This is a genomic window from Draconibacterium orientale (assembly GCF_900111425.1).
In the GTDB taxonomy this organism is placed as follows: Bacteria; Bacteroidota; Bacteroidia; order Bacteroidales; family Prolixibacteraceae; genus Draconibacterium; species Draconibacterium orientale.
In genome coordinates, this window is the sequence record NZ_FOHT01000002.1 from 230686 (window position 1) to 288356 (window position 57671).

49 protein-coding genes (2 of these 49 only partly in view) are annotated in these 57671 nt (G+C 40.7%); 18 read left to right on the forward strand and 31 right to left on the reverse strand.

Going from position 1 to position 57671, the window contains the following annotated elements; translation table 11 throughout:
- From BMW53_RS02455 to BMW53_RS02495, 7 genes are all read right to left on the reverse strand, one after another.
- A protein-coding gene (locus tag BMW53_RS02455) for a hypothetical protein (RefSeq protein ID WP_038557471.1) crosses the window boundary here: on the reverse strand, positions 1-114 show its beginning. It extends 657 nt beyond the left edge of the window; the window shows 114 of its 771 coding nt (coding positions 1-114); its start codon is at positions 112-114; its stop codon lies off the left edge, out of view.
- Positions 115-138: 24 nt separating this feature from the next.
- Entirely contained in the window at positions 139-2718 is a 2580-nt protein-coding gene (locus tag BMW53_RS02460; protein WP_081804802.1) for a PA14 domain-containing protein, read from the reverse strand.
- 477 nt (positions 2719-3195) lie between these two features.
- Complete coding sequence (locus tag BMW53_RS02475) at positions 3196-3693, reverse strand: DUF4252 domain-containing protein (protein ID WP_074780160.1); 498 nt, start codon at positions 3691-3693, stop codon at positions 3196-3198.
- 31 nt (positions 3694-3724) lie between these two features.
- Positions 3725-4009 carry a DUF4252 domain-containing protein gene (locus BMW53_RS02480; protein WP_074780163.1) on the reverse strand — a complete coding sequence of 95 codons (285 nt, stop codon included), beginning with the start codon at positions 4007-4009 and terminating at the stop codon, positions 3725-3727.
- Between the two features lie 83 nt (positions 4010-4092).
- Positions 4093-5667, reverse strand: a complete 1575-nt coding sequence (locus BMW53_RS02485; protein WP_038557466.1) for a PspC domain-containing protein — start codon at positions 5665-5667, stop codon at positions 4093-4095.
- A gap of 31 nt (positions 5668-5698) precedes the next feature.
- Positions 5699-6031: a PadR family transcriptional regulator gene (locus tag BMW53_RS02490; protein ID WP_038557465.1), complete on the reverse strand. Its 333-nt coding sequence runs from the start codon at positions 6029-6031 to the stop codon at positions 5699-5701.
- Between the two features lie 63 nt (positions 6032-6094).
- On the reverse strand, positions 6095-6409 hold the full coding sequence (locus tag BMW53_RS02495; RefSeq protein WP_038557464.1) for a hypothetical protein: 315 nt from the start codon (positions 6407-6409) through the stop codon (positions 6095-6097).
- A gap of 838 nt (positions 6410-7247) precedes the next feature.
- Here BMW53_RS02495 and BMW53_RS02500 point away from each other — a divergent pair.
- The 3 genes from BMW53_RS02500 (at position 7248) to nadA (ending at position 13164) form a co-directional block, all read left to right on the forward strand.
- Positions 7248-10514: a TonB-dependent receptor gene (locus BMW53_RS02500; protein ID WP_038557463.1), complete on the forward strand. Its 3267-nt coding sequence runs from the start codon at positions 7248-7250 to the stop codon at positions 10512-10514.
- A gap of 19 nt (positions 10515-10533) precedes the next feature.
- Positions 10534-12030 carry a BACON domain-containing protein gene (locus BMW53_RS02505; RefSeq protein ID WP_038557462.1) on the forward strand — a complete coding sequence of 499 codons (1497 nt, stop codon included), beginning with the start codon at positions 10534-10536 and terminating at the stop codon, positions 12028-12030.
- A 165-nt stretch (positions 12031-12195) separates the two neighbouring features.
- On the forward strand, positions 12196-13164 hold the full coding sequence (nadA, locus tag BMW53_RS02510) for a quinolinate synthase NadA (protein WP_217642868.1): 969 nt from the start codon (positions 12196-12198) through the stop codon (positions 13162-13164).
- Between the two features lie 311 nt (positions 13165-13475).
- Here nadA and BMW53_RS02515 read toward each other — a convergent pair whose 3' ends face one another.
- The 6 genes from BMW53_RS02515 to BMW53_RS02540 all read right to left on the reverse strand — a co-directional run bounded on the left by BMW53_RS02515 (position 13476) and on the right by BMW53_RS02540 (position 19730).
- Positions 13476-13934 (reverse strand): helix-turn-helix domain-containing protein, encoded by a 459-nt coding sequence (locus tag BMW53_RS02515; RefSeq protein WP_051567723.1) that lies wholly within the window; start codon positions 13932-13934, stop codon positions 13476-13478.
- A 1350-nt stretch (positions 13935-15284) separates the two neighbouring features.
- The gene (locus BMW53_RS02520; RefSeq protein WP_038557460.1) at positions 15285-16937 is read right to left on the reverse strand and encodes a S41 family peptidase; all 1653 of its coding nucleotides are present in this window, start codon (positions 16935-16937) and stop codon (positions 15285-15287) included.
- Between the two features lie 129 nt (positions 16938-17066).
- The gene (locus tag BMW53_RS02525; protein WP_038557459.1) at positions 17067-17492 is read right to left on the reverse strand and encodes a deoxycytidylate deaminase; all 426 of its coding nucleotides are present in this window, start codon (positions 17490-17492) and stop codon (positions 17067-17069) included.
- A 404-nt stretch (positions 17493-17896) separates the two neighbouring features.
- Entirely contained in the window at positions 17897-18394 is a 498-nt protein-coding gene (locus BMW53_RS02530) for an SPOR domain-containing protein (protein WP_051567722.1), read from the reverse strand.
- A 138-nt stretch (positions 18395-18532) separates the two neighbouring features.
- Positions 18533-18811: a hypothetical protein gene (locus tag BMW53_RS02535; RefSeq protein ID WP_051567721.1), complete on the reverse strand. Its 279-nt coding sequence runs from the start codon at positions 18809-18811 to the stop codon at positions 18533-18535.
- 94 nt (positions 18812-18905) lie between these two features.
- Positions 18906-19730, reverse strand: coding sequence for a 3'(2'),5'-bisphosphate nucleotidase CysQ family protein (locus tag BMW53_RS02540; RefSeq protein WP_038557458.1), 825 nt, complete (start codon positions 19728-19730; stop codon positions 18906-18908).
- 160 nt (positions 19731-19890) lie between these two features.
- Here BMW53_RS02540 and amrB point away from each other — a divergent pair, with 160 nt between their 5' ends.
- The gene (amrB, locus tag BMW53_RS02545; protein ID WP_038557457.1) at positions 19891-21321 is read left to right on the forward strand and encodes an AmmeMemoRadiSam system protein B; all 1431 of its coding nucleotides are present in this window, start codon (positions 19891-19893) and stop codon (positions 21319-21321) included.
- On the opposite strand, the gene recO is transcribed toward amrB, so the two are convergent.
- From recO to BMW53_RS02565, 4 genes are all read right to left on the reverse strand, one after another.
- Positions 21303-22028, reverse strand: a complete 726-nt coding sequence (gene recO / locus BMW53_RS02550) for a DNA repair protein RecO (protein WP_038557456.1) — start codon at positions 22026-22028, stop codon at positions 21303-21305. The genes amrB and recO overlap by 19 nt on opposite strands.
- 28 nt (positions 22029-22056) lie before the next feature.
- Positions 22057-24375 carry a type IX secretion system anionic LPS delivery protein PorZ gene (porZ, locus tag BMW53_RS02555; RefSeq protein WP_038557455.1) on the reverse strand — a complete coding sequence of 773 codons (2319 nt, stop codon included), beginning with the start codon at positions 24373-24375 and terminating at the stop codon, positions 22057-22059.
- A 3-nt stretch (positions 24376-24378) separates the two neighbouring features.
- A complete protein-coding gene (locus tag BMW53_RS02560; RefSeq protein ID WP_038557454.1) occupies positions 24379-24957 on the reverse strand; it encodes a non-canonical purine NTP diphosphatase in 579 nt (192 codons plus the stop codon).
- Between the two features lie 128 nt (positions 24958-25085).
- Positions 25086-25388, reverse strand: coding sequence for an ArsR/SmtB family transcription factor (locus BMW53_RS02565; protein WP_038557453.1), 303 nt, complete (start codon positions 25386-25388; stop codon positions 25086-25088).
- Between the two features lie 176 nt (positions 25389-25564).
- Here BMW53_RS02565 and BMW53_RS02570 point away from each other — a divergent pair, with 176 nt between their 5' ends.
- Complete coding sequence (locus tag BMW53_RS02570; protein WP_038557452.1) at positions 25565-26539, forward strand: polyprenyl synthetase family protein; 975 nt, start codon at positions 25565-25567, stop codon at positions 26537-26539.
- On the opposite strand, the gene BMW53_RS02575 is transcribed toward BMW53_RS02570, so the two are convergent.
- The 10 genes from BMW53_RS02575 to lnu(I) all read right to left on the reverse strand — a co-directional run bounded on the left by BMW53_RS02575 (position 26515) and on the right by lnu(I) (position 38942).
- The gene (locus BMW53_RS02575) at positions 26515-27312 is read right to left on the reverse strand and encodes a DUF2797 domain-containing protein (protein WP_038557451.1); all 798 of its coding nucleotides are present in this window, start codon (positions 27310-27312) and stop codon (positions 26515-26517) included. The two genes, BMW53_RS02570 and BMW53_RS02575, sit on opposite strands and share 25 nt — an antisense overlap.
- Positions 27313-27375: 63 nt before the next feature.
- The gene (locus BMW53_RS02580; protein ID WP_038557450.1) at positions 27376-28152 is read right to left on the reverse strand and encodes a hypothetical protein; all 777 of its coding nucleotides are present in this window, start codon (positions 28150-28152) and stop codon (positions 27376-27378) included.
- 64 nt (positions 28153-28216) lie between these two features.
- A complete protein-coding gene (locus BMW53_RS02585; protein WP_051567720.1) occupies positions 28217-29677 on the reverse strand; it encodes a M28 family peptidase in 1461 nt (486 codons plus the stop codon).
- Between the two features lie 169 nt (positions 29678-29846).
- A complete protein-coding gene (locus BMW53_RS02590; RefSeq protein ID WP_081804801.1) occupies positions 29847-30119 on the reverse strand; it encodes a GFA family protein in 273 nt (90 codons plus the stop codon).
- A gap of 40 nt (positions 30120-30159) precedes the next feature.
- Entirely contained in the window at positions 30160-30603 is a 444-nt protein-coding gene (gene tnpA / locus BMW53_RS02595; protein WP_038557449.1) for an IS200/IS605 family transposase, read from the reverse strand.
- Between the two features lie 72 nt (positions 30604-30675).
- Entirely contained in the window at positions 30676-30810 is a 135-nt protein-coding gene (locus BMW53_RS21585) for a GFA family protein (protein WP_441294354.1), read from the reverse strand.
- Between the two features lie 51 nt (positions 30811-30861).
- Complete coding sequence (locus BMW53_RS02605; protein ID WP_051567719.1) at positions 30862-35589, reverse strand: PAS domain S-box protein; 4728 nt, start codon at positions 35587-35589, stop codon at positions 30862-30864.
- Positions 35590-35784: 195 nt separating this feature from the next.
- Positions 35785-36294, reverse strand: coding sequence for a hypothetical protein (locus BMW53_RS02610; RefSeq protein WP_038557448.1), 510 nt, complete (start codon positions 36292-36294; stop codon positions 35785-35787).
- Positions 36295-36456: 162 nt separating this feature from the next.
- A complete protein-coding gene (locus BMW53_RS02615) occupies positions 36457-37677 on the reverse strand; it encodes a TCR/Tet family MFS transporter (protein WP_038557447.1) in 1221 nt (406 codons plus the stop codon).
- A 494-nt stretch (positions 37678-38171) separates the two neighbouring features.
- Positions 38172-38942 carry a lincosamide nucleotidyltransferase Lnu(I) gene (lnu(I), locus tag BMW53_RS02620; RefSeq protein WP_038557446.1) on the reverse strand — a complete coding sequence of 257 codons (771 nt, stop codon included), beginning with the start codon at positions 38940-38942 and terminating at the stop codon, positions 38172-38174.
- A gap of 485 nt (positions 38943-39427) precedes the next feature.
- Between lnu(I) and BMW53_RS02625 the strand changes: the two genes are divergently transcribed.
- Together BMW53_RS02625 and mph are read left to right on the forward strand one after the other, a co-directional pair.
- On the forward strand, positions 39428-40651 hold the full coding sequence (locus BMW53_RS02625; protein WP_038557445.1) for an MFS transporter: 1224 nt from the start codon (positions 39428-39430) through the stop codon (positions 40649-40651).
- Between the two features lie 5 nt (positions 40652-40656).
- Complete coding sequence (gene mph / locus BMW53_RS02630; protein ID WP_038557444.1) at positions 40657-41544, forward strand: Mph(E)/Mph(G) family macrolide 2'-phosphotransferase; 888 nt, start codon at positions 40657-40659, stop codon at positions 41542-41544.
- A gap of 358 nt (positions 41545-41902) precedes the next feature.
- Here mph and BMW53_RS02635 read toward each other — a convergent pair whose 3' ends face one another.
- Positions 41903-42346, reverse strand: coding sequence for a hypothetical protein (locus BMW53_RS02635; protein ID WP_038557443.1), 444 nt, complete (start codon positions 42344-42346; stop codon positions 41903-41905).
- 347 nt (positions 42347-42693) lie between these two features.
- Positions 42694-42990: a TM2 domain-containing protein gene (locus tag BMW53_RS02640; protein ID WP_038557442.1), complete on the reverse strand. Its 297-nt coding sequence runs from the start codon at positions 42988-42990 to the stop codon at positions 42694-42696.
- A gap of 973 nt (positions 42991-43963) precedes the next feature.
- On the opposite strand from BMW53_RS02640, the gene BMW53_RS02645 reads away from it, so the two are divergent.
- Entirely contained in the window at positions 43964-44716 is a 753-nt protein-coding gene (locus BMW53_RS02645; RefSeq protein ID WP_038557441.1) for a DUF6261 family protein, read from the forward strand.
- A 691-nt stretch (positions 44717-45407) separates the two neighbouring features.
- On the opposite strand, the gene BMW53_RS02650 is transcribed toward BMW53_RS02645, so the two are convergent.
- Positions 45408-46313, reverse strand: coding sequence for a glycyl-radical enzyme activating protein (locus BMW53_RS02650; RefSeq protein ID WP_038557440.1), 906 nt, complete (start codon positions 46311-46313; stop codon positions 45408-45410).
- A gap of 68 nt (positions 46314-46381) precedes the next feature.
- On the reverse strand, positions 46382-48841 hold the full coding sequence (gene hypD, locus BMW53_RS02655) for a trans-4-hydroxy-L-proline dehydratase (RefSeq protein ID WP_038557439.1): 2460 nt from the start codon (positions 48839-48841) through the stop codon (positions 46382-46384).
- A gap of 609 nt (positions 48842-49450) precedes the next feature.
- Between hypD and BMW53_RS02660 the strand changes: the two genes are divergently transcribed.
- The 10 genes from BMW53_RS02660 to BMW53_RS02705 form a co-directional block, all read left to right on the forward strand.
- Positions 49451-51112 (forward strand): BCCT family transporter, encoded by a 1662-nt coding sequence (locus BMW53_RS02660; protein ID WP_051567718.1) that lies wholly within the window; start codon positions 49451-49453, stop codon positions 51110-51112.
- A gap of 19 nt (positions 51113-51131) precedes the next feature.
- Complete coding sequence (locus BMW53_RS02665; RefSeq protein WP_038557438.1) at positions 51132-52052, forward strand: universal stress protein; 921 nt, start codon at positions 51132-51134, stop codon at positions 52050-52052.
- Positions 52053-52064: 12 nt separating this feature from the next.
- On the forward strand, positions 52065-52940 hold the full coding sequence (locus BMW53_RS02670; RefSeq protein ID WP_051567717.1) for a glycine betaine ABC transporter substrate-binding protein: 876 nt from the start codon (positions 52065-52067) through the stop codon (positions 52938-52940).
- Positions 52941-53383: 443 nt separating this feature from the next.
- The gene (locus BMW53_RS20870; RefSeq protein ID WP_038557437.1) at positions 53384-53581 is read left to right on the forward strand and encodes a hypothetical protein; all 198 of its coding nucleotides are present in this window, start codon (positions 53384-53386) and stop codon (positions 53579-53581) included.
- A 9-nt stretch (positions 53582-53590) separates the two neighbouring features.
- Positions 53591-54499 carry an aldo/keto reductase gene (locus BMW53_RS02680; protein WP_139178003.1) on the forward strand — a complete coding sequence of 303 codons (909 nt, stop codon included), beginning with the start codon at positions 53591-53593 and terminating at the stop codon, positions 54497-54499.
- 255 nt (positions 54500-54754) lie between these two features.
- Positions 54755-56071, forward strand: a complete 1317-nt coding sequence (locus BMW53_RS02685) for a phage integrase SAM-like domain-containing protein (RefSeq protein WP_074780179.1) — start codon at positions 54755-54757, stop codon at positions 56069-56071.
- Between the two features lie 8 nt (positions 56072-56079).
- Entirely contained in the window at positions 56080-56925 is an 846-nt protein-coding gene (locus tag BMW53_RS02690; RefSeq protein WP_139178004.1) for a hypothetical protein, read from the forward strand.
- A gap of 90 nt (positions 56926-57015) precedes the next feature.
- A complete protein-coding gene (locus BMW53_RS02695; RefSeq protein ID WP_038557435.1) occupies positions 57016-57300 on the forward strand; it encodes a helix-turn-helix domain-containing protein in 285 nt (94 codons plus the stop codon).
- Positions 57301-57303: 3 nt separating this feature from the next.
- A complete protein-coding gene (locus tag BMW53_RS02700; RefSeq protein WP_038557434.1) occupies positions 57304-57564 on the forward strand; it encodes a hypothetical protein in 261 nt (86 codons plus the stop codon).
- Positions 57564-57671, forward strand: partial view of an AAA family ATPase gene (locus tag BMW53_RS02705; RefSeq protein WP_038557433.1) — the beginning only. Its footprint extends 795 nt past the window's final position; 108 of the gene's 903 nt are visible here — the first part of the coding sequence; it begins with the start codon at positions 57564-57566; its stop codon lies beyond the right edge, outside the window. The genes BMW53_RS02700 and BMW53_RS02705 overlap by 1 nt, the downstream gene beginning before the upstream one ends.

Here is a 57671-nt window from a genome sequence, read left to right on the forward strand (position 1 = left end):
TGAATAAACATGCGTAGATCCTACAAAAGGAGTCAAACCTTCTTGTGCCATAGCCGTTCCGCTTAAAACGATAAACGCTATGCTTGCAATTAAATAAGTTAATGTCTTTTTCATTTTTGTTTTTATCTTTTTGTTTGTCTAATCTGGTATTATATCTCCGGTGTTTGGAAGTGGATTTACCACCACCGTTGTTGTTTCTGATAAATTTCTTGAACAGGTTCCGTCATCAACTGAAACCAGTTTTAAAATCAGGTCTTCAGTAACATTCACCATATTTTTCTGTGCTGTTCCTCCAGTTAATTCCACTGTTTCGTTTGTGCCATCGTTAATAGTATAAGCTACCGTAGCTCCACTTGTACCCGAAAAGGTAAAAATTACTTCATCTCCTTCACACACCGACCCGTTATTGGATGAAATAGTTGCTATTGGAAGCGAATTAACTGTAATTGCCCCGGATACAGAACTTATAGCATCCGGTGCGCAGTTTCCACTAACAACCACATAATAATAAAGGGTTCCGGCACTTGTAGTTAATGGTGTATAAGAAGGGCTATCGCTACCCACGGTTGCTCCTCCGCTTGTTGACGGGCTGGTATTACTAAACCACTGATAATTAAGCCCATCACCGACTGCATTAACCGACAAAGAGTTAGCCGGTTCGTTTAAACAATACGATTCATCGTTTGCCGAAGGTTGTGTTGTAATTAACGGAGCTACAGGTTGTGCATTAATTGTGAAAGTAGATGAGAATGGAGAAGGACAACCTGATGAAATCGTTCCTGTTGGATATAATTGCGACTGTGGAATAATTTCTAAAGCTTGACTTGCACTGCTCCATGATAGTTCAGCGACTGCCTGCCCCCCATTTTCATAAAATTCCAGTACAATATCATATAATTGCCCTGCTGAAAGGTCTATGGTTCCTGTATTGATGGTTGCCGCATGGTCTGTCCAATTGTTAATTACTTGCGTGCCATTTACCCAAAGCCGTATCCCATCGTCGCTATTGGTTGTGAACGTATAATTTTCGCTGTACAATGGAAGGATTTTCCCTGACCACCGAACTGAAAAGTTATCATTCCCAATGGGTGCTCCCGGGCCACCATTGCCCCAATTAAAACCTACTGTTGCGTCAGTTTTGGTTAAGGCAGGAGTTCCTGAAAGGGTCATGTTATTGAAATACTCAGCAGAAAGGCCATTGCCCGAATTTATAAGAGCAACCGTAAAAGTATAATCATTTTCTGCTAGCCCCGTTATCGTTGTACTTGTCCCTGTTCCTAATGTTGTGGTACTTCCCGGATTCTGTGTTACAATCCAGGTTCCGGATGAAGGCAGTCCGTTTAAAACAACATTTCCTGTTGCCTCAGTACAGGATGGCTGTGTAACGGTACCTATTGTTGGTGCTGACGGTACAGGGTTTACAGTTACTGTTGCATTTCCATTCATCGAAACTTCACAGGCATCAGTGTTGTGCGTACCAACAACTGTGTACGTTCCTGCAGCAGATTGATTGCCAAAACTGATTGCAGCGCCTGTTCCTGAAACTATATTTCCGGTTGCAGAGCTATTAAGATACAATTCGTAGGTAACACCTGTTTCCGAATCATCCAGGCCAACAGCTACTCCTCCGTCTCCGGCACAATACTCTCCTCCTCCGGTAACATTGTAAGCAGTTACTGCGCAAGGGGGCAAAAGATTCACATTATAATCTTCAGTTTCGCCATAAATATAATTTGTACAAGCATCCATTCCTGTTGTAGTCCAAGACTCTCTCACGCGTAACCGGGTTATTCCTGAAATTGCTATTGCAGGCACAATAAAATTAATTACACCTGTTGAACTACCACTTAAACTATTCAGTTCCCCAAGTTTTTCACCGGAATCATTAAAATCTCCATCTTGGTTGAAATCTATCCAGGCAGCGATATTGTTTTGGGTTGGATAGGTTCCAACACCTAATGTAATATTATAGGCCCCTCCAATTTCTAAAGATGTTGAAATATTACTATAGAAATTATAATAGGGATTCGGTAATGCCCCTGTAGTATTGTTTATTGATTCGAGCCTAACAAGCGAAATAAAATCACCTTCACCAGTTCCAGTTGTATAATCTGGAACACAATAATCCGGTGCATCACTCCCGGTTACCACAATATTATCAGCATAATAAGATTCAGAATTCTGGCTATTCACCATCGTAATTCGCAACCTTAAGGAATTACCTGACAGGTTATTTTGAATGGCAGTTGCTGAACCAAAATTATCTTCAATGTATCCGTTTGTTTCAAATGTATTCCACCCGCTTCCGTCTATATTGTATTCCAATCGGATGTAATCATTGTTTTCCATATCACCAGCTGCACTAATATCAACTGATATCGAAACAAAGCTAAAGCCCGAGATTTCAATTGGATTACCTGGATCAATTTCCCAGGTATTGTAGTCGGGATTATTATAAGAAGTATACCTCCCTCTTAATTGATTATCGATGACAGTTACTCCATACGCAATAGTACTATTAGATTCCTGTCTATACCCGGCAGCTATCCAACTGGTAACACTTCCCGATGAGCCGACACCAGTATTTGTTCCGTTTTCATATCCATCAAAGTCCTCACTCCAAATAACAATTTGGCCAGAAGCAGACTTTGAAAATGAAAGTGAAATGATTAATGAAAAAAAGACAAGCAAAGATACGAACCTAACCTTAGTAAACATCTGGGTTACATGCACCTCCGCCAAATTGATAGCATGAGAAATAGTTAATATGTCCCTATAGCACTCTGGCCTCACAATTCTTTTACACTTACGTTTTTATCTTTTTGTATTCACTGCTATTCCCTGCACATGAGAATAACAGCCTTGTTGGCTTTTCAGGAAAAATGCAACTGTTCCATTTTGGGCCTATTTGCATAAAACCTTTTGCCTGTGTTTTTATCACTCTGAAAACAACAATTGCCAACCTGCAAGCACTCGTTTCAAATATAACAATACAATTTGTTACATCGTGACAGCCAAAAGTAAAAAATTAACACAAACGTGTGAACACAGAAGCCTTGCCGGGTGGGGTTTGTTTCATTTTGGGACATGATTTGATATTGAGAGTCGCTAATTACAACAATTTACTGCAAAACAAAAGGTCGTTATAAACATACCAGCTTACAACGACCTTCCGAAAAACACTACTTATCTTGCTTATTCCGACATATCCTGCCCTTGCGACTTTAGCTTGTCGATATCGTTTACATTGAAATCGCCAAAAAACGACACAACAAAACTGTTACCGTCCGCATTTTCACTGGTGATAAATACATGACACTCGGAGTATTTTTTCTTTCCTCCCAGTAAATAGATCTCGGCATCCGAATCATCATCATCGTCTTCGTATTTCTCATATTTCGCAGGAAGGAGCGCAATAGCTTTTTTAGTAAACTCGCTATTTTTTAAACTTCCTTTTTCGGGATTGTACGACATAAACCGAATCCGATGCAAATCGCCGGTTACATTCTTTTCATCATCATCGCCTAAATCCATATCAATAGCATCGATCATATCTTTTGAGAACGAAAAGCTGGTAATTCCGTCTTTATTAGCAAACGCATCATACATTTTATCCGACTTGCTTTGTCCTGATGCCAATAATCCCGCCAACAAAAGACCAAGCGCAAAAAGTAGTGTTGTAATTGTTTTCATAGCTAAATATTTTAAACACGAAGACGCTAAGTCACAAAGCTATATTCTCGCTTTTCACTTTGTGCCTCCGTGTCTTTGTGTTTTTATTCAATTGTTTTTTCGGAATCCGATGCAAATCGCCGGTTACATTCTTTTCATCATCATCGCCTAAATCCATATCAATAGCATCGATCATATCTTTTGAGAACGAAAAGCTGGTAATTCCGTCTTTATTGGCAAAGGTATCGTACATTTTATCCGACTTGCTTTGCCCCGAAGCCAGCAGTCCGGCCAACAATAGACCAAGGGCAAAAAGTAGTGTTGTAATTGTTTTCATAGCTAAATATTTTAAACACGAAGACGCTAAGTCACAAAGCTATATTCTCGCTTTTCACTTTGTGCCTCCGTGTCTTTGTGTTTTTATTCAATTGTTTTTTCGGTTAGTCCTTCAGGTTTCATTTCCCAGTATTTACCAACCATGTCGCCATCCCAGGTGTTCGAAACATTTTCAATATCATGAATAATTTCGTCCATGTCGCTTCCAAGGAAAACTGCTTTTCCTTCAGGTACGCGTACTTTTATATCCACTTCCTGACCTCTCCATTTTGCCTCGTCGCCGATAAAGAAATACGGATCGAAATATAGCGTTGAATCAGTTCTTTCGTAAGTGTACACCATTTCTTCGCACCACTGTTTAGCATTGTCACGCGTTTTACCTCGTGATGAATAACGAACGGTTACCACAAAATCGTCGCCCGACGAACGGATAACATCCAACTGCGGATAACCAACCACTACTTCTTCTCCATCAATAACAGCCACTTTAAAACCTTCAACATCCCAGTCAATTTCGGCGTAATCATCCAATTTATCATCGGCTACCCGCAGATAGAGAGTCTGGCACGAATCGCACGAAATGGTTTCGCTTTTAGTGATTGATGAGCTTTGTTTGTAGTTACCAACCTGCCCCACCGAAAGAATTAACAGGGCAAAAAGCGATACCAACCAAACACCCGCCATCGACAGGGCAACTATTGCATTGTTCGATTTATACCTGAAAACCAGCTTGGTTCCGATATAAACAAGAGCAAGCAACGGAAGGCCTGTAATCAGTCCAACCAAAATCAATCCCCAGGTTACTGCACCGGGCTCAATAAAATGGTTCAACATATTGGGCACATGAATTTCGGGGCCCCAAATCAGGGGCATTCCTTCTACAAACGAATGGCCAATAATCATCGATGAAGCCAATCCAAGTATTCCGAAAAAACCGGAAATGATAAGGAACACACCAAACACAATTACAAATACTTTCAGAATAACTTTGAAAATATTATAAACCACATCGCCGGCTCCTTCCATCGACTTTTTTCCTTTCGAGTAGGTGTCCGATTCTTTAAATTTCTTATAACTTTCTTTTACTTCCTTTACCTCTTCCTTAATCGACTTTTCGATGTTTTTTACGGTAGCTTCCTGACCGCGCATTTCAAGGCGTTGAGCTGTATTAACTGCTTTTGGCACAGCAATCCATAAAATAATATAAGCCAAACCTGCAGCACCAGATGTTACGAAAAACAGAACTACCAGGATAATGCGCAAGATTACCGGATCCATGTTAAAATAGGCGCCTAAACCTCCGCAAACTCCACCCAATACACGATGATCGGGATCGCGGTACAAACGACGTTTGCGCTTGGCTTCCGACGCAATAGAAACATCTTCTTCGCCTTCTTCTTCGGCAAAATCTTCAGGTGTTCCCATTATTTCAATCATGTCGTTTACCCACTCAACGGTAATCACCTTTTTCTCGTCGGTACTTTTCGAGCTGAAAATCTCGGCAATACGCGCTTCAATATCAGCAATAATCTCTTTTCCTTCCTCGTCAACTCCAAAATGATTTTTCAAATTGATAAGGTATTTTTGCAGCACCTCGTAAGCATCCTCTTCAATGTGAAATATTGTGCCGCTTATATTTATTGTGAATGTCTTCTTCATCTCGTTTTTTGTTTGAATTTATTAGGATGTATTAAGCTTTGTTGTCTCTAATTGTTTGCACTGCGCCAACCAGTTCGCTCCACGAGCCTTCTAGTTCCACTAAAAAAGTACGGCCGGTTTCGGTAAGCTCATAATATTTCCGGGGTGGCCCCTGTGTTGACTCTTCCCAGCGATAAGCCAGTAACCCGGCGTTTTTCAGCCGTGTTAACAAGGGATACAATGTTCCTTCTACCACAATCATTTTTGCTTCTTTCAACGATTGAATAATATCGCTGGCATAAAGTGGTTTTCCGTCGAGAACGAGCAGGATACAGTATTCCAGTACTCCCTTTCTCATTTGTGCTTTTGTGTTTTCTATCTTCATTTTATGTCCCTTTCTATCTGTTAGTCCTCTGTTTTTATCACAATTAATTGGCTTTACCTCCTCTTAAAAGCCCCAGGTATTTTCCGAAACCATCCAGGCTTCCAGCTCCAGTGCTGCTTCCTCTTCTACCACCGGCTGAAAAAATGTTTCATTCATCATCCAGTATTCCAGCTCAAGGTCTGTTTCTATTGCCTCGCTGTATTCAAACTGTGTGGCATTAAACCTTGAATCGTCGGTCATCCATGCTTCAACCTCCATGGCCGGCTCAACTTCGTTAACAAAGTAATAGTTAGCTTCGGCAGGAATTACTTCCCCATCTTCCATTTCAGCGGGCGCTGCCATTGCCATGGCAATATCGCTAAATCCCGTATTCTCCAATAAACGTTTCCAAAATGTTTGTGCACTTACCGTAAAACTAATAAGAACAAAACTTACTACTACTGCTGCTGATCGTAAAACTGCTTTCTGAACATTGTTTTTTGTTTTTTGGCTTTGCGATTTTTTCTGAAGTTCGCTCTTCCTTTTCTGCTTTCTGTTTATTTTCTGTTTCCGTTTTTAAGACGACTGTTTTTTGTTTCCGTTACAAGCTGCAAAGAACTTTTTTAAAGATTGTACTGTTTTTTACATCGTTGTTTGCATTACAAATATATGTAATTAATCTAGTACTTTGCTACACATAGTACCATATTTTTCATATTTAATTTAAGCAACAACACCTTACGCACTGTTATACTGCAACTTACATCATCTATTATTTTTTAGCAATTTTTCAAGAAAATGAAAATCCATCCTCATTTTTAACAATAAGATGCAGTTATGCCGCCCACACAACGCATTCGAAATGTTAAAATGTGAATAAAAATGTTAATAACTCAAACCATTTGTTTAACAACTTAATTCGTGTTGACTTGTTTTTACTGAGCATTAATAAGAATTTTAGCTTGTTAGAAGTAGGGCAAAAGTTAAGGCATAGTACACAATAAGATAACATCTATTTAACAAAAACAATTGAAAGAAAAGCTTCCTTTGCTGCACGTTTAGGAAATTATGGGTAATTTGATTTAACAGTCAAAAAATAAAACTGTACACAACTAGAAAATGAAAACCACATTAGCGTACACAAAACAATACGTTCAGTTAAACCATTCATTCTCTATTGTCAATAAGAAAGACAAACACATACAATCCATTCAATAATTATTTAAATTCCAAATCTATGATTAAAAAAATCTGTTTTCTTTTAGTAGCATTTATTCTCTTTTCTGCTACTATTATTCAGGCACAGGTAACCACATCCAGTATGAGCGGACGTGTTACCGATGCCGAGGGAGCTGTTATAGGTGCAACGGTGGTTGCCACACACACCCCTTCAGGAACAATTTACGGCACTGTAACCAACGTGGAGGGCCGGTTCAACCTAAACGGTATGCGTGTAGGCGGACCTTATACTGTTGTAGTTTCCTTCATTGGATATGGTTCATTCACCCAAAACAATATCACCCTGAGCTTAGGTGAAAACTACGTGGTGAATGTTGAACTAACAGAAGAAGCACTGTCATTGGATGAAGTTATTGTATCGGCAACCCGCACAAAATTCTCGAATGAGAAAACCGGAGCAGTAACCAATATTACAAACGACCAGATTGATAATTTGCCTACGGTAAACCGCAGCATTACCGACATTACACGCCTTTCGCCTTATGGAGGCGACGGTATGAGCTTTGCCGGAGCAGATGGCCGTACAGCCAACTTTACTGTTGACGGCGCAAACTTCAACAATAACTTTGGTTTGAGCGATGCGCTTCCTGGCGGAGGTAACCCAATCTCTATTGAAGCCATTGAAGAACTACAGGTAGTAATTGCCCCTTACGATGTGCGCCAAACAAACTTTATTGGTGGTGGAGTAAACGCGATTACAAAATCGGGTACAAACACCTTTAAAGCAAGCGCATATACTTATCACAGAAACGAAAACATGCGCGGAAATGCTGTTGACGGACAGGAAATTGCCGGAGCACGCGAGAAAGACCGGAATACCTTATACGGATTCACTTTAGGAGGCCCAATCATTAAAAACAAATTATTCTTCTTCGTAAACGCCGAGAAGGAGGAAACGCCAACTATTGCTAACCGCTGGAGAGCTTCAACTGATGGTGTTGCTGATGCTGACAATTTTATTTCGCGCACAACAGAAGACGATCTTCAGACAGTTTCTGATTTCGTAAGAAATAAATACGGATATGAAACAGGATCTTACTCCAGTTTCCCTGCAGACGAAAGCAACAAAAAACTGCTTGCCCGTATCGACTGGAACATCACCGACAAACACCGTTTGGCATTACGCTATAACTACACCAAAAATTCGTCATGGAGATCGCCTAATGCATCTTCTATGGACGGAGGTACCCGTATGTCGGAGGCCAGGATGTCACAGGCTTCAATGTCGTATGCCAACTCGATGTATTCGATGGACAACCTGGTTCACTCATTTTCTTTCGACTTAAACAGTCGTTTGTCGGAAAACATCTCGAACCAGTTTCTGGCAACCTACTCAAAGCTTGACGATGTTCGCGGAACAAATTCGGCACCGTTTCCATTTATCGACATTTTGAAAGATGATCAAGCCTACCTTTCATTAGGTTACGAGCTTTTTACCTGGAACAACGGGGTTCACAATAATGTATGGAACATTAAAGACGAGATGACCTTTTACTTAGGTAACCATAAAATTGTTGGCGGTATTGCTTACGAGTACAAAATGGCCGACAATGCCTACATGCGTAACGGAACAGGTTATTATCGCTACTCAAGCCTCGACGACTTCTTAAACGAAGCAACTCCTGAGATTGTAAACTTAACGTATGGCTACGATGGTGAAACAAACCCTGCAGCACGTGTAACAAGTAACAAAATCGGAGCTTATGCCCAGGACGACTGGAGTATTACCGACAGATTCAAACTTTCGTACGGACTTCGCATTGATGGACTTATTTTTAACAATAACGACCTGATTACCAACCAGGCAATTAAAGACCTTGATTATAACGGCAGAAGTATTGACACAGGAAAATGGCCTGATGCCAATATCATTTTCTCGCCACGTGTAGGTTTTGTATGGGATGCTTCCGGCGACAAGAGCCTGAAAGTTCGTGGTGGTACCGGTCTTTTCTCGGGTAATTTACCGCTTGTATTCTTCACCAACATGCCAACCAACGGCGGTATGGTACAGTACCAGGCACAAATAAATGCAAGAAATGCCGAAAACAACGGCTTCTCAATGGATGAATTTGCCGGAGGTTTGGTAACCGATGCCGAAGGAAATGCAACAATAGCAGCACTTCACGATAAACTGGCAGGTTTAGGTTATCCTACAACTATTTCGCCTGAAGACGGAACAGTTCCTTCTTCTATTGCAGCGGTAGCTTCAGATTTTAAAATGCCACAGGTTTGGAAAACATCATTTGCAGTTGATTATGCCTTCCCAACATCGTTCCCATTATCGGCAACAGTTGAAGGAATTTACAACAAAACGATCAACGGTGTTTCTATTTCCGACTGGAGTATTCCAAATGTTGGAGGTTTTGCCCGTTTCAACGGTGTTGACAATCGTCCGATTTACCCGGCAGGTTACCGCTCTGGAACCAAAGCATTTGTTTTGGATAACACAAGCCGCGGTTATGGCTGGTCGGCCAATATTACTGTAAATGCTAAACCGGCAGAATGGGTTAGCCTGATGGCTGCCTATACACACACCGTTGCAAAAGATGTAACCGGCATGCCGGGATCGAATCCTGAATCGGCATTTACTTACGTTCCAACAGTGGAAGGTCCGAACAATATTAAACTGCACAACTCGCAATATACCACACCCGACCGTTTGGTAGCATCGCTTACTACACACGACAAGAGCGGTAACCACTTTAGCGTTATCTACGAAGCATGGCGTGGTGGAGCAAACGAATCATTTATGACGGTTAACGACATGAACGGTGACGGATACAACTACGATGCAATTTACGTTCCAACCGACGAAGAAGTGGCCAACAACGAGTTCCGCTTTGTTTCTGCCGACGATCAAACCCGTTTTATGGATTATGTGCATAACAACGATTATTTGAAAGATCAGCAAGGCGAGTATGCCGAAGCCTACAGCGTTTACTCACCATGGGTACACCGCGTTGACTTCAGCTACAAACACGATTTTTCGGTTAAAACAGGTAACAGCGTAAACAAACTGCAACTTAGCTTTGACATTAAAAACGTAATGAATTTCTTTAACAACAGCTGGGGTGTAGCCAAATACCTGAACCCTGAAATTGGTTCGGATGCCCGTATTCTTAAGTACGAAGGTGTTGATGCCGACGGAGTGGCTACCTTCTCTACACCTGCTTCAATCCATGGTAATACCAAAACATTCACACCAAGCTATACATTGGGTCAGTGCTGGTATGCTTCTATTGGTATCAAATATATTTTCAACTAATTTATAAAGCACAGATAAAATGAAACTAAAATATTTATTTCCAATATTCATCGCAATACTTGCCCTGATGACGAGTTGTAACGATGAAGACACAGTGACTCTACTTGATGAAATTCAGGTATCGTCGTCATACGTATCGATTCCCGTTGATGGCGGTTCTACCACCATTACCATAATGGCTAAAGATAGCTGGACATTAGAGAACACGGTAGAATGGTTGTCGCTCTCATCTACTTCGGGCAGTGCCGGTGAGTCAACACTTACATTTTCGGCCGAATCGGCCTTAGATGGTCGTACTGCCGAGATTTTAATCCAGTGCGGAGGCGAAACACAACGTATTAACATCATCCAGGGTTTGGCAGTAGTTGCACCTGCCACAGTAGCAGAGATACTCGCCGGCCCTGAAAGCAAAACCTACCAGGTAACCGGTGTTGTTACGTCAATAACCAACACCACTTACGGGAACTGGTATTTAGAGGACGAAACAGGTTCAATCTATATTTATGGTACGCTTGATTCAAAAGGGGGAGAGAAAAACTTTCTAAGCTGGGGACTTGAAGTAGGCGACGAAATTACAATAGAAGGACCTAAAGGTTCTTACAAAGGAACTCCTCAGTTGGTGAATGTAACCGTTATCAACATCAATAAATCGCTGGTAAAGGTTGATTCAACAGAAAACGCACAACTTCCTATCGAAGGTGGCGAATTTATTGCCTACGTTACCTGCAAAGGCGAAGGCTTATCGGTAGAAATCCCTGCTGATGCCGAGTCTTGGTTGTCAATTTCATCTATTCAAACCGTAGGAACAAATAGTGTTGTAACATTCAAAGCTGAAGCTAATGAAGCCGGAGATCGTGAAACAACGATCACGTTCAGCACTACTGATGGAACTAAAAACTACACATCACAAACATCGCTTAGCCAAAAAGGAGCCATTTTAGAGGTATCTATCGCAGATTTCCTTGCCGCCGAAGTTGGCAATACGCTATATCGTTTGTCAGGTGTTATTACCGAAATTTCCAATACTACCTACGGCAATTTATACTTGCGCGATTACTCCGGTGAAACCTATGTTTATGGCATTGAGGATTTCCAGGACAAAAACTTAAAACAGGGCGACATTATTACCATTGTTGGTAAACGTGGCGAATACAAAGGAAATCCACAGGTTGTTGATGCGGTATTGGAAGAAGCTAAACCTGTAACCCCTGCAACTATTGCCGAGGTACTAACAAAACCAGATGACAGCAACGTGTATTTTATGGTAACCGGCACAATCGCATCGATTACCAGCGAAACATACGGTAATCTTTATTTACAAGACGATAGCGGTGAAATATACGCATATGGTTGTTATCCGGGATATGGTGCAAGTGGCGATGACAAAAAAGGTCTGATAGCCGCCAAAGACATTAAAGTAGGTGATACACTAACCATGATTGCAGCAAAGGGTTCCTATAATGAATCACCTCAGCTTTCACATGGTTTTTATTTCAGCCACGTAAGTGCACAATAGAATAATCGACCATTATTCAATATAAAGAAAGCCGCGTTTATGCGGCTTTTTTTATGCTTCAAAACCAAACATTTAACCGATATCACTGTTTTTTCTTCAGGAATTTATATTTTTGCGCCCTGTTTATTCAGACAAAGAGAGATGAAACAGCTTCATATAGAGAAAATGTTGAACGAGAAGGGTTATATTGAAGAAACAATTGATCCGGGACTGAAATTGGTTGAAGAAATTAAACGCCTGAAAAAGGAAAAGAATGCTGTAATACTCAGCCACTTTTACGTTGAGGGCGAACTGCAGGACATTGCCGATTATGTGGGCGACAGCCTCGGACTGGCGCAGGCCGCTGCAAAAGTTGATGCTGATATCATCGTTTTTGTGGGGGTACATTTTATGGCCGAAACAGCCAAAATCATCAATCCCGATAAAAAGGTTATCCTTCCCGACCTGAAAGCAAGCTGCTCACTGGCCGAATCGGCTCCGGCTGATAAATTTGCTGCATTTAAAGCGCAATACCCCGACCACAAGGTAATTACCTATGTAAATGCAACGGCGGCGTTAAAAACCATGTCCGACATTGTTTGCACATCAGCCAATGCCCAGAAAATTGTCGACAGTTTCCCCGCAGATGAGAAGCTGATTTTTGCTCCGGATAAAAACCTTGGAAACTACATTAACAGCATAACCGGCCGCAGCATGGTGCTGTGGGACGGTGCCTGCATGGTTCACGAAAAATATTCGGTAGAAAAGATTATCGACCTGATGGACAAAAATCCGGATGCCGAATTTATCGCCCATCCCGAGTGCGAAAAACCGGTATTACTGCTGGCTAAACACATTGGATCAACAACTGCCCTGCTGAACTACGTACAGAGCAGCGAGGCAAAGAAATTTATTGTAGCCACCGAAAGCGGTATTCTGCACCAGATGACCAAAGCTTGCCCGGATAAGGTATTTATTCCGGCACCATCAAACGATTCAACATGCGCCTGCAACGATTGCGAGTACATGAAGCTAAACAGCCTGCAAAAGCTGTACATCTGCTTAAAACACGAACAGCCCGAGGTTACACTTCCACAAGATGTAATTGAAAAAGCCCGCATCCCGATTCAACGGATGTTGGAAATATCGAAATAAACAAGATTAAAGGAAAAGGATCGAATCCGTCTTTATTGAAAATTATACGGATCCGATCCTTTTTCTACTTAGATCTCGATGTCATTTCGAAGAAGGTACAACTGAGAAATCCGTTACTGGATGCCCCGACGCTTCCGGTCGGGATTTCGCTTCGCTCAACTGGATGCTGGATGCCGGATACTCGATACTGGTTACTCGATACTGGATGCAGGATACTGGTTACTCAATACTGGTTACTCAATACTCAATACTAGATACTGATTTCTCATCACCTTCCTTGTGACTAATGACCAGTGACTAATAACGAAACATCAACGCCGAAAATACCTTCTTTTTCGCCCATGCTGTTTCAGGTTCCGATATTCCCAGGCCTGCATTTTCTGATAGGCTCTGAAAAACTGCGAAAAGCTGCTTGGCGAAAAGCCCATGATCTGGCCTATATCCTTAAAACTAAAATCGGTATGTTCAACCAAATCGCAGGCTACCAGGCGCAGGTATTCAGTCATCCAGGCGTGCACTCCCATCCCCGACATCCATCTCACAGCACCATCCAAATGCCTGTAATTTACGCCGAGCAGTTCGCCATAGTCTGCAACGTCGCGCTTTCCATAATTACGAACCGTTTGGGCAAATAAATCCATGTAGCTATTTCCGCTGCTTTTATTTTCGCGGATAAAATCTTTCAGTCGCGACTTTTTATCCGGAAGTATTTCCACCAAACCATCGTAAAGTAATTCGGGAGTAATCGGGGTAAGATTGTTTATGGCCATTACTTATTTCTCATTAAATGAAACTGTTATTTCACTGTAAGTTAATACATTTAAAACAATTTTTCTTAATAATACTGCGTTGTTTCCTAAATTATCAGTTAATTGTTTTTATAATTCAGCGTTGTTTCATTAATTATCCATTATTAGTTTTTAGGATACAACGATGTTTCATTAAATATCAACGCAGATTTTTTAGGATTCATCGCAGTTTCATTGAATCTAACTTCCTACTTTTTAGGATACAGTACTATTTCATTAAATTTAAATGCCGACTTTTTAGGATTTAGTACTTTTTCATCAATTATCTTCTGAAAACTGCTCCCCTTACAGCCATTTCACGCTAAAAAAAGTGGTTTTGGATTTAATAAGGTAATAAGGTTTGATTTCTATTTTTAAATCTTGCTACTAAGGTTTTTCTTTATAGATAAGGTTTTACCTATTCCAATCAACTACAAAAAACCAAAAAGCTGTTCATCCCTATGCGATAAATAAAAAACCTTATTCTTCAATCCCAACCTTAGTAGCCTTTGTGCCCGATCCATCCCAAAACCTTATTACCTTATTGCCTTTCACCATCTCGGAGCCTTATAAAACCCGCTCCTGGTTTTCACACGAGCTTAATCATGTTTTATCCCTTCGGGATATCTACCCTTTGTACGCAAATATTTTAAGCTTAATTTTCGAAAAAAGGCCTCTAAATGAGGCGCATTACACATTCCATTTTCAATATGCTTTTGCATTTGCGCCTTTTCTAATGCTTAACATTAACCCCGGGCGACACTTCCGCCATCCGGCGGTGCGTTTGCCCGGGGCTAAATTACTACGGACTTTCAGCCCTATAACATATTTGCTGTCGGATTAAAATAATAAAAAGAGCGCTGAAAGTGCTAAGGTTTATGCTTTACAGACAAGGTTTTATGCACTGCTATTACGTTCCGGAACCCAAAAGGCCGTTGATTCTTACATGGTAAACAAAAACCTTATTCTTCAACCAAAACCTTAGTAGCCTTTGTACCTGATCCATCCCAAAACCTTATTACCTTATTGCCTTTCACCACCCTGGAGCTCTTAATACATAGCGCTGAAAGTGCGTTTTATTATAGCCCGGGGCAGAGTAATTCTTTGAATTACGTCGCCCTGGGTCAGGATGATTTGATTTGAATCGTCCGGCGAATGAAAAATGATCGAAGCTAATTGGTTCTTCCGGACGAAAGTTAAAACAGCTCCATTTAGAACGGTGTGTAAAAAAACGACTTCCTTAATTCAATATAGCTTTTCAAAAAAAATCCGGGGCGTTTATCTTTTCAGATAATACGGCCCGGATCTTTCTATACCCGCGGGTAAATAAACTTATTGCAACACCGAAACCACCGAATCGGTAGCCACCACATTTTCAACCATCAGGTTTTGCTGCGACACCTCAATGGCGCGCAACAACGTTTTATCAATCTGTTTGATAATCGGGTAAAAACCCTCTTCGCCCATAATATTCCGGGCAACATAGGCTTTCATTTGCGTGTTAATCACCTTTCCCGATACCTTTAAACCTTCGGCATCTCTTTTCACACCCTTCTCTTCGGCATAAGCAATAAATTCGTTCATCGCGTTATGTTCATCCATATAATTCTCGAACTCGTTGGCTGTAGTGAATTTCGAGAGCTCATCGCGGTGCGAATCAGCATAAGCATAAGCAAACGAATAAATCAATCCTTTGCGGTAAATCTGATTGAAATATTCCGAATTTCCGGTGGTATCAACCGGCACAAAAAAGTCGGGCATAATACCACCACCACCATATACCACGCGTCCGCCTTTGGTTTCATAACGCAACGAATCGACAAAATGAATGCTATCGGCCACCAACTGCTCCATATTGTGAAAACGCTCGTAAATATGATCGTAATACTCTTCGTTGCCATCTTCGTACGAACTTTGAATACAGCGTCCGCTGGGCGTGTAAAAACGCGCCACAGTTAAGCGCAATGCCGATCCGTCCATCAGTGGAATTTGTTCCTGCACCAGGCCTTTTCCGAACGAACGACGCCCGATTACAAATCCGCGGTCGTTATCCTGCATAGCACCGGCAAAAATCTCGCTTGCCGATGCCGAAAACTCGTCGATCATTACATAAACACCAATGTCGGAGAAGGTAGCTTTTGCCGAAGCATTGTAGGTTTTCCGTTGCTGATGAAGGCCTTCGGTATATAAAATAGGTTCTCCTTTGGCCAGAAATTCGTCAACCATTTGCAACACGCCAACCAGTGCTCCACCGGGGTTGCTTCGCAAATCGATAATTACTTTTTCGGCTCCTGCATCTTTCAGTTTCAGCATTCCCTCCATAAACTCGCGGTAGGTGGCATTCGAAAAACGGCTGATTTTTATAAAGCCGGTATGATCGTCAATCATGTACGACACATCAACGCTGTATAACGGAATGTCGCCACGGGTAATTTCAAATTCCAGCTCATCATTATAACCCGAGCGAACAATGCCCACCCGGACTTTTGAGTTTTTTTCGCCGCGCAAAAGCGACATCACCGTGTTGTTTTGCACCTTTACCCCGGCAATCAGCGAATCGTTTACACTTACAATGCGGTCGCCGGGCAAAACGCCCACCTGGCTCGACGGGCCTCCAGAAATCACTTCAATAACACGCACCGTATCTTCCTGAATAGAAAACTGTACCCCGATGCCAGAAAAATTACCGCTCATTTCTTCCTGCACTTCGCTCATGTCGCGGGCAGGAATGTAAGTGGTATGCGGATCGAGATTTTTAAGTATTTCCGGAATCGTACTTTCTACAATTTCGCTGGTATTCACACTGTCAACATAGCCTCTGTTAACCAGGTCGAGAATAGCAGATATTTTATTGGGTTGCGAAAATCCCATTCCATGGAATGCCGGAGTAGCAGCATTTCGGCTTAAAAGGTTTCCGATTAGAATACCTGCAGCAACAGCAATGGCGATCAGCACAGGTAAAAGTATTGTTGTTTTCTTGTTCATAGGCTTTCTTCAATGGCCGGAACTTCTGATAACAAGCCCAACCTGATTTTAATGTAAAAAATGGCGGCAAAACAACCGGCAGTGTAAAGAAAAATTTCACTTTTGCCTTTTCACTTGCAACTTTTGCCTTTAAATGTCAACCTGTTTCACCTCAATATCAGCACGTTTTAACAGGTTTATTCCATCCTCCAGGCGGTAGCTCTCGGTAAAAACCACACGTTTAATTCCGGCCTGAATAATCAATTTCGAACACTCTAAACAAGGCGATGAGGTAACGTACAAAGTGGCACCGTCGCTACTGTTACCCGACTTGGCCACCTTGGTAATGGCGTTGGCCTCGGCGTGTAGCACGTATGGTTTTGTTTTGTTGTCTTCGTCCTCGCATATATTTTCAAATCCTGCCGGCGTACCGTTGTAACCGTCAGAAATAATCATTTTATCCTTTACAATTAATGCACCTACCTGGCGGCGTTTACAGTATGAGTTTTGCGACCATATATCAGCCATCTTCAGGTAGCGTTGATCAAGTAACTTCTGTTTTTCGTCTTTACACATAAAAATTTTTCTTTCTAGAATGGGTATTTATTTTTTGCAACGATTACAAATGTAATACTGATTTCCAATAAATTTTGAAAATATAACACCCGGAAGCCCTTTGTTGTTGATTTTAAGAATTTTTAAAGATTCCTAATATGATAGTCCACAAAAAATAGGATAATGAAAAAGATTCTTTCGCTTCATTGCATTACGCTCAGAATGACATCTGGTTATGATATTAGAAGATGGAGGAGTGGATATTTTGGCGCCCAAATATCCACTCCTCCATTCGGCCTCCTGAATCTCCTGTCATTCCGAGCATCGCGAGGAATCTGAATCAAGTATATCACACACTAATGACATCATACAGAAACAAAAAACGCCGCATAAAGCGGCGTTTTCAAATCAATTTGAAATATTTTTTATTCTTTAATTAAAAGCCATACATCAGCGTATTTCGGGAAAGCATTGCGCACTTGTGCAACTCTGCCACGAGCTTCAGTTTCTGCTTTGTACGAATTAACACAAACACGGTAATAGCCGGTTTCGCTGTGCAGAATGATTGGGGTAAAACCTTCATCAATTAGCGTTGTACGGTAATTTTTTGCATTATCCAACTGGCTAAACGAACCCAAAATCACGAAGAACGTGTTTCCGGCGTTTGCAGTCTGATCCGTCTCGCTGGTAAACGAAACCTGCTCTTTACGTATTGCAATTGGTTTTTCGTCGGCTACCGGTTCGGGTTTTGCTACAGCTGTTGGCTGCGTGGTTGTTTCGCTACCCGGAACAGTAAACACTTTTGTTGGTGCTGTAGTGTCGGTAGTATATGCCGATTCGGCCTGACCCGACGATTTTTGAAATACCTTACATGAAGAAGCAGTAATTGCAAGAATTGCTAAAAGAACAACGATCCTATTCATCTCATTAAATTTTTATTTCTGTTTTTCTGTTTAAAATCCAACACGAAGATACGCATTACACCGGCGTCAGTTTTTGTAAACAAACGCAAGTTTTGCACAGCATGTTGTTCGCAACTAAAAAATTTATTTCGGGGCCGTCTATTTTTTGCATTTGGCGCCGGCACCACCACCGCCAAAGAATAACATCACGCCAATAAGATAACCAAAGTTATACCAGCCTCCAGCATTGGGGAAAGCATAAATTTCGTAATCGGTAAAAAGACTGGCTATAAAACTAAACAGTAAAATAAAACCATGAAAAACACCTTTTATAAATCCCGGAGGATCGCCAATATTTTTAAACGATTGTGTTGCGCATCCGGCAAAAAGGAAGGCTGCAACTACCACCACTGCCAATAAAATAAATGTACGTTTCATTACTATTTGTTTTTGGTTTACACAAAAGGGGAAGTCCCGTTCTACCCGAACAAGTTAGGTTTTATTTATCAAAAAGAAAAGTTAAGCAGGCGAACTACTCCTGAATTATTTGCTGCATAAATGCAATAAAATCGGGGGTATTAAGCCTTTCGCTCAGCATTACAAAATGTGGATTTATAAGATCGGCTTTGTTGTAGGCCATGGTTTCGAAGGTATCCTGACGAAAAACGGTACCGCCAAACTCTTCCACCATTAGCTGGCCGGGAGCTGTATCCCACTCCGAGCAGGGACCGGCTTTAAGGTACATATCGGCGTTTCCTTTAATGATCTCGATTTGCTTTTTCGAACTGCCGCAGTGCAGTATCTCCAGCTCAAAGGTGCCTTTCATTTTTTCAATCAGCTCGGCTTCGCGGGGCTTAAAAAACGAGCGACTGGTAGCCACTCTTATTTTTCCGTTGTAGGGCTCCGGCTTCTGCATTTCTTTGAAATTCCCTTTGCTGTCGAACGCATAAATCCCTTCGCCGTTACCACAGAACCAGCCTTTTTCTTTCAAGGGTTCGTAAATCCATCCGTATACCGGGGCAGTTTTGTTAATCAATGCGATGTTGATACAAAATTCACCGTTTCGTTTAATAAACTCCTTTGTGCCATCCAGCGGATCGACCAAAAAGTAATTCTCCCAGGTTTTACGAATCTTGTACTCCGGGAAATTGGTTTCTTCATCTAAAACAGGAATTTCGGGAAATATTTGTACAAGGCCGGCATTTATAATCTTACTCGACGCTTTGTCGGCCCGCGTAACAGCAGTATTATCCGATTTACGCTGCTCATCAAAGTCGTTACTTTCATACACTTCAATGATCGCTCTTCCGGCTTCTGCCAGCACACGAATAACACTATGTACCTTGTTTAATTCCATTCAGCTTTAGTATTCACGTAAATTTACATTATCTGTTTTTATCCGTAAAATCGCTGCCCGCAAAAACCATTGCTATTTAAATGTTTCTTCACAAACCGGCTCATAAACCAATTTCATTGAGTTTCGTAATAGTATTACTACCTTTTAGCAAAGGAAACCTATGATATTCAATAAAAATAAAAACCGCGAACCGGCAGTGTCCGGACAATTTTACCCTTCTTCGGCCAGCGATTTACGAGGTGAATTGGAGGATTTTTTTAACAAGGCCGTTACTGTAAAAACCTCGCAAACGCTGCGAGCCCTTATTTCTCCGCATGCGGGCTACATCTTTAGCGGAGAAGTTGCCGCTGCCGCCTTCAAACAAATTCCGGCCAACAAAAGCTATCAGAATATTTTTGTATTGGCATCGAGCCACCGTTATTCGTTTGGCGGTGCCGCTGTTTACACCGAAGGAAATTATGAAACGCCGCTGGGCGAGATTACTGTAAATAAAAAGATTGGTAAACAACTGCTGGCCTCATCACCGGTATTTTCCGAGCACGATGAATCGCACCTCTACGAACACAGCCTCGAAGTTCAGTTGCCGTTTTTGCAATATCGTTTAGGAAATGATTTTACACTGGTACCAATAATACTTGGAACCCACTCAGCCGGTATTTGCAAGAAACTGGCAAAAGCACTGCGGCCTTATTTTACTCCTGAAAATTTATTTGTTATCAGCACCGACTTTTCGCACTACCCCAGCTACGAAAATGCAAAGTTGACAGACCTGCTAACAGCCGATGCCATTTGCAAAAACAAGCCCAAAAAGCTGTTAAAAGCACTTGAAAAGAACAAAGCTAAAAAGATTGGCCATCTTGCCACCTCACTGTGTGGCTGGACCTCGGTATTAACGCTGCTTTACCTCACTAAAAAAAAGGATTTTGAATACAAAAAACTGGCCTACAAAAACTCGGGCGACAGCCAGCTTTACGGCGAAAAAGACCGCGTTGTGGGTTACTGGGCCATTGGTGTTTACGAAAAAGCTGTTTTTGAAATCAGCCGCTCGGAAAAACAGGAAATTTTGCAACTGGCACGAAATTCAATAGCCCGTTTCCTGGGTGAGGACATCAAAGAAAAAAGGCCTGACAAAAGTAATGACAGCATTCTCGATCAGAAAGCCGGCGCTTTTATCAGCATTTATATCAACAATGAATTACGCGGTTGCATTGGCGGATTTGCCGGAAAAAAAACCTTGCGCGAAATGATTAAACGGTTTGCAGTTTCCGCTACAAACGATCAGCGTTTCGACCCGATTCAACCATACGAGCTCGACAACATGACGTTGGAAGTTTCGGTATTAACGCCACTGAAAAAGATTAAATCGATTGATGAATTTGAGTTGGGCAAGCATGGTATTTATATAAAAAGCGGTTTAAATTCGGGCACCTTTTTACCACAGGTAGTCGAAAAAACGGGCTGGAGCAAAGAAGAATTTCTGGGAAGATGTGCAAAAAACAAAGCCGGAATTGGCTGGGACGGATGGAAAACTGCCGAACTTTACACCTATGAAGTCGTGATTGTGAAAGACGATCAGGAAAAAACCTCCTGAAGCACTTTTAGCGACTTTATTTCACCCAGCGTATCGAAATGCAGGCGGTAATAATCCACCAGTTTTTCAAGCAGCATATCGCGCATGCTGCGTTTTAATTTCAAGCTATCGAGTTCGTTAATTTTCAGCAAAGCCAGATTTACCAAAACCGCCGTTGCTTCTTTGTTTACAAACATCGGGTGCGATGGCTCAAAAGGAACTACTGCTCCCTTTTGCAAATCGAGCCAACCTTCAAAACCGGTTTGTGTGGTGTCGGGCATAAAACCAAGGTACTCGGTTAAATGAAACAGAAAATACAAATGAAAATTTGTTTTGCCCTCCTCCATCAGATCGAGATACAGCAATGCGTTTTTTATAAACTCAAACAATTCGGGGTAACTTTCCTGTTCGTGAATGGTTTTATAAAGCACCTCGGCCAGAAAAATGGCCTGTGTTGATTTTACAATGTCAAAAGGAATTTCCTGGTAAGTGTTGAGGCTTTTCATTGCCCTTATTCGTTGCAGGTCGCGCGATTGTTTCTGGTAGGCCTCCAGTTCAACCATAAACAGCGGTTGCAACAAACCGGCCTTATTTTTCGACTTCCGGCTACGGGCAGCGTTTATCAGGTAACTTTGCCGCCCAAACTCTTTGGTAAAAATGGTGGTAATTACACTGCTCTCGCCATATTTTATCGTGTGCAAAACAATGCCTTCGGTAGCTGTAATCATAACTCATTTTCGCTGCTGTTTTTCCCGATCAATGGATGAACAATATTTTTGTGACGTGGCTTTCTTCCCCGTTCTCATCGTTACAAAATACCAGGTAAACTCCGGTTTTTACACGGTTGCCATTCAGGTTGTTTCCATCCCAAACTGCCTGTCCGCCAAACGATGTGGTTTTATAGACAAGGTTTCCGGTGATGTCGGTAATTTTTACATCGGTATTTTCAATTAACCCGGCAATAGTTACCGGGCCATCGTAGGTTTCGCGCACCGGGTTCGGATAAACGTAAACATCGCTATATGTGTCTGCCCCTCCCGTGGCTTCTCCCTGGTAAGAAATCAGTCCCTTGTCGGTTCCGAAAAACACCTCGCCATTTTTCTGGTTGATGGCAATCGACAGAATAGTATTCGAAAGTAAGGGGCTGTTTTCAGTGGTGAAATGCAACACTTCCGCCTCGCCCGTTTCCGACACCAAAAACACGCCCGAGTTTTGTGTTCCCAGCCACTTTCGGTTAGCACCGTCAACCGCAATAGCAGTAACAGTTTCGGTTTCAAGCAGCGGATGGTAAATGCCATCATTCAAATCAAGCCCCGGATGTGTGGCATAAAAATTATCCGAATTCCAGATTCGCGACGGATTGCTATATACTGCCACACCCTGCGCACTTCCAATCCAAATAGCCCCTTCCCGATCTTCAGCAATGGAGAAAACATCGTGCATCGGGGTAATAATATTGTCGGTGCCATTGCTGAAATAGGTCTGTACCAACAGTCTTTTTTTCTGGTCGCCGGTTTTGTTTATCACGTACGCATCATGTCCTCCCGGAATGAGCATCCATTTGTCGTCGTTTTTATTCACAATAATATCCGAAACATTGTATCTGTTGGCAATATCGGGCAGTTCAAACGACTCCCACTCGCCCGATGGCGTTAATTTATGGAGGTTATGTGCACACTCGGCATTGGTAATCCACAGGTTTCCTTCCGAGTCGAAACTCATGCCTCCAACCCGTGTAAACGGTTCGTTGGGCTGCTCGGGCAAGGCCGTTTCCAGCGGGCTGTTCAGATTATAATAGCGTTCTACCAGCTCATCCTTGCGGTATTCCAGCAACCCTCCGCCCCAGCTGGCAACAAAAAAATGATCCGGATCGCGGGGATCCACTTCAACAGCTAATATGTTATGAAATCCTTTCAGTTCGGGATGTGTTACATTGGTAAAATAGCTCCAGCCATCGCTACCAAAACGCTGAAAAACCGGACTTAAATAGCCATTGGTACCTCCTGCGCACATCCAAATTTCCGAATTGAAAGCACCAACAAAATACATGTCGTTATTAATCGGTCCGGGGGGTAAAGTTTGCTCAAAACGTTCGCTATAATAGCGCACCAACACTTCCTTATCGTCAGCAATCCAAACCGAACCGTCGGCTGACACACCCGCACTTTTTGGAGCGATACTTTCTACAGTTCTGTCGTTAAATTTGTAGCCATCAATTCGTCCTATTGGCTCGTGATTACTGTCGATGATAAAAACCACATCGCGGCTGGCAATACACAGGTAGCTTCCGTTACTCTGCAGATCAAACGCAAAACGTATTTCAGGATTATACGGCTCCCAGGTTCCGTTATTCAGCATGAACATCTCGTCCATATACCACTCTCCGGCTGCATAGTTGGCAATTACTTTACCCGCATGATAAACTAAATGATTAAAAATACCTTCGGGATGCGGAATATCATCCACATGAATCCAGTTGGCAAAATTAGCCAGGTTAGGTTCATTTTTATCGGCCCGGTAAATTCCCTGGTTGGTAGCAGCAAAAATCGAATTTTCATCCGTTTCAATATCATTTACTTCCAACGACGAACCTCCATCGCCAATGTAATACGTATCTTTTACTTCCTGACGATCGAGATTGAGCACTACAATCCCAAAACCACAGGCCAGATACGCCTCGTTTTCAGCGAAGGCAATATTATTGATGACCTTATTACCGACTATGGTTTTTCGCTTTATATCCGACAGGTTAACCACCTCGCCATTATCATAAAGCAAATCGATATTGCTGTTTGAATAGGCGATTACCAACACCTTATTCTGCTCGCTGTAAGCAATGGTACTTACCCCAAAATCCGATAACTGAATGGCACCGCCAAATTTATTTACACTGTTGTCTTCCAGTTCGTAATAAAATAGTCCGCCCTCGGTTACACAGAAAACTTTATCGGACGAAACCGCAATTTTGCTGGCCTTATTATATGAAAGATAATCTTGCCACGAGCCCTGTTGGCGCTGGGCTTGCGAAAGCAAAAAGGTCAGAACCAAAAATGCAGAAAGTAGATATCTTCTCATCGTTTAATCGAGCTTTTTTAAATAGTCGACCAGTTTTTGTACGGCTCTGCCCCGGTGACTGATCTTGTTTTTATCTTCGAGGCCCATTTCGGCAAACGACTGGTCAAATCCTTTCGGTTTAAAAATGGGGTCGTAGCCAAATCCTGAGTCTCCACGTTTTTCCTTCAAAATCTCACCATTTACAATGCCTTCGAATTGTTTCTCTTCGCCATCAATAACCAGCGAAATTACAGTTCTAAAACGTGCTTCCCGCTCATTTATTTTAGCCAGTTTGTCGAGCACCTTGTTCATATTGGCTTCCGAATTTTTGTCTTCGCCGGCATAACGTGCCGAGAAAACTCCGGGCTCACCGTTCAGGGCCTCAATTTCCAAACCGGTATCGTCGGCGAAACAGTTCATGCCGAATTTATCGTAGATGTAATAAGCTTTTTGGCTGGCATTTCCTTCCAATGTGGGCTGTTCCTCCGGGATTTCATCGAAACAATCAATATCTTTTAAGCTAAGCAGGGTATAATGATCGCCCAGAATAGCCTGTAATTCTTCCAATTTATGTTTGTTGTTTGTTGCAAAAACGAGTTTCATAATCGAATAATTTTAGGTAAAAATAAGAAAATGCCTCTACTTTGCAGGCCCATCCGGATATTGCTTTTTAGGGCACAAAAAAACCGCTTGATCTTCATCAGCGGCTTATGCTATTGTTATCATTTTTTTTAATCGCAGGTGCAAGTTTCCAGGCAGCCAACAATCTGGCTCAAAATATTATATTTTAGGTAATAATAGGTATTTTTTCCTTCACGCTTTGAGCACAAAACACCCTTGTCGCGCAAAATGCCCAGGTGATGCGATGTAGTTGACTGCTCGATCTTTAGCAATTCATGAATCTCGGTTACGGTTAATTTTTTCCCGCCTTCCAGATGCTTCAAAATAGCAATACGCATCGGGTGCGCCATTGCCTTCAGCATGCTGGCAGCAACCTCCAAACGTTCAACATTTATCTCCTTGATATCGACCATGTTTATACCTTTAAAAATGCAAATATATAAATATTTGAGACTTGTTTAGTGCTTTTTTGCGCACGAATATCTAACATTTGTACAAAATCAGGAATTTTTCGTTTTTTTAAATAAAAAGTCTGTTTTTATTTAAAATTATTCTAAGTTCGTTCATCGAATGACAAGTAGGAAAAGGAATGACGACGATAACGAAAATTAAGGCCCCCATTGAACAGGAACTGCATGATTTTGAGCCCTATTTTAAGAAATCGTTGCAAAGTGACATTCCTTTGCTGGCCACTGTGCTGAACTTTCTTTATCGCACCAAAGGCAAGCAACTTCGCCCCATGTTTGTGTTCTTATCGGCAAAACTGCATGGCGGAACCAACGAATTTTCGAAACTTGCGGCCTGTTCGGTTGAATTATTGCACACTGCCACGCTGGTACACGACGATGTTGTTGACGAATCGTACGAGCGCCGCGGATCGTTTTCGGTAAAAGCGCTTTGGAAAAACAAACTGGCCGTTTTGGTGGGCGATTATATTTTGGCCCGCGGACTACTGCTGCAACTCGAGAGCAAAAAATACAACTTCCTTCATCTCATTTCACGTGCGGTTCAGGATATGGCCGAGGGAGAAATCCTGCAAATGAAAAAGAGCCGAAAACTCGATATCGACGATGAAACATATTTCGAGATCATCCGCAAAAAAACAGCTTCGCTTATTGCAACCAGTATGGCCATTGGTGCTGCATCGGCAGTTGATGATGAAGTGATTATTGAAAAGATGTACAGCATTGGGCAAGATGCCGGGATTGCTTTTCAGATAAAAGATGATATTTTCGATTACCAGTCGAAAGGCCTCTTGGGCAAACCTACAGGCAACGACATTAAGGAAAAGAAAATTACCCTTCCGTTACTTCACGTTTTAAACGAAGCCGACCGGAGTGAACGCAAACGGATTTTAAGGCTGATAAAACGCAAAAATAACAGCTCGGCAGTTGTTAAAGAACTAATTGAGCTGGTAACCGAAAAAGGCGGCCTTGAATTTGCCGAGCAAAAAATGAATGAATTTAAAGACCGTGCAATTGCCGGCCTTAAGGAATTTCCTGACTGCGAAGCACGCGAATCACTTATTGAGCTGATGAACTACATTGCCACCCGTAAAAAGTAACCATTGTGTTTGCGAATATTTAAAACCCGGCTATCGTCGAAAATTAAATACTGTCCTTTTATGCCGGCAAGCTTTCCTGTAATTTCCGGAAGCTTATCAAAACCAACACTTTTTATTTTCACAGGAAACTGCTCCACCGGGTAATTTATTTCGGTAACCTCGTTTTCCGGCTCCATGTATTTCTGCAACTCCAACGGCAATAAGTTGGCAATACGCTCTTTTTCGGCTGCCAGGTCAAAATCTTTAAGCACTTCGTTTTTCAACATGGCCCGCCAGTTGGTTTTATCGGTAAAATGATCTTTCAGAAACACCTCGATAACACCTGCAATGTGGCGGTTGGGCGTTTTGGCAATTTTAATGGCATAACTGGCTCCCTGATCGATCCAGCGGGTAGGAATTTGATGACCGCGGGTAACACCAACTTTTAAAGCACTCGACACGGCCAGGTACACAAAATGGTCGATCAGATCGTGTTTTTCGGCCCATTCCATATCGCGGGCAATGCCAAGGTGTGCTTTTGATAACTCGGGGCGAATGATCGATTCGCTGGCTTCGGGAGCGGTTTGCAGGCAGCTGTAGCAAAACCCCTGACTAAAGGATGTTTTGGTTTTCTTGCCGCACGACACACAATTAATTTGCCCGTCGAAACGCATCGCGATTTCTTTCCCAATCAGCCCGTTCATATCAATTTGTTCATCGCCAATGGGCAATGTATATTTTACAGGAGCATTAAGCTCGGTGATCATTTTTCGTATGTTGCCTTCAAATTCCATGATGAATATTTTCTGACGCGAAAATAAGACAAATCGTGTACCATACACTTTCTGTACTAAATATTAATCATCAAAACCCGGTCGTTTAAATTCCATTACGCCCGGAAATGTTTTTAGCATTTGCTTTTTTATTTGCGACAAGTCGAGTAAATATTTTAGGATTTCGTCTTCCATTTCGCGAAAACCGGAGTAAAAAACCGACAGCGCATCCATTGATCGTTTAATGGCGATTATGGCAATTTTTGCCGATCCCAGGTTATCGGCATACAGGCCGTATTCATCCTCTGGATCATTCTGCCGCTCTTCCAGCTCGAGATGAGCGCGATGAACTTTGGCCCCGATAAAAGCACTGTACCACTGAATTACTTCGGCGGCGTCGCGGTATTTTATCATCGAAGCATCGTCGTCGATCATTACCAGGTTTTCGGCTTTAGTGGAAAAAAACTCCTTGTTTTCATTCATCCATTTATGAATGTTGATTCCGTAATTCCGCGCTTGTACTTCCAGTGGTGTTTCTTTGTGCTCGGGCAATTCAATAGCTTCAACATCGCTCAGGTCGATTCCCTCCTTTTCGGCATCCTCTTCAATCATTTCCATGGTCACCTCCCATGCCAGGCGAATCTGATCCCAAAAGTTTTTGTTCTCTTCATCGGGATTTTCCGCATCATCTGTAATTTTATTTTCCTGTTCGTGCAAATAGGTTAAGCATTTTTGTGTCATGGTACAACGTTCGCACCACCGGTCGCAATAGTTGTAAATCCCCGGAACGAGATCTTTTCGTTTCGCCAGGTCGAGCAGGGTTCGTTTAAAGTGTTCTTTTTTCGATTTCATAGGTGCCACACAAGTAGTATTAGCAGAGTAACAAGACAAATCGACAAAATGTTGAACTGATCTTTTACCGTTGCTAAAGTTTCGTGTCGTTTGCCACACCCAAAACGCCCAGATAAAGCAGTTTTGCGGCGTCTTCCATAATTTCGGGAGTTAACACATTTGTTTTGTCGGCAGGCATATGATAGTGCACCGGATACACCGAGTTGCGAGTCCACAGGCCAAATGTTTTTATTCCGGCAGCTTCAAATACCGACGCATCGGAACGTGGCCGCCCGTAGTTTTTGCTAACTGCCGAAGCGCCTATTTCGCGGTGAATGAAATTGTTATTGGCGTTCTGAAAATGAGAGAACAATTGACTGTGCGTTTTACCTCCCGATACAAAAAAAGCTGTTCCATTCCCAACCATATCCAGGTTAATCATCATTTTGGTTTTCTCCAGTGGGAACAGCGGATTATTGCAGTAATATTTCGAGCCGTACAAACCACACTCCTCTCCTCCAAGCAGAATAAAAAGTACCGAACGTTTTGGTTTTACCTCTGATGTTGCCAAGGCTTTTGCAGCTCCCATAATATCGCTGATACCGGATGCATTGTCAAGCGCGCTGGAGAACGTTACATCGCCCATTTTCCCCTGGCCGTCGAGGTGTCCGCCAATAATTATTACCTCATCTTTTAGTTCCGGATCCGATCCTTCTATCATGGCAACCACATTGCAAGCCTGCGCATCGGGGAAATATTTTGTTTCGGCGCGGATAAACACCTTTTGCTCTGCCGGCAGCTCAAACGATGGCGTTTCCATGTTCTTCAATTGCTCGCGAATTTGCTGGTAATCTTTTCCGGCATCGGCCATAATTTGCGCAACAACTTTAGTATCAACGTGTGCATAAACAAAACCTTCGAGATTTACCGTGTTCGGATTGGCCAGTTTGCTGGCATAAATCATTCCGGCCGCACCATGTTTTACCGCATTTCTGAATTTGTAGCGGTGATAAGCATATGGCGACCATTTGGCCAGTGTTTCATCGTTTTTCGTATAAGGTGTCCCGCTTTCAAGAATGATAATTTTACCTTTTACATCAACAGTGGCATAGTCGTCGTAACCCAGTTCAGGAGCTGTAATTCCGTGGCCCACATAAACCAGTTCGGCCTGAACGGTTCCACTTGCGGAGTTGGAGCCCGGAATATAATCTTCAGGAAAATCGAGGTAGGCTTTTTCGTCGCCGTTAAAATAAACCACCGAACCCAGTGAATTTACCTCGGAATATGCATTCGGGAAATACTGAAAGTAACTGCCGTTGTTTGCCGGCTGAATTCCCCACTCTTCGAACTTCGATGCACACCATTTGGCGGCCTCAAGGTATTCGGGCGAGCCCGACAAACGCCCCTCGTATTTATCAGCACTTAGTTCGGTGGCAAACTCCATTAACTCGTTGCTCGAGATGGAATGAAAAGCATTAAAATCAAACACTTCCTGCGCAAACAATGTACTTGCTAAAACCACATTCAGCAGAACAGTTAAAACCTTTTTCTTCATGTTTTTTCGTCGTTAAAAGCCTAAAAGTACAATTTTACAGGTAATTATGCTTGCTCCTTCGTTGTGGCTAGCGATTGTATTTTTATTTTAGTTCGCCAGCTTCACATGCGTTTACCTGCTTAACAACTTCCACCAATCCATCTTTTCAAAGCCGGTATCCATTTCCTGCTTACCCGGGCAAACGCTCAAACTTTTTAACTTCCTCCAAAGCCTCATCCCAGGCTGCCTTACTCGAAATAAACAGATGAGCATTGGGGCGTTTTTTCAATTCAGTATCCAAACATCCGGCCGGAACCACCAAAAGTTTGCCGCCCATTTGCAGGTTGGGAAGTGCCGAACCACAGGTGGCACAAAATGCTTTGGTATGATTGGTTTCGGGCAGCTGAAAAACGCTGATCTCCGTTTCGCGCTTTATCCATTCCAGCTTAGCGCTTGTTGAAATTAAAAAACCACCTTCTTAGAAGGTGGACTTGTGAAAGCCCCTATAAGGGGCCGAAGTTGAGCCTTTGTTGCTCTTCTAAACGTTCTTGCTCTTCTTGGTATTTGACGTATTTCTTGATTTTCTCTTCATCGAGACCAATAGTGTCTGCACAGTATCCTCGTGACCAAAAATGATTTCCCCAATAGGGTTTCGTCTTTAACTGAGGATAGCTTTTGAATATTTTGATGGCTGTTTTACCTTTTAGAATGCCCATCAATTGTGACAACGACATTTTTGGTGGCATGCTGACAATTATGTGAATGTGATCTTTTTGAATATTCATTTCAATTAACTCGCATGATTTCCATTCCAATAGCATTGGAATATCTCTTAATAGTTGCTCTTTGACCAATCCCTCAAGAATGCGATACCGATACTTGGGTGTCCAAACTATATGATAGGTACACCTATAAATGACATGACTTAGTTTTTTGAAGTTACTCATGACTCTAAGTTAATAATTTTAGATGCAAAGCCATTTAAACATAACCACCACCAAAGGAGGTGGTTTTAAAGATTATAATAAATTGGCTGCATGCGCCGATCCGGTATCTTTACGGCAATAACTGCAATGGCACAAATAAAAGCTCTCGAAGTCGCCATTAATCTTGAACTGAACGCCTTTACACAAACATGATCCCTGGTATTCCATATTGTAATTTGTTATTTCGAACAGTTTAAATGAATGGTGGTTTTGAAATTATCACCCAAAATATTTTTGTAACAAATTCTCCAATTTAGTCCTGTCGATTGGTTTTGAAATGTAATCATTACAACCTGCTGCGATTGATTTTTCTCTGTCGCCACCAAGGGCATAGGCTGTTTGTGCAATAATAATTACATCGCTGTTAAATTCCCTTATCTGCCGGGTTGCTTCGTATCCATCCATTCCGGGCATTTGAATATCCATCAAAATTAAATCAATGTCTGAATGGCTTCGGCAAATTTCGATTGCACGATTTCCTGTTTCCGCTTCCAGGATTTCACTGCCAAATTTATTAGTAAGAAGTGTAAGATATTTTCGGGATGCTGCATCGTCTTCGGCAATGATTATTTTTAGTTTTTTTGTCTTTGATTCTGCATTTTTGTTATCCGGTGAGATTTCATCATCGTTGATTGACTTTTCGGGTGCATTATCGGTTACAGGCAAGGTAAAATAAAAGATTGAGCCCTTTCCTTCTTCGCTTTCCACCCAAATTTTTCCCCCCAGCATTTCAACGTATGATTTTGAAATTGCCAGGCCTAATCCAGAACCTTCGAATACCCTGGTATCTTTAATATCGGCTTGTTCAAAGCGGTTAAAAATGGCTTCATGTCTGTGTTTTGGAATTCCAATTCCGGTATCCTTTATGTAAAACTCAATCATTTGTCCTTTCATTTGGCAGCCAATAGTAATCGTTCCGTGGGGTGTATACTTAATGGCATTTTTAATGAGGTTGGTAAGAATGGAATCCAGCTTAATTTGGTCGGTAACAATGTTTTTCTTTTCTGCCGGGAGTAACTTTTCCAAAATAATTTTCTGCCCTTTCCCTGTAGCTTCAGGGGTAAAGAAAAGAACTAAATCTTCAACCCGGTTATTAAAATCAGTGAGTTCATTCCTTTGCTCTACCAGCCCGGCTTCAATTCTCGAGATTTCAATAATATCATTAACTGTATTTAGCATACGCTGCCCGCTTTTGTGCACAATGTTGATATAGTATTCTTTCTCCTCACTTTTTAAATCCGGGTCGAGCAGCAGATCAGTAAATCCAAGAATCCCATTCATTGGGGTGCGTATTTCGTGGCTCATATTCGCCAGGAAAGCAGATTTTAACCGGTCGCTTTCTTCAGCTTTTTCTTTTGCCGCGATAAGTTCATTTTCAATTCTCTTGCGTTCTGTAATGTCGGATGTCAGGCATTGCATCTGCATTTTATTTTTGTAATAGAATTTCTTTAACGAAACCTGATTATAAAATAATTCTTTGTTTTTGCGCATTGCCTGCCATTCGAAAGTATGAAATCCTTTTTCCAGGGCAATTTGAGTTTGCTTAATTGCTTCATCAGCAGAGGGTACATTATTTGGTTGAAACTCGGGAGAAAATTCTGTTGGTGATTTCCCGATAATTTCATCTTTGCTTTCAACGCCATATATCTCTAGTGCGGCTTTATTACATTCAATACATACACCATCTTCAAGTATTAAATAGGCTATTGAGAGGGATTCATAGAGGTTTTTGAATTTACTTTCGCTCTCTTCCACCTTTTCTTTGGCTTTTCGTAATTCGAGTTCGGCATTTTTGCGTTCTGTAATATTTCTTCCTATGCCTAATACGCCAACTAATTCACCGTTCCTGTAAAAAGGAGTTTTAATGGTTTCAACATATGCTGAATATTTGTTGTTTTCAAATATTTTATGTTCTTCATTGAGCAATGATTTTCCGGCTGCAACAGCCTCCTTATCTTTTTTACTGAAAAAATCAGCTAAATCAGCCTCCATTAAATCATAATCGGTTTTACCAATTATTTTATGTTCGGGTAAATCGATAAATTCTTCAAAGCGTTTATTGCACATCAGGTAAGCGCCGTTTATATCTTTTAGCCAAACTAAATCGGGCAAGGTATTTATCAGGGTGCTGAGAAATAATTCATTTTCGGCCGAAAGCTCTTTTGCAGCAATAAGTTCAGCTTCATTTTTTTTACGTTCAGAGATATCGGCAACCAGGCTTTGCATATACAGTTCGTTTTTATGATAGAAACTTTTTAACGAAACCTCGGAGTAAAACTCTTGTCCATTTATTCGTTTCGTGATCCATTCAAAGGTATGCTCCCCCTTTTCAATAGCTGCCTGAATGTGCCGTTTCGCCTCTTCCGAAGATTTTTTATGATTGGGTTGAAATTCGGGAGCGAAATCGGGAGGTATTTTTCCAATTATTTCGTCTTTGCTGTCGATTCCGTAAATGGGTAGTGTGGCTTCATTACATTCGATGCAAACGCCATCTTTTAGTATTAAATAGGAAATTGACAGCGATTCATAAAGGTTTTTAAATTTTTCTTCGCTCTCTTCTACCTTTTCCAATGCCTTTAACAATTCGGTTTCTGCCTTTTTTCTATCTGTAATATCGTAAATATTACCAAGAAGATAATTCTGATTTTGGATTTGAATCATTTGCCCCGATACAAGGCCAACAAAAGTTTCACCACTTTTTTTCCGGAATAACGACTCAAAACCTATCACCCTTTTATCTCGTAACAATATTTCAAAATACTTCTCCCGATCCGCCTTATTCACCCACAGTTTAAGGTCGGCAGTAGTATTTCCTATTATTTCAGCCTTCGAAAAACCGGTAACCCGTTCAAAAGCGTCGTTCGCCTCCAGAATTTCGCTGGTATCAACATTGGTAATCATACTAATGTCGGGACTGCTATGAAAGGCCACTAAAAATTTCTTTTCGTTTTCTTCGGCTTTTTCCTTGGCCGCTTTTAAATCATCGATAATTTTTTTCCGCTCAGTGATGTCTTCTTTTACAGCAACATAGTTGATTATTTCTTGTTTTTCGTTAAATATGGGCGAAATGGATGCCGATTCCCAATACAATTCACCATTTTGCTTTTTACTATGAAATTCGCCAAACCATTCCTTACCTGATGATATCGTTTCCCATAATTGTTTATACTTACTTTTTTGTTTTTCCCCTGAATTTAATATTCTGGGATTCTGCCCAATCATTTCTTCTTTGCTATAACCGGTAACAGCAAGAGCCTTTGGGTTTGCATATTCAATATTCCCTTCTAAATCGGTAATAATTACCGAAGCTGGACTTTGTTCAACAGCTCTCGATAGTTTTAGAATCTCCTTTTCAACTCTTTTTTGTTCAGAAATATCGACAATATACCCCCTTATTTTTTCGAGCTTATTGTTCTTGTCGAAAATTCCGATGGCATTTACCAGTGCAAAAATGGTTTTTCCATCTTTTGACACAAATTCAACTTCGTAATTTTCAAGTTTCCTGTTTTGCGTTAAAAGATGGATGATTTGTTTCCTGTCTGCAGGTTCTTTGTACAGGTTGGTAATGTTAAAATTTTCAGCATCTGATTTTTTTTCGAAACCAAATAAATCGCGAAAGGTTTTGTTGCAGCTAACAATTTCGCCCGAAACCAATGCCACATAATCCGACGAAATATCATTATCAAAATATTCTTCAAATGCTGCTTCTGCTCGTTTCCGTTCGGTGATATCCAGCATGGAAACAACACTTTGGCTTGTTCCCTGAATCATATTAATCTTCAAAACCACATCGCGTTTTTCACCCGTTTTGTTCAGCAATTTAACTTCATATTTTGGTGATACCAGTTCCGGGTTTTTACGACGTAACTCGTGCTTTTTAAGCATTTCCTCTAAGCTTTCCGGAGCTACGTAATCCGTCCATTTCCGGCCTATCAATTCAGCCGGAGCATAACCTGTAGCATTCAAACATTCGGTATTTGCCATCAGAATAGCCATATCACTGTCAACGATTAGGGTTGCTGTTCCGCTTGATTCAAAAATGGCTTTGTATTTGGCTTCGCTGTCTTTTAGTTTTTTTTCGGCTTGTTTTTTCAAGGTAATATCCTGGAAAGCGCCCTGTATTTTAACTATTTTACCGTTTTTGTTTTTTATGGCTTCAGCAATGGTTCGAATCCAAACTCGTTTTCCGGTTGATGTAATTACCTCCATTTCTTCGTCATAAGGGATGCCCTCAATCGCGCACCTGTTAAAAACTTCGGTGAATTTATCACGCCATTCGGGAGCGTAGAATTTAATTGCATCTTCAAACAACGGGGAATAACCTGCAGGCACTTCAAGTATCGCCGCTACTTCATCCGACCAGTATATACGATTTTCTTTTAATCGTACACTCCACCCTCCCAGTTTGGCTTTTTCTTCTGCAATCCGTATCAGGTCGTAACTTTCTTTCAGTTTCCTTTTGGCATTTTTGTATTTCGAGATGTTTTGTATGGTAGTTAAAAGGTATTCTTCCCCGTTGATGTCTACTTTGTTAATATTGATTTCATAATACCGGTTTTCTCCTGATTTGAAATTCAATACCATTTCCTGATGGCGCACAGAACCACTTTCTTTTAGTGCTTCAAGAATTTGTCTGTGGCCATCTTTATCGGGAATAACACCCAACTCCAGGGCTGTTTTTCCAAGAGCATCCTGTTTTGTTATTCCAAATTCGTGCTCAAATGCTTCATTTACATCCACAAATACTCCTTCGGGTAACCTGGACAATGAAGTGGGAATGGCTGATTTTTCGAATAACAACGAATACTTTTGTTCGCACTGGAGCAGATTTTTCACCGGTTGCTTTTGTTCGGCAACCATTTTTTCAACGATAGCCTTTAGTTCTGCATTTTGACGACGCAATTCAGCTAATTCGTTTAATCTGGAGCTATCACCAGGCTTACTCATATCCGTGATTTTGGCTTAAAAATAACAAATTTCCCAATTGCTTTTTTTCAGGCTTGTATTTAACGGTAAGTGTAAGTTGCGGAGCGGATTTCGGAGAGCGTTCCTGTCCGACCGATACACAGTTTGAGCGGGCTACAAACATTACCATTTAAAACCTGGCCTGCCATTACTTATACAAAATGTTGGCAATAGTATTTATTGCATTTCAAGATAATCAAGTTCAACAAGTTTATATTCAGTTCCATCAAATATTGCTGCTAAATCTACAGAATATGAATCCTCTTTATACTTAAAAAAAAGCTCTCCCTCACAAACTTTAATTCCACCTTCATTATCCATTTCATAAACAAAATCTAAATACTCAATTTCTGCCCATTTTATTCCATTCTCGCCACCATCCTGTTTTAACTCATTATAATCGTCTTCAATATCTTCAACCCACTCCTCTTTTGGCATTGATGTCAATTCATTACGAGTATCAGAGTCGGTAACCACCACTTCATTCTTTCCAAGTACTCTTATTTCCTCAATGGTTAAAAAACTATTTACATAGTCACTTTTTGTGGTTTGACTTAATGTTTTCAAAAGTTCAAAAGCATACATTCCTATATCTTCAGGCTCAGTCGCTTTTTTAATTGAATCACACGAAATTAGGTTTACTGCGATTATTAGCATAATCACTCTCATAACATTCTTTTTAATCATAATTGATACATTTTAGTTTATATTATTGCCAACGTTTGCGGTATGGCCAGTAAGGGATTGCGGAGCGACGTTCCTGTCAACCAAGACGAAAGATTGATGCGGGTGATAAACTTCGCATACCACTGAAACCCTTATTGGCTATACCGCGTGTTAGCGGCTCCCTTATTTTTTCATTTTGTGTTTTTTGAAACTTTTAATCAACAAAATTAAACTAATCAGTGTAAGTAAGGCTGCAATTAAAAAGGAAATGCCTGGAAAATAAATTGCAGAATTCTTACCCGTAAAATATGAGAAGCTACTTGTCATTAGCAGCGGGGCAATGAGTGTTGTTAAACCCATTAAACTGCCAAGACTACCTTGCAATTCTCCTTGTTCATTGTCGGGTATAATAGAAGACGTAATACTTTGAATAGCCGTTCCCTGAACTCCGCCAATAATATATATTAACAATGCTCCTAAAAGCAACCATTGCCACTCTGTAAAAGCAAAAAGAAAAAATCCTGTCATTGTAAGTATGAGTCCAAGTAGTGCCATTCGTCTGTCGCCAAGTTTCTTTACCAAAATGCCGACTAGCCATAACTGAACAACAATTGACAACAAACCTATCACGGCTAAAGAATAACCAATAAGCGAGGTATTCCATTTAAATTTTTCAATTGTGAAATAAGCCCAAACACTTTCCATGCTATGATTTGCTATTGATACAAAAATCATTGAAAGCACCAATGTATTTATTAATGGGAATTCACTTAAATACTTTAGAGAACCGAAAGGGTTAGCCCTTTTCCAGTCAAATATTCTACGAGTACCAATGTTTAGCGATTCGGGAAAAAAGAAATAGCCAAAGGTGAAATTGATAAAACTAAGTATGGCTGCAACTATAAAGGGAGTATGTGTTCCGAACTGACCTAATGTACCTCCAATTACCGGACCAATAATAAATCCCAATCCAAATGCTGCGTTTACAATCCCAAAGTTTTTTGTCCTATTTTCGTCGGTACTTATATCTGCGACGCAGGCAGATGCTACAGAATAGCTTGCACCGGTTATTCCTGCGATTGTCCGCCCAACAAAGAACCACAGAATATTAGGTGCAAAAGCAAGAAAAACACAGTCAATGCTGAAGCCAAACAACGAACTTAAAAGCACTGGTCGCCTTCCATATTGGTCACTTAAATTGCCGAGAATTGGTGCAAACACAAATTGCATAGCGGCATAAGCAAATGAGAGCCAGCCTCCATATTCAGCTGCCGTACTTATATCGGAATGAAGTAAATTAGTTAAAAGTTGTGGAAGTACAGGAAATATTAAACCAAAACCTGCCGTGTCAATTACGACGACAACAATAATGAATATTAGCGTTGAATTTTTATTCGATTTCATCTTATGAAGCAATTAAATTCACATTATGCTTTCAGAGAAGCATAATACAATTTGTTTAACAATAAATGCATAACAACAATCCCAATCAGAATTGATTGAGAATAAAGATTACGATATGGAGTTATTATTGCCTCATAATGCCACAAAGATAAAATCTTTTTTGAGAAGTTTTATTATTAGAATTGTTTATTGGTTATCAAGAGTGTCTTTTAAGGTTCTGACTAACGTCAAATTTATATATTAATAATCAACTATTTACATATTTCTGAAATCTATCAAAATCACCGCTATTCAATTATTGCTTTTTGACGTTCGTTTCAAAAGTCAATGCCTTTGGGGTATAGGGGGGATTGCCGCTAACGGTTTAGTATAAGCGTAGTGCGGGATTTCGGAGCGATTCACTGTCCGCCAGCACGAACTTTGATAGATGCCAAAATACTAAATTTTAGCCACTTCGCCCGCATTACGCTTATACAATGTTGGCGGGAGTTTTTTTATTCAATTCTCCTTAATACCCCCTTTAATTTTGCTTCAACTCCAAGATTATCAAAAAGTTTTTCAGTCAATGTTAATGTCTTCTTGAAAGCTGTTTTAATATCTGTCGGATCTAATTCTGATGTTGTCTGCTGAAATAACGAATACCAATCTGGGTCTATGTCTTTTTCCAAGCCTTTTGTTGGACTTTCCCAATGTTTGGTTTGGTATGTTTCAATTCTTATTAACCAAAGTAAATATTTTTGAACATTTGATAAGCTTTGGTAAGCGTGAGCAAATTCCTGTCGTTTAATTAAGTTGCTTGTTGTAAGTAAAACATTCAACAATGATTGGCTCAACCACAGGATATTTTCATTTGTTGTTCGATCAGGTACTTTAGTTTTTATTTCTTTGAGCGTGTTAGTCAATAAAACTTCTTTATCTACTAAAATCATCTTGTCAAAGTCGCTAAACTCTACCAAACCGTCCCACGATTTGATAACTTCCATTTGGTCGTTTGTCAAAAAATGAAACTCCCCCCTTATCATATTTTCAAAAATGGCAACTTCACTTCCATACTCGTTGGTAAAATATAATGCCAATGGATGAATTTGGCTTACCCAATTTTCAGCGGAAAATTTTTCTTTATCCTTCAAGAAGATGTAGAATTCAATATCTGAATATTTGTCCCCTTCATTTTTGGTAAATGACCCGTACATAAATACGGCAGAAATATTTTTATCATTTTGAGCTATTGACTTTGTTTTGTCAATCATTTGTAACTGTATCATTTTCTAATTTTTTTAATATTAACAATCGTCTTTTCTACTTTGCCTAGTAAAGGATATTTCAATTCTTATTCTATCTTACAGTTACTTATAGCTTCATTTTCTTGAATGTTTTTTGTTGTTAATCGTTTCTTCAAATTACCGCCAACGTTCCGCGTATATGATTAGGTGCGGATTGCGGGATGCTTTCCTGTCGAAAAGCACCGAGGCTGATGCGGGAGATAATGCTGATTATCAGCACCGAAACCGCACTTAATTATATACGCTGTTGGCAACTGGGCTTTTTTACATCCAAATTCAGACTATTTATTTCTTCAAATTTAAAAAAATATTTCCTACCTTTGTGCGGTTATTTCCAATAAATTATACAACAAATGGCAAAGCCTTGGATAAAATAATAGGGTAATTCTCAAAATACCCACATTTTTTTAGATAGCTCTTCTCAGTGCTATCCATTTATTGTTGTATAATTTAATCAAGTTTATTTCATGGAGAACCAAAAATGGTTTAACACCTATATATTTATATGGGCTGGGCAATTTGTTTCAATGTTGACAAGTTATGCAGTCCAATTTGCTATTGTCATATGGCTTAGTCTGGAGTATCAATCCGCCGAGGTTTTAGCATATGCAGGTATAGCTGGAATATTGCCACAAGCTATTATTGGCCCGTTAGCAGGGGTATATATAGACCGTACTAATCGAAAACGTATCATGATTCTTTCTGATACTTTCATTGCTGTATGTGCTATTGTCTTGATATTTATCCTTAACAAGGAAACGGTAAATCTTGTATGGATTTATATCATGTTAGGTTTACGTTCGGTTGGCAATGCCTTTCATTCACCGGCTCTACAAGCTTTGGCTCCGCTAATTGTGCCTAAAAAAGAATTGCTAAGAGTTGCTGGTATTAATCAAATGTTACATTCGATTTGTAGTATTGGTGGTCCTGCACTTGGTACAGTGGCAATTGCCATATTGCCTATTTCAAATGTTTTGTATCTTGATTTGATTGGAGCATTACTGGCAATTTCTTCGCTTATGATGGTAAGAATACCACAGACAATAAAAGGTTCTAAATTTTCTGTTCATACAATATCAACCGAATTTATAGATGGGTTACATATCGTATCTAAAAATAGAGGTTTAAGTTACCTTTTTCTTTATGCCATGGCTATCACCTTTGTCATCATGCCTGCTGCAATTATGTTCCCACTACTGACAACAGGACATTATGGAGGAGGAAAATGGGAAATGGGCCTTGTTGAGATAGTTTGGGGGGGAGGCATGCTGATTGGTGGAGCTGTTTTAGGCTTGTTCAAAGTTGGGATGTCAAAGATTGTATTGGTTAATTCAATGTATATCATATTGGGGTTAACATTCCTTCTTAGCGGAGTTTTCCCAAAAGAATGGTTCATTGGATTTGTTCTGGTAACAGCAATTGGAGGTATTGGTTTATCTGTTTTTTATGCATGTTTTACTGCTATTGTCCAGATAACAGTAAAACCTGAAATGCTGGGACGAGTCTTTTCTCTTTATTACAGTTTGGCGGTATTGCCAAGTATAATCGGTTTATTGTTCACAGGCGTGATTGCAGAAAATATAGGTATAAACATCACTTTTATCATAAGTGGATGTTTGGCTATCGTTATTGGGTTGCTTTCGTATGGCTCTGAGAAACTTATGCAGTTAGGTAATAATTTAAAAAAATAAAACAAATGAAAAATACAGACATTCAGAAACTTGCAGAAAGACATGGTTTAATGCTTTCAGACAAGATGAAATTCAACGAAATGGGAATAGATTTCAAGGTTGGTTTTGCAACAGACAAAGATGAAAATCAATGGCTGTTGCGTATTCCTAGAAGACCCGATTTGGGTAAGCAGATTGCAAAGGAAAAACTAATTCTACAGTTAGTTTGCAAACATCTCACTGCGCAAGTTCCAGATTGGAAAATTGCGAACGAAGAGCTGGTAGCGTATCCATTATTGGATGGAAAACCCGCTTTGACTTATGATGCTGAAACTTATGAGGTTTCTTGGAATATGGATAAAGATAGTCCAAACTACATTCAGTCATTGGCTAAAATTTTGGTGCAACTCCATGCTATTCCGAAAGAAGAAGTTGTTCTGAATGGATTGGAAGTTACTACACCTGAAAGTCTGAGAAGCGAGATTTCCGAACGATTACGCTTGGTAAAATCCGAACTGGGCATAAGTAATGATTTAGAAAATCGTTACAAAAAGTGGTTGGATAATGATACACTGTGGCCGAACTTCACAAAATTCATTCATGGTGATTTGTATGCAGGACATATTCTAACATATGCCGATGGTAATGTATGTGGAATTATTGACTGGTCAACAGCCCGAATCAGTGATATTTCCCAAGATTTTTCAGGACATCTCACTGTTTTCGGAGAAGAAAGTCTCAAGTCTTTAATTTCAGAGTATGAAAAACAAGGTGGCAAAATATGGAATATGATTTTTGAGCAGGCCGTTGAGCGAGCTGCGGCTGCACCCTTGGCTTATGGTTATTTTGCTGTTGAAACACAGGATGAAGTCCATATAAACGGTGCTAAAGTCCAGTTAGGTGTTCAGCGATAATCGTGATTAACTTTTTATTATTTAGGGCTGGTCTTATTTTTTTGACCAGTCCTTTTATTAATCGAAACTTAATCTTTTTTCCTGGGGTTGATGTGTGTCGCTCTTAGCCTTGTTGCCAACGGTTGGTGCAAGTGGAGTGCGGAGCTTTGAAACGGCAACTTGTCAAGGTTGCACGGAGCCAAGCCGGCGTAGCACTAAATTTTGTTTTTTACCGATAATCCGTCAACGACGGATTGGCGGTGGTTGAACAAGGCGCGAATGTTGGAAAACCGCGCCCGCCCGCATTACATTTGCACTTTGTTATGGGCTGGTTTTTATGAGATTTTTTTATGACTGTCATTTTTTATATTGGGAGTTTTTACGACTGAATAAGTTTTATTTTGTAGTTATTTATTTTTGACCAATATATTATCCAGCATATAATTCCAGCTACTCCAGTCAAGAAATTAACGAAAGGGATTATGCTACAACAAAATAAAATGCAATAAGCTAAACCGATTCCAACTCCAGGTCTTTCTTCATCTACTGTAATATTTTTTGCATTAAATTCAGCTTTTAATGAATCCGCTAATCGATTTACAATAATAAACTGCCAGACAAGTCCAAACAATGGTATTAAAGTAAGCCAAACTTCCCCTGATTGCATCCTGCGGTTTTCTATACTAATTGCATTAAATGTGTTTTGGAGAGTTAATAAATAAAAAATTAATGGTATTACTGAAAGGGCAGGAATTATTAGAAGGATTATTATTTCTTGCGGTCCAATAAAACCAAGTAAAATGAAATTTATAATTTGATTCATAATGTTTAAAATTTAGTTATCCTACTCTCTGGCTTTTCGGGAACGCCCCGTTTTTGATGGTTTCTGGCATCCATGTAATTTTGTTTTTAATTTTTAGAGTTCGATTTATAATTATGAATATGAAGTTTATGTATGGCATTTTATTAATTTCAATTAGTGTCAAATATTTTCCCCAAACAGTAACTGTTTTTAATCATTAATTATGTTCATAATATTTTTACTCATTGAAAGTACAAAATCAAGGAGGGACTCACTTTTTGTATATATCACTTGCTTAGTGTATAGCATAATAAGAGAGTCCCACATTATTCATATTATTGAAATATCTTTTTTAAGTTTTAGTTCATTTATTTGTTTCCCGCTACTGCAGCCATCATTGCCATTTGTCTTGCGTGGTCTTCATCCTTTTCTCTTTTTTCCATTTTTTCAATTTCCTCAAAAATTGGGGCATTAATCTTACTTACTTTGGACGACATTATAAATAAATCGATTAACGCCCAAATACCTAAACCTCCTAAAGTAAACCAGTAAAGAAATTGAAGCCCCCATTTGCCTAAATAAGCATAATGTGCTCCAAGAAAGAACCAAAACAAATAAGCTGTACCTGTTGATTTGATTTTCGATTGTAAATAACTTTTGTTCATAGTAATAATGATTTTTAATTTTTTTTGCCTACTTCTGAATTTAATTGGCTTTTCAGCATATTCCCAAATTAGTATATTTATTCAATTTCAAACTTGCCCATAACGTATATGGAACCCAACAAGTCGGGTTATATTTCTTTTATTGGGTTGGGTTATCATTCTATTTTGAGTGTATAATCCAACTTTTTGCGAAAATCTTATTTCACGGCGCGTATTCAACGGGATGCTATTTTTTGTTTTAAAGTTAGCATTCTGTTAAACAAAAACAATACAGGAGTAACAAATTGAAAGCAACCAACATAAACAATAAAGCCAATGCCTTATTGCAGGCGGTTTTCCGAAAACCCAATGTTGCAGAAAACACTTAACTACCTGACTACAAGAGCTCCCCATCGACCATTTTGTAACTATCGTTGGGCTTCGCAAGCTTCAAAATGGTTATTTTACCGCTGTTGCAGAGGTACACCGGCACCAAAACGATCATTTTACCGCTATTGTATTGTTACGCAGCTAGCAAAACGGTCATTTTACGGCTTCTGCAGAGAAACACAGCTAGTAAAACGGTCATTTCAAGGCCTTTGTAGGGGTACGCAGGTAGTAAAATGATCATTTTACGGCTGGTGTTGCACTACGCAAGCCTGGCATTCTCCAAAAAACTACTGTTGTAGCTCTACAGCGGTAGTTTTGTCAACAATTTATTACTGTCGCAGCCTTGCATAAGGGCTTTGTACAGTGCTTCGGGCTTTTTGCAGGTTTACAACAAAAGCAAATTACCAACCTCAGCGCCATCGTTATACAACACCGGTCAATTATTTACTTATCTGCAATTTATGCTAAATAACACAAACACGGCTCTTGACTTTTGCAAGCTTATGTTCTATATTGCATCAACACAGCCAAATAAGATAACCATGAGCACTGCAAATAATCAACGCAATACACATACACCCACAAATAATTACATTTAATATTTATGAATTTTATAGTAAACATCCCTTTAACGCGCTTGCGCCACAACGACTATTTTCAGTATATGACTGATGTAAAAGGTCTGGTAACGCAAGCCACCCCTGCAGCACTTAATGTGGAGGAAGAGGCGGTAGCTTTCGACAATAGTTTTACCGCCCTCGACGAAGCAATAAATGTTGACAAGGGAAGTGTATTTACCGAAAAGATCCAGGATGCCGACCACCGGCGCGACAACACCTGGAGTGCTCTAAACGGACGGGTAAAAGCAACGCTTTACAGCCCGATACCTGAAGAAGTTGAAGCAGCAAAACACCTTGAACGGGTTTTTAATTTGTATGGAAACATCAGAAACCTGTCGTTAAAGGAACAAACAGCAGCTGCAACCAACCTGAATAACGATCTGAAAAAACCGAAAATGGCTGTGCATTGCCAAACCATAGGCATTACCCCCTGGGTTTTGGCTCACGAAGCGGAAAACACAGCCGTAAACGACCTTCAAAACCAGCGCGACAGCGAAAAAGCAAACCGCAACTACACAAAGGCAAAAGAAGTTCGTGTGGCTTTTGACGAGGAGTACAACGCTCTGGTAAACCGGATTAATGCCATGGTAACCTTGCGTATGGCAACTCCGGTAATCGAGAACTTTATTATCGAGGTAAACCAAAAGATTAAAAACCTCGAAAATCAACTCGCAGTGCGCCAGGGCCACAGAGATAGCGGAGAAGAAGAACCGTCGGACTCTCCTGTTGACGAATAAAAACAAAAGTGGTGTATGTTTAGTAAAGCATCCTTCCCGGCGGGTTGGATGCTTTTTAGACGATATGTTCTGCTGCATTTCACAAAAGAACATGGGCAGCTGAGTACCGAACAAAAAGAAATCCTTCAGGAGTGGTGATCTGAAGGTGTTTTTCAATCATAACAGAAGGGCATCCGTTTTGGATGCCCTTTGCTATTCTATGCGCTAAGCGGTTGAAACCGCTAAGCGCGTATTGCTACCAAAATAAAGGATCCGATCCGTATCTACGTCAACTTATACGGATCGGATCCCTTGTTAATCATTTTGGATGCCCATCTATTTTGTGAGATGCGCTAAGCGGTTGAAACCGCTAAGCGCGTATTGCTATATTTGCGTCAACTTATACAGATCGGATCCCTTGTCAATCATCCCTTGTCAATCATAACTGAAAGGCATCCGTTTTGAATGCCCCCTTGCTATTTCACTATGCGCTAAGCGGTTGAAACCGCTAAGCGCGTGTTGCTATATCTGCATCAACTTATACGGATCGGATCCCTTGTTAATCATCCCTTGTCAATCATAACTGAAAGGCATCCGTTTTGAATGCCCCCTTGCTATTTCACTATGCGCTAAGCGGCTGAAACCGCTAAGCGCGTATTGCTATATCTGCGTCAACTTATACGGATCGGATCCCTTGTGGGAAAAACTTTTCTTATCCACCAATTTCAGCCTCAATACCAAACTTTTCGAAAATAGCAATCGCCCTGTTTTGTTCCTCTTCGCTGGGCTCGTCCATATTCATCGCGTTGTATTCCGATCCCAGCTTGTTGTATTTACCGGCCGCAATATTGTGATAGGGTAATAAGTTTACCACCGGTTTTTTGCCCGGTAAGGCGGCAATAAATTCTGCCATTTCGCTAAGCGTATTGTGGTCGGCATTTACATTGCGGATTAAGGGCACACGAATATTAATGTTCGCGCCACTTTCGGCCAGTAAGCGAAGGTTTTTCAGGATCAACTTGTTACTTACTCCGGTCCACTTTTTATGTTTTGCCTCGTCCATCAACTTCAGGTCGAACAGAAAAAGCTCGGTGCGCTTAGCTACTTCCAGCAAAGTGTCGGTGTCGGCAAATCCGCAGGTATCAACAGTCCGGTGCAGTTTCCTTTCGCCACAGGCATCCAGCATCTGCATCAGAAACTCCGCGTTCATCAAAGGCTCACCACCCGAAAAGGTAACACCGCCATTCGATTGCTCGATGTGCACACGCTCGCGTTCGATAATCTGCATCAGCTCGTCAATCTCATAAGTACGCCCCGACATTTCGATGGCTTTCGTCGGGCAAACATCGGCACAAATACCACACAGGGTACAGGCCTGGTAGTCGGTTACAATTCCTTTTGGCGTGAGTGTAAGCGCATCTTCCGGGCACATTTTTATACACTCCTGCGCGCCGATACATTTCGATTCGGTATATAGCTTCTGTACATCGGGCGACTGGCTTTCGGGGTTGTGACACCATTTGCAGCTCAGCGGGCATCCCTTCATAAACAAGGTAATGCGGATACCCGGCCCATCGTTAATGGCGTATCGTTTTATGTCGAATAGTAATGATTTCATTTGAGTAATGAGATTTGAGTAGTGAGTAGTGAGAAAAGTCTCAATACTCATTACTCACTACTATAAATCTATAATACCTCGTTTTGTGTACGGTCAATTACTTCCTGTTGCAGATCGGCATTCATGTCGTTAAAATAATCGCTGTATCCGGCCATGCGTACCAACAGGTCTTTGTAATCTTCAGGACAAGCCTGTGCCGCCAAAAGCGTTGCCGTATCAACAATATTAAACTGAATGTGGTGGCCTCCCAACGAGAAATAACTGCGGATCAGGTGCCCCAGTTTCTCCACGTCTTTGTCGCGTTTCAGCAAACTCGGCACAAAGCGCAGGTTCAGCAAGGTACCTCCCGATTTCGACTGGTCGAGTTTACCCAGCGAGCGAATCACGTTTGTTGGTCCATGTGTATCGCAACCGTGCGACGGCGATGTACCATCAGAAATTGATTTACCGGCAAATCGTCCGTTTGGTGTGGCTCCCAGCACCAGTCCAAAATAAACATGGCAGGTGGTTGAAAGCATATTTAAATGAAAGCACTCACCTTTGGTATTTGGCTTTCCCTCGATGGCAGCAAGCAAGTCGTTATACACCTGCACGGCAATCGTATCGGCATATTCGTCGTCGTTACCAAAGAACGGAGTGCGGTTCAGAATACGCTGACGCAACACTTCTTCGCCTTCAAAATTTTTAGCTACCGCATCCAGAATGGTCTCCATGGCAAAAGTCTTGTCTTCGAAAACATGCTTTTTCAGCACCGAAAGACTGTCGGTTACCGTTGCTAAACCGGTACACTGAATGTAGTTGGTGTTGTAGCGCGGACCACCGTTGTAGTAGTCTTTTCCTTTCGAGATACAGTCTTCAATTACCACCGACAGGAAGGGCGCCGGAGCGTATTTGGCAAACATCTGGTCGATGTAGTTGCTTACACGTATTTTCTGGTCAACCACAAAATTCAGTTGCTTCAGGAAAGCCTCGTACAACTCTTCGAAACTTTTAAAGCTACGTGGATCACCGGTTTCAATACCTGCTACTTTTCCTGTTACCGGATCAATACCGTTATTCAGTATGATTTCCAGCACCTTTGGAACATTCAGATAACCGGTCAGCAGGTAAGCTTCTTTCCCAAAAGCGCCCACTTCGATACATCCACTGCAGCCGCCTTCGCTTGCATCCTGCAGGGTTTTTCCCTGGTTCACCATTTCCTGGATATACACATCAGGATTGAAAACCGACGGGTAACCGTGTCCCTGGCGGATCAATTTTCCGGCGGCCTGTAAAAACGCATCGGGGGTAACTTTGGCAATGTGTACCGAGTTACCCGGCTGCAAAATGTGAAGCTCTTCAATCACTTCCAGCATCATGTATGAAACCTCGCTTACGCCATCCGTTCCATCGGGTTTTACACCCCCAATGTTGATGTTGGTAAAATCGTTGAATGTACCACTTTCGCGTGCTGTAATGCCCACTTTTGGTGGCGCGGGGTGGTTATTCACTTTTATCCAGAAACAGCTGATCAGCTCTTTGGCCTCGTCTCGGGTCAGTGTTCCTTCAGCCAGTTCTTTTTCATAAAATGGGGTTAGGTGCTGATCGAAATGGCCCGGGTTCATGGCATCCCAACCGTTTAATTCGGTAACCGTTCCCAGATGCACAAACCAATACATCTGAATGGCTTCCCACAGGTTTCGTGGTGCGTTGGCCGGTACCCTGCGACACACTTCTGCAATTCGATTCAGCTCGGCAACACGTTTCGGATCGCTTTCGGTTTTTGCCAGCCCTTTAGCCAGCTCGGCATGGCGCTCGGCAAAAACAATAGCTGCATCGCACGATACATCCATGGCTTTTAATTCCTCCAGCTTTTCGGTGGCTTCCGGGTCATTCAAAAAGTCGAGGCGATTGATGTGGTCTTTAATTTCTTTTTTGAAATCGAGCATCCCTTTTCGATAAATCTTTCCATCGAGCGCGGTATGACCCGGAGCACGTTGCTCCATAAACTCAGTAAATACGCCGGCTTCGTAGGCACGTTTCCACTCGTTTGGCACGTGACTAAAAATACGTTCTCGCATGGTACGCCCCTGCCAGTAAGGAATTACTTCTCGTTCGTAGGTATCAATATCTTCCTGCGAAATGGTATATTGTTGCTGATCGCGTGTGTTCAGCACATGAAAATCCTCAACGCTGTGACAGGTTAATTCCGGGAAAGTTGGAACCGATTTCGGAACGGGGCCGCGCTCTGCAACAATCAGTTCATCGTCGCCAATATAAATGGTTTTTTGCTTGCAAATCTCCAAAAAATTAAGGGCACGCATCATCGGCTCCGAGTACTTGCCGTAGTTTTCTTTGTAAAACTTCGTGGTAATCAGGGCGCGCTCAATCGACAGCGACTCCTGTGTTTCAACACTTAACTTGCGCAATCGCTGAATGCGTTGGTTCATTCCCGGACCAATGGCTTCAGGGTGCGGCGTATAAAAATTACCTTCAGCGCCAGCCGGGCGCTCGGGCGTCTTTATGGTTGGTTCATCTGCAAAAGACATGACTTCAGAAAAATTAAATTATACAATAAATAAAGAAACAGGGTTAACTGTTGGGGGAAATCCTAAGCGTACAAGATCCAGCACTCGAACAGGCACCGATAGCTGATTAGTAGATTTGATATTTTTAATTTCGATATCACTTTACTTCTTTAATACGGTAAATTTAGATAATTATTCATTTCGTTGGTACAGTGGCTGATTAAGATCTCAAAAGATATAACCATTCCAATAACGCAGCAACAAACCAGAGGCCAACCAGATGACCAACAAATTTTATTAAAACAAAAGCTTCCTAAGGTTTTACAAATTTAAACCTACAACATGAAAGCTATTCCGGAATCTCGATTAACAAACCATAAAGCGCAATAGCCATTTGTTTGTTTTTTTGCCGGTATCTAAAATCCGAAAAAGGGCTTTGTGGGCGAAGTAAGTCTGCACAACCCGGTGGCAACAGGCCTTTTTTTTTTGGTTTTTCGCAAAAAAAATAGTATCCTATAGGGATTTTACCTAAAAAAACAGCACCTATCAGATTGGATTTTATTCAAAAAAGGAATTCAGAAAAGCATAACAACAGCAACGGAGCTAGCATACATCACATAAAAAAAGATTATGGCAGAAAAAGAAAATGTTCCTCATAAAGGGGAAGCACACCTGGTAAGCAGCAATAAATATTTTGATGTTGACGGCCCTGTATTTTGGCCTGCCGCAATACTGATCGTTCTTTTTATTGCGGTTACATTAATTGTTGGGCAACCCATGAACAAAGTATTCTCCACTATTCAATCTTCAATTTCGGATTACGGCGGATGGTTTTTTGTGATCTCCGTAAATATATTCCTCTTTTTTGTTTTGTTTATTGCCTTTAGCAAGTTTGGCAAAATTAAACTGGGCGGCAGCAAAGCCAAACCCGAATTCTCGAAAGGAGCCTGGTTTGCCATGCTTTTCAGTGCGGGGATGGGTATTGGTATTTTATTCTGGAGCGTTGGCGAACCCATCAACCACTTTATACATCCGCCAAGTGGCGAGGCCCGAACTGTTGAAGCAGCCCGCATGTCGCTCGAAATCACCTTTCTGCACTGGGGATTGCACGCCTGGGGAATTTATGCATTGGTAGGCATGTCTCTGGCATTTTTTACTTTCAACAAGAAATTGCCGCTTACCATAAGTTCTATTTTTTACCCGTTATTAGGAAGAAAAATTTATGGCCCCTGGGGAAAAGCAATTAATGTGCTGGCTGTTGTTTCCACACTTTTTGGTTTGGCAACATCGCTCGGAATGGGCGTTCAACAGGTTAGCGCCGGTTTGGCTCACCTCTTTAACATGCCCGACACCATTACCTCGCAGGTTATACTGATTACCGTCATCACTTTTGCCGCAACAGGATCGGTTATTGCCGGATTAAGTGGTGGTGTTAAACGTTTAAGTGAGCTAAACATGATTATTGCAGCCGTATTTCTGCTTTTTATGATTATTGTAGGGCCAACACTTTTTATTTTCGATTCGTTTATCCAAAACCTTGGAGGATATGTACAGAAGTTTTTTGAACTGTCAACCTGGACAGAAACCTACCAGCAATCGGACTGGCAAAACGACTGGACCGTTTTCTACTGGGCCTGGTGGATCAGCTGGTCGCCATTTGTTGGCATGTTTATCGCCCGTATTTCTCGCGGACGAACATTAAAAGAGTTTGTTTTGGGCGTGTTGATCGTGCCTACACTCATTACTTTTTTATGGCTATCGACATTTGGTGGAAGCGCCATGTTCCTGGAGTTGAACTCGATTGCCGATGTTGCCGGTGCAGTAACCGATAATGTTGCCACATCGTTGTATGTTTTGCTGGAACAATTTCCAATATCAACTGTAACTTCAACGGTTGGAGTGATTTTGGTAACCAGCTTTTTTATTACCTCATCCGACTCGGGGTCGTTGGTGGTTGACTCATTAACAGCCGGCGGAAAACTGGATGCTCCGGTTCCTCAACGCATTTTTTGGGCATTAACCGAGGGAGCCGTTGCGGCCGTATTATTAGTTGGCGGCGGACTGGGAGCTTTGCAAACAGCAGCCATTTCAACCGGGTTGCCATTTGCCATTATACTGCTGTTTTTGGTTTGGAGCCTGCTAAAAGGATTGCGTGCCGAACATCGCGATTTAATGGAAGTGAAACGCGAAAAAGAACACAAAGAATACCTGGAAACGATTTCTCGAATGTTGCAAAAACGCGGCAAAACACAATCGGTGCCAAAACAGCAAGAGAACAAAGACAATTCATAACCCTTTAAAAAGTATAAACATGTATCGATTAAATCATATTCTGGTGTGCCTCGACCTTACCGAGATGGATGATTCGCTTATTCGTTATGCCGCACTTCTTGCAAATAAAATTAAACCGGAAAGTATAACATTTCTGCATGTAATGCGCCCTTTCGATATTCCGAAAGAAATATTGGAAGCTTATCCTGAACTTGACGAACCTGTGCCTGAAATTATCCGCGAGGAATTGCAGGAAAAAATTAATGAACAATGCAATCCTTCTTCCAACATAAAAGTAAAGGTGGCAGTAAAAGAGGGTTATACCATGGAAACCATCGTAAAATTCAGCCAGGAAAATCATATAACACTTACTTTAATGGGTAAAAAAATGGGCTATGAAGGAACCGGAAGTATTGTACGTAAATTAGTTGGTATCATTCCTTCGTCGGTATTGTTGGTATCCGAATCTGTTCACGACCGGATTGAAAACCTTTTGGTGCGAATGGATTTTTCAAAAGCCAGCGAAATGGCCCTGCAAATGGCTTTCCGCCTGAAAGAGCTAACCGGTGCAAATGTGGCTTGTCATCATACCCACAAATTGCCTGTTGGTTATTTCCCTCAGGTTGACCTTGAAAAAGATGAGAAACTAAGTAAATATGTTGAAAAAATCAGCATTAAAGAGTTTTACAAGTTCAAAAAACAATATAAACACGAAGCTGATGAAATCACATTCTCGTATTCGGTTGATGCCGAAAATGAAGAAGACCAGATTCTGTACCGGAAAGCGCTGAACACCGGTGCCGACATGATTGTAATTGGTTCCTCGTTAAAATCAGGACTAGCCGATATTCTGATCGATACAACATCGGAAAAGCTGGCTGAATCGGATAAAAACATTCCGGTACTTATTGTGAACGACAGAAGTAAAGCAATCACATTTCTCAAAAGATTATTCCAATAAAATACTATAAAAATGACACAATATTTTTCTAAAACATCAGCACTGATCGTCCTACTCGCCATTTTTTCCTCGTGCAATACGGGTACTAAACCGGAAGATGAGCGTTCGCTGAAAATAGTTTACACCGATTGGTCGGAAAGTGTTGCCATCACCTACTTGTCGTCTATTTTGCTCGAAGAGCATATGGATTACAAGGTTACGCTGAAAATGACCGATGTGGAAGAAGCTTACCGCGAAGTGGCCAACAGCGAGGCCGACGTTTTTACCGATGCCTGGTTGCCCGAAACGCAAAAGCAATATTTCGACCAACACAAGGAAAACCTGGAGATGCTGGGAATTACCTATCCCGAAGCGCGCACCGGACTTGTTGTTCCGGCGTACAGCAAGCTACAATCGGTAGCCGATTTGAAAAACTATGCGCACCCAATTGTTGGAATTGATGCCGGGGCCGGTGTAATGCAAAAAGCACAGGCCGCCATTAGCAAATATGCCCCGGGCAAAACATTGCTAACACTTTCCGAGGAAAAAATGGTAGAACAGCTGGGCGATTCCATTCAGCGACGAAAAGACATTGTGGTAACCGGCTGGGAACCTCACTGGATATTTGCGCGCTACAATGTTCGCTTTTTAGACGATCCGGATAATATTTTCGGGCAGAAAGAAAACATTTACACCATTGCCACTAAAAACCTGGAAGAAGAGCACCCCAATGCGGTTCGCTTTTTCGAGCGCATGCAGCTTACTGAAAACCAACTAAACAGCCTCGTTTACGAAATCAGGGTGAGCGAAAATCCTGTTGACGGCGTAAAAAAGTGGATGGAGCAAAACGAATTTGTTGTTAACCAATGGATGAAAAACCTGACCAAAGAACGTATAAAAATTTATTAACCAGGCTTACTTTTTATTTTTTTCGTAGCTAAATCCGGTGTGGCTCATTCCGGTGTCAGGTTAAAACTTCTATCCAATAACCTGAAAGCAAACAAAAGGGATTATCCGTATTTTAATCGAAAGTATAGGCCGGTTCAATAACCGGCCCATTATGAATGTGTCTTTCTTAATGCTTGCTTTACGCTATATACAGCACTTAAGTTTAACCTTTATAAGTTACAACAAATAAGTGTAAATAGGTATATGAAAACACATAAACTTTTAACCAAACCACTACACGTCAAATAATTAACAATACTTATGTTATTAAAAGAAACAGGAATAATTAATAAAGATTTTATAGAATAGAGAGTGCATTAAAAGAAGAAAGGGCAGTTCAACAACTGCCCTTTTACTAATGTTAACCCCCAAACACACATCGTGCTGAACGCACGACACTACAAATGAACAAAAAAGTATTTAGTTATCAAAATAATGACAAATATTTTTTACCCTTTTTAGCGTTTTTTAGTGATTTCGCAGTTCAAAATCTTCCGTTGCAGGTATTTAATGTGTCTATTTTACAGAAAGTTTGCTATTGGCAGGCTTTTTTATATCCTTCAGAAAAAATTGTAGCTTTGAAAGCAATTGCAATAATTTAAACCATCATCATGAATACAATTATTTCTGCAATCAAAGAATTTGGTAAAGATTTCCCGGCTGATTATTCCATTCCTAAACGTAAGCTGGGAAAAACGAATGAAAAATTGTCAATAATCGGATTTGGAGGAATAATGCTGAACGACAATCCTCAGGAATTTGCAAACGAATTGGTGGCCAAAGCTTTTGATTTAGGTGTGAATTATTTTGACGTGGCACCTAAATACGGAAACGCCGAAGACCGTTTGGGGCCGGCACTTAAACCCTTTCGGAAAAATTCGTTTCTGGCGTGCAAAACCAGGCGACGCGACGCAGCCGGGGCTCAAAAAGATTTAGAAAACTCGCTGCGTAAATTACAAACTGATTATTTCGATTTATACCAGCTGCATGAGCTAACTACCGATGATGAAGTACAAACCGTTTTTGGCACAAACGGTGCGCTGGAAACACTGGTAAAAGCCAAAAGAGATGGAAAAATAAAACATATTGGTTTTTCGGCTCACTCGGTAAAGGCTGCTTTGTTTGCACTCAAAAACTTTAATTTCGACTCCATACTTTTCCCCATTAACTTTGCCTGCTGGAATGCCGGGAACTTTGGCCCCCAGGTTTTTGCCGAAGCTGAAAAGCAGGGCATCGGGATTCTGGCCTTAAAAGCAATGGCACTTACCACCTTTCGCGAAAAAGAAGACCTGATCTTTAAAAATTGCTGGTATAAACCCATCGACGATGAACATATTATGAAACGGGCACTTCGTTATACCCTGTCGAAAAAAATAACTGCTGCCATTCCTCCAGGCGAATACACATTATTTTTAAAAGCCCTGGAGTTTATGCAGGATTTTAGCCCGATTGAAGAAGAGGAGACACAAGAACTGCTCGCACTGGCCAAAAATACCAGGCCGGTGTTTATGCATGACTGATAAATAAAAAAAAGGCCGCTGAGTTTCAGCGACCTTTGTAGTCCCGACGGGAGTGAAATGTATCCATTTTAAGCAATCTTGAAACACCTCCAAACATTGCCACAATCCCCTATTATCAAAGCTTTATGAATCAATACAGATAATAACACTATTGAAACAAATTGAAGTAGGTTGACTAGAATTGTCATTTGGCTGACTAAATACTGACTAAGTTTTGTATATTTGTAATAGTTCAAATGTTCAAACTTATTAATTATGGCAACGTTCAAATTTCTTATTCAGGGAAAAAACAACCCAACAAACATTTATGTCCGTTTATCTTTAAACAAAGGCAAAAGTATAAAGCGCAAAACAGGCTATGTAATTAATCCTTCAGATTGGAGTACTACAGGGTATCCCAAACAAACCGATGAAGATTTAAAGCGATTCAAAAACAAGCTAGAGCAGCTAAAAGCCACACTTGGAACAAAACTAAATGAAGCTACAGGCGCAGGTGCTGAGATTGATGGTACATGGCTAGAACACACCATTGATGAAATTAACAACAAAAAGGAGAAAACCGACCTTGACAGGCTTGTAAACTATTGTGATTACTTTATTGGTTCACTCCCAATCAAAGTTCAAAGAAATGGCAAGCAAGGAGTTTCTGAAATTACAATCAAGAAATACAAGACTGTTAAAAATAAACTGTCTGCATTTGAGGCAAAGCAGCAAAAGACATTTTTCGTAAAAGACGTAAATAAAAAGTTTCGTACTGATTTTATTAAATATCTTCAGGAAGATCAAAAACTATCTGCAAACACCTCAGGCAAATACCTCAAATGTGTAAAAACAATTTGTTTAGATGCACGTGAAAGCGAGATTGAAACACACCCACAGTTAGATAAAATAAAAGGCTTTACCGAAGAAAAGACTTTTCCCTACCTAAGCCTTGATGAATTGGATGATATTGCAAAAACACCATTCACACGCGAAGCTTTAGAGAACGCCAAAGATTGGCTTTTAATAGGCTGTTTTATCGGTCAAAGGGTTTCCGACCTTTTAAAACTAAAAAGCTCCAATATACAGGATATGGGAGGCTTTAAAATGATTGTTTTAACGCAACAGAAAACAGGGAAAGAAGTGGCTATTCCGATACACGATAAAATTAAACCGATACTTGAAAAACGAAATTGGTCTTTTCCTGAACCACTAAGCGCGGTTAATTTCAATCTTCATATTAAGGACATTTGCAAGCTCGCAGGAATAAAAGAACCAATCGAAGGAAGTAAAATGATTTGTATTGATGAAGAAGCAGAACCAAAGGTTTACAGAAAAATTAAGGGTGTTTATCCTAAATGGGAATTAGTAAGCTCTCACATTTGCAGACGTTCATTTGCTACCAATTTTTACGCCGACACACCAACCGCACTATTAATAAACATAACAGCACATAGCACAGAAAAGCAATTTTTAGAGTATATTGGAAAGCCTGCAAAAGACTTCTCTGTTCAGTTGGCTGAATACTGGCAGAAAGAAGCTTTGAAGGATAAAAAAGAACCTCACTTAACGGTAATGAAAGAAGCCAATTAATGCCCAATATGAAAGTTTTAGACACAAAGAAGTCCGAGGAAATCAATGAAAAGTATGAAGCCTCTTTTTATCGAATAATTGATAATTTATACGATCAGGACAACAAGCTAAAAGATTTTAGCGAGATGAAAGAGAAGCATGACAATTTGGAACCTGCAATGCTTAAACTTTTTGACTCTAGTTATAATGATTTGTTTTATTGGGACTTTTGTCCTATCAATGTATATGAATATCATTATAATTCACGCTTGGGTCAATTTTGTAATGATTTTCCGGGATCTTCAGAAGTTGATTTCATTAATATTGAGAAAAGAACAATTAAAAAGCGATTTTGGGTAAGGGATGACGAAGACAATATTTCAGATAAGTCAACTATTGTAAAGGAGGATACCTTGCATCTAGTTTTAGATGATTTCTTTTATCCTTTTAATATCAGCTTATTTCAACATGAACTTGCTTTGCGGATATTTCTTGCGCAAAAGAAAAAACTAGAATTTCTTGATAGAAAGATTGAAGCAATATCGAATCCTAGCATCAATGCACAATCAGAACAAGAAATTTTAATCAACCTTTCTAATTCAAATGATGCAATGAAAGTAGTGTATCTGCACGAATTAGGAATTCTTGATTTTTTGAAGGAAAAGATGCATAAAGAAATGAATTTTTCCGTTAATAATATGGCTCAGGTTATTAGTGCATTCACAAGTATTGATGTAACAACGGCTCAACCTTATTTGAATCCAATATATTCAAGTGGAGTTGACCAAAAGAAAAATCCATTAAAGCCAAAGAATATTGAAAGAGCTTGGCAAAAACTTAGTGATTTGGGTTTTTCATTGAAGAAAACAACTTAATCCAACCCTATTAATTGCTTTTAGGAATTCCTATTTTATCCTAATTAATCCCTAATTTTCTTTTGCTCTCATAATTCTAAAACAAAGAATATGAGAGACAATTATTTACAATTTATTCAAGTCACACCAGAACAGCTTCAGCAAGCTATTCTCAAAGGTGTAAAAGAACAGTTGGAAGAACTTAAAGAAAGTTTCCAACCCAAGGAACCAACAGAGTTTTTAACTAGAAACGAAGTCAAGGACATGCTTAAAGTGGATTTGACTACAATCTGGAACTACACCAACAAAGGCAAGTTGAAAGCCTATGGCATTGGTAATAGAGTTTACTATAAAAGAAGCGAGGTAGAAGCAGCAATCAAACCTTTAAACGACTAAGCCATGAAAGAACTACCAAAAGAGTTTATTGGCAGGGGTGAAATGCGAGGCTTCCATTTTACCCTATTAGACGCCACCGATAAGGCATATTTATACAAAGTAGATATGAATGGGGCTATTTACTACGAAGCATTTAAAAGACGCGAAAACACCCGATTTGGCTGTATCAGTTATCCAACTGGCGAAGCCTTTGGAGTGTGGGCAAAAACCACCAAAGACTACAACAAAGCAATAGCATACTTCGAACAATTTAATAGGGAATAATGGATAATAATGTAATTACGGCAACTGAACTTTTGAAAATGGAATTAAAAGAAATTCCTTGTTTGTTGGAGGGCATATATCCGAAAAAAGGATTAGTGGCATTAGGA

Excerpts from the sequence above, each read along its gene's own strand:
- BMW53_RS02490 (WP_038557465.1), bottom strand. The coding sequence starts at position 6,031 with ATGAAGATAGAAAACACAAAAGCACAAATGAGAAAGGGAGTACTGGAA.
- BMW53_RS02645 (WP_038557441.1), top strand. The coding sequence starts at position 43,964 with ATGAATTTTATAGTAAACATCCCTTTAACGCGCTTGCGCCACAACGAC.
- BMW53_RS02560 (WP_038557454.1), bottom strand. The coding sequence starts at position 24,957 with ATGAAACTCGTTTTTGCAACAAACAACAAACATAAATTGGAAGAATTA.
- BMW53_RS02500 (WP_038557463.1), top strand. The coding sequence starts at position 7,248 with ATGATTAAAAAAATCTGTTTTCTTTTAGTAGCATTTATTCTCTTTTCT.
- BMW53_RS02485 (WP_038557466.1), bottom strand. The coding sequence starts at position 5,667 with ATGAAGAAGACATTCACAATAAATATAAGCGGCACAATATTTCACATT.
- BMW53_RS02665 (WP_038557438.1), top strand. The coding sequence starts at position 51,132 with ATGTATCGATTAAATCATATTCTGGTGTGCCTCGACCTTACCGAGATG.
- amrB (WP_038557457.1), top strand. The coding sequence starts at position 19,891 with ATGATATTCAATAAAAATAAAAACCGCGAACCGGCAGTGTCCGGACAA.
- BMW53_RS02660 (WP_051567718.1), top strand. The coding sequence starts at position 49,451 with ATGGCAGAAAAAGAAAATGTTCCTCATAAAGGGGAAGCACACCTGGTA.
- hypD (WP_038557439.1), bottom strand. The coding sequence starts at position 48,841 with ATGTCTTTTGCAGATGAACCAACCATAAAGACGCCCGAGCGCCCGGCT.
- tnpA (WP_038557449.1), bottom strand. The coding sequence starts at position 30,603 with ATGAGTAACTTCAAAAAACTAAGTCATGTCATTTATAGGTGTACCTAT.
- BMW53_RS02650 (WP_038557440.1), bottom strand. The coding sequence starts at position 46,313 with ATGAAATCATTACTATTCGACATAAAACGATACGCCATTAACGATGGG.
- BMW53_RS02690 (WP_139178004.1), top strand. The coding sequence starts at position 56,080 with ATGAAAGTTTTAGACACAAAGAAGTCCGAGGAAATCAATGAAAAGTAT.
- BMW53_RS02475 (WP_074780160.1), bottom strand. The coding sequence starts at position 3,693 with ATGAAAACAATTACAACACTACTTTTTGCGCTTGGTCTTTTGTTGGCG.
- BMW53_RS02540 (WP_038557458.1), bottom strand. The coding sequence starts at position 19,730 with ATGGAATTAAACAAGGTACATAGTGTTATTCGTGTGCTGGCAGAAGCC.
- BMW53_RS02585 (WP_051567720.1), bottom strand. The coding sequence starts at position 29,677 with ATGAAGAAAAAGGTTTTAACTGTTCTGCTGAATGTGGTTTTAGCAAGT.
- porZ (WP_038557455.1), bottom strand. The coding sequence starts at position 24,375 with ATGAGAAGATATCTACTTTCTGCATTTTTGGTTCTGACCTTTTTGCTT.
- BMW53_RS02625 (WP_038557445.1), top strand. The coding sequence starts at position 39,428 with ATGGAGAACCAAAAATGGTTTAACACCTATATATTTATATGGGCTGGG.
- BMW53_RS02570 (WP_038557452.1), top strand. The coding sequence starts at position 25,565 with ATGACGACGATAACGAAAATTAAGGCCCCCATTGAACAGGAACTGCAT.
- mph (WP_038557444.1), top strand. The coding sequence starts at position 40,657 with ATGAAAAATACAGACATTCAGAAACTTGCAGAAAGACATGGTTTAATG.
- BMW53_RS02520 (WP_038557460.1), bottom strand. The coding sequence starts at position 16,937 with ATGAACAAGAAAACAACAATACTTTTACCTGTGCTGATCGCCATTGCT.
- BMW53_RS02685 (WP_074780179.1), top strand. The coding sequence starts at position 54,755 with ATGGCAACGTTCAAATTTCTTATTCAGGGAAAAAACAACCCAACAAAC.
- BMW53_RS02670 (WP_051567717.1), top strand. The coding sequence starts at position 52,065 with ATGACACAATATTTTTCTAAAACATCAGCACTGATCGTCCTACTCGCC.
- BMW53_RS02700 (WP_038557434.1), top strand. The coding sequence starts at position 57,304 with ATGAAAGAACTACCAAAAGAGTTTATTGGCAGGGGTGAAATGCGAGGC.
- BMW53_RS02535 (WP_051567721.1), bottom strand. The coding sequence starts at position 18,811 with ATGAAACGTACATTTATTTTATTGGCAGTGGTGGTAGTTGCAGCCTTC.
- BMW53_RS02565 (WP_038557453.1), bottom strand. The coding sequence starts at position 25,388 with ATGGTCGATATCAAGGAGATAAATGTTGAACGTTTGGAGGTTGCTGCC.
- recO (WP_038557456.1), bottom strand. The coding sequence starts at position 22,028 with ATGATTACAGCTACCGAAGGCATTGTTTTGCACACGATAAAATATGGC.
- nadA (WP_217642868.1), top strand. The coding sequence starts at position 12,196 with ATGTTGAACGAGAAGGGTTATATTGAAGAAACAATTGATCCGGGACTG.
- BMW53_RS02505 (WP_038557462.1), top strand. The coding sequence starts at position 10,534 with ATGAAACTAAAATATTTATTTCCAATATTCATCGCAATACTTGCCCTG.
- BMW53_RS02530 (WP_051567722.1), bottom strand. The coding sequence starts at position 18,394 with ATGAATAGGATCGTTGTTCTTTTAGCAATTCTTGCAATTACTGCTTCT.
- BMW53_RS21585 (WP_441294354.1), bottom strand. The coding sequence starts at position 30,810 with ATGGAATACCAGGGATCATGTTTGTGTAAAGGCGTTCAGTTCAAGATT.
- BMW53_RS02515 (WP_051567723.1), bottom strand. The coding sequence starts at position 13,934 with ATGGCCATAAACAATCTTACCCCGATTACTCCCGAATTACTTTACGAT.
- BMW53_RS02575 (WP_038557451.1), bottom strand. The coding sequence starts at position 27,312 with ATGGAATTTGAAGGCAACATACGAAAAATGATCACCGAGCTTAATGCT.
- BMW53_RS02640 (WP_038557442.1), bottom strand. The coding sequence starts at position 42,990 with ATGAACAAAAGTTATTTACAATCGAAAATCAAATCAACAGGTACAGCT.
- BMW53_RS02615 (WP_038557447.1), bottom strand. The coding sequence starts at position 37,677 with ATGAAATCGAATAAAAATTCAACGCTAATATTCATTATTGTTGTCGTC.
- BMW53_RS02605 (WP_051567719.1), bottom strand. The coding sequence starts at position 35,589 with ATGAGTAAGCCTGGTGATAGCTCCAGATTAAACGAATTAGCTGAATTG.
- BMW53_RS20870 (WP_038557437.1), top strand. The coding sequence starts at position 53,384 with ATGAACAAAAAAGTATTTAGTTATCAAAATAATGACAAATATTTTTTA.
- BMW53_RS02525 (WP_038557459.1), bottom strand. The coding sequence starts at position 17,492 with ATGTGTAAAGACGAAAAACAGAAGTTACTTGATCAACGCTACCTGAAG.
- BMW53_RS02695 (WP_038557435.1), top strand. The coding sequence starts at position 57,016 with ATGAGAGACAATTATTTACAATTTATTCAAGTCACACCAGAACAGCTT.
- BMW53_RS02680 (WP_139178003.1), top strand. The coding sequence starts at position 53,591 with ATGAATACAATTATTTCTGCAATCAAAGAATTTGGTAAAGATTTCCCG.
- BMW53_RS02610 (WP_038557448.1), bottom strand. The coding sequence starts at position 36,294 with ATGATTAAAAAGAATGTTATGAGAGTGATTATGCTAATAATCGCAGTA.
- BMW53_RS02480 (WP_074780163.1), bottom strand. The coding sequence starts at position 4,009 with ATGAAAACAATTACAACACTACTTTTTGCCCTTGGTCTATTGTTGGCC.
- BMW53_RS02635 (WP_038557443.1), bottom strand. The coding sequence starts at position 42,346 with ATGAATCAAATTATAAATTTCATTTTACTTGGTTTTATTGGACCGCAA.
- BMW53_RS02460 (WP_081804802.1), bottom strand. The coding sequence starts at position 2,718 with ATGTTTACTAAGGTTAGGTTCGTATCTTTGCTTGTCTTTTTTTCATTA.